The sequence below is a fragment of the Humibacter sp. genome (genome assembly GCF_051954055.1).
In the GTDB taxonomy this organism is placed as follows: Bacteria; Actinomycetota; Actinomycetes; order Actinomycetales; family Microbacteriaceae; genus Humibacter.
This window is the reverse complement of sequence record NZ_JBQCIE010000109.1, coordinates 1-46,788: the sequence shown is the minus strand read 5'-3', so window position 1 is coordinate 46,788 and position 46,788 is coordinate 1. Positions and strand designations below refer to the sequence as shown.

Genomic DNA, 46,788 nt, shown 5'->3' with positions numbered 1-46,788 from the left:
TCGGCATGACCTGCCTGAGCGGGACGCGGTGCGTGGCCGCATTGGGGCACTTCCCCTTCCCTCGGCCCATCCCAGCGGTGCAGCGCGTGTGCATACCGGCCGTAGAGCGCGTGTCCGCCTCGCCCGCCTCCAGCGCGGCGCGCAGCTCGGCCACGGCGAGACAGTTCTCGCAATCGCCAGCGGAACAGCCTTCGGTGTTGCAGCGGTAGATCGGCGTGCGCGGCTCGGCGGCGGGCGGCGACGCGGCGGGGGCGCGGCACAGCGACAGAAAGCGGTCGCGCTCGCGTCGGAGCTGACGAAGCATCCGCGCCGCCTGATTCTTGATCGGGGCGGTGCTGCACTCCAAGTCGTCGGCGAGCCGCTCGACATCTTCGCGGGGGATGATCGCGAGCACCTCGATGTCCGCCGGGGACGCCTCGTGCAACGCGGCCTCCAACCGGCTTCGTGCCGTCATGACAGCCCCCGAACGCGGGTAACGTTGGGCCGCGTTGACAAGCGCGTCGATCAGCGCCGGGATCGCGTCCGGCGGTGTGTAGCGGGGGCAGAACGTGGTGCCACCGTCACCGTGGTTGCGCTCAGGCTCGCCACACCGCGAGCATCTCGTCTCAGACATTGTCCGTCTCCTCGTCCCACGGGGCGCCAGCACCGACGCCTTCCGGCTCGTCGGCTTCGTCCTCGTCAAAGATTTGCGCGACCGATGTTGCGGGGATCTCAGGCTTGATCGCGGCCACGATCTCAATCGCACGGCGCAGGGACACGCGCTTGCCGACCATCACGGCCATCACAGCCCCCATCCGGTCCCCGCTGGTGCCGACCCACGACAGCAGCCGTTCGTCGGCGAGGTGCATCTCCAGCACACGGGTCAGCCGCGCGATCTCGTTCTGTTCCGGCGTCCCTGCCGCCGGGGCGGGGGGCGCGTCAGACATTGGGCACCCGCTGGAGCCGGTCGATTTCCGCCGCGATCAGCGCACCGGCCTTCACCAGTTCGCGCACGCGGTCATCGGGCGTCGGCTTCCACCACTTGCGTTCCCACGGCCACTCGAATGGCGTTCCGTCACTGCGCCCCACGTCGCGGTATTCGGGGGGAAGGGCGTAGCAAGCCGCCGCGCGAGCCATCTGCTCTCGCGCATGTTCGTCGTCGTGGCCCGGCGTCCAGCCTTCCGCGCTGATCTGGCGTTCGCGCTCCGCAGCGATCAGCGATACACCGTCGGTCATCGTCGTCTCAGCCATGGGGAATCTCCTTTCGGTGTGAGTAGCGCCACGCCCCGAGGAGGAGCACGGCGAGGCCCGGCAACTCGCAGAGCAATCCAAGTCCGAGTGCAGCGAGCATGCGTGTCGTCTCAGCCATCGGCTGGTTGATGAAGGGCGCGAAGCTCGTCGGGCCAGAACCACAGCCCGCAGTCAGGGCATTGCGTCTGCGCCTCGCCGCGTGCGATCCGCTCATCAGCATCGAACGAGGCGGCGAGGTAGGGCAGCGGCGTGGGATGGTGCGCGCACGGCTTCGGGATCGCGGCGCGTGTCATTGCACCTCTCCGTTGGTGATGAGCCCATGCCAGCACCGACACGCGCTCGCATCCACGCTCGGCATGATCGTGAGCGAGTCGGGGAACTCGCCTGACGCCTGCCAGAAACGAACGCCGCCAAAGACACCCGATCCGTCGCGACGCACGGGGATGCGGATGCGGTGGGAATGGCCGGGGAGCGGACAGCGCAACACGACAACGCCGCCGTCCAGCGTGCCTTCGAGATACGGGTGAAGGTCAGCGAGTCTCATCGGCGGTCGTCTCCGTGAGAGGGGAACGGGCGGCGGCGGTCACTCGCAAACGGCGGCGCTTCACGACGCGCTCGATACCGTCCGCGAACACGACCAGCGATGCGATCGGCATCCTCCTCGCTCAGTTGCACCGCGCCGTCCGGGTACGAGCCATCCTCGCGCTGGAATCCGGCGAGGTCGTGGAACGCCACGCGCAGCACCGCACGGAACCGCGAGCTGATGTTCGCCCACGGCTGGCCCGGCGAGGTGATCGAGATGCACGCCTCGTTGGCGTTCGGCCGATACGATTCGACCTCGCGCTGCGACATGATCAGCACGCGCAGCTTGTCGCGTCCCGTGGGCCGCGCGGACGGGGGCGGGTTACCGGGGCGCATCGGATTTCTCCTTGGCAGCGAAGTAGCGCGCGTGCGCGTCCTCCCTCTTCGCCTTCGCCTTTTCGTAGGCCATCTGCGCGTTGATCAGATTATCAGACGCGGATTCGGCGGCGCGCGCGGCGCTGTTGAGTTCTCGCGCCAACGTCTCCATTTCGGTGAGTGGCGTCGGGCGCGTGGTGCGGCCCTGCGCGCTCGGCTGGTCCTCGCTCTTGACCTCGTAGAACGCGAACGGGAGCCGGTCGGTGTGCGTGACTGATCCCTCCTGCCCGCTCGGTACGGCGCGGCCCGTCAGGATGTCGGCACAGTCCCACGCGCCGTGCAGACCAGCGTCGAGCGGGTAGGCGAGTCCGGCACCGCAGGGGCACCGGGCGGTAGCGGCGTATCGCAGCTCGGCGTCGGTGTACGTCTTCGTCGTGGAGTCCTGGTCGTGGCTGCTCATTGGGGTCCGAGTTTGATGGTGACAATGCCCCTAGCTGGGCCTTTCGACTGCGAGAGCACCACGATCGTCGGGAAGCGATCACGGATCTTCCGGATGTACCGCGCGACCTTCGCGGGCTGGTCATCCACACAGACCGCCACCGTCTTGCCCCTCTCCACGACGGTGCGCCCGATGATGGTGATGCGTTCGTCTTCGGAGAGGTCTCCGAGGTCCGCGTATCCTTCGGGCTTTCTCGTTGTTTCACTCATTCGTGCGGCTCCTCGGGAGGGGGCGCGCACCGAAGGGCAACGGCATTTGGGGTAGACCAAGAAGGATCAACCGCAAGAACCGAGGCCCCTCGGGACGCTCCGTGGTTGATGGTCAGAGTGCGTTGAGGCGCGACACTTCGTTCTCCAGCCGATCCAGCACGGTGAACAGGCGTTGCGTCGCGGAGCGCAGTGACTCGCTCTGGCTGAAGTGGACGCCCTGCGCCGCATTGTTCGTCGTGCCGGTCGCCTTCGGGTGCGGGCTGCCGAACACCGTGTCAGCGATCTGCTCCACGCGGTTGCCGATAATCTCAGCGCGCGAGACGGCGGCTTCGACGTTCTGTGTCGCTTCGGTGAGCACGCCGATCGCCTTCGGGCATTCATCCTTCTCCGCATACGCGTAAGAGACGCTGCTGCCGTTGGCGAATCCATTCTGCGGTCCAAACATGGCTACCTCGTGAGTTGTGGGTGATGTGTGGAGCTTCGGTTCTTGCGGTTGACTTCTTGGTCTATCCCAAACGCTCTTGCTCTATCTCTGTCGCCACTCATCCAGCGTCCGGGGCATCCGGGGGTCCAGCCACTCCCTGCGGGGGTTCCCGGTCAACCCTAGGCGCTTCAGCACCCCGCGCCACCAGCGCGTCCAGCGGGACCGGGGCGTCATGGCTGCCTCGCGCCGTAGTGGGTCTGGTAGCGGTCCTTCTCGGGGAGGTGCGTGACCTTCCCGTGCTCCACCGCCAGGTTGATCCGCTTCCCTTCGCGGCTCCCGTAGTTGCGGAGCTTCATCGCCACCACGCCCATCGTGTTCGGCTCGAGCGCGTCCGGGGCGTCCGTGGTGCCGGCCCGCGCTGCTTTGATCGCCGCCTTGTAGTCGTCCGGCGATTCGTCCGGCCGTGGCGCGCGGAGTGGGCGGAACAGGCCGATCATCCCCGTGGCGATTTGCAGCTTCACGCTCGGGAACTGGACGTGGTGGACCATCGGCGCCTGATACTTCGCCAGCCGGTCGGTCTTGGCGATCTCCATGTTGAGCTGCGACGTGAACACTAGGAGCAGCCCGTTGTCCTGCGCCATGCGGAGCGCCGCATGGTTCACCTGTTTGCTCGCCGCGTACAGGTTCGCCGCATCGTCGCCCTCGATGTGGTCGATGTGGTCCACGATCACGACGTCCGCCTGAAACGACTTGGCTTCCATCAGCCCGGATTGCAGCCCCGCCACGTTGATCGCCCGCTGTTCGGACACCATCACGCGGTCGCCGTAGCCGGGATGCCCTTGGCTCAACAGCGCCTTCTTCAGCCGCTCCCGCTCGTCTGCGCGGCTCGGATCGGCGCGCAAGGCACCGGAGAGCGCGTCGCCGGGATGCGTGCCCGTCTGCATACAAGCGAGGTAGGTGCGGAACCGCGGCGCCTGGAGCTCGAGCGGCATCACGTAGATCCGCTTCCCTTCCTGCCGCCATGCCTCGATTGCGCTGGCGATGAACGTCGTCTTGCCGCCGCCGGAGAACGCGGGGACGAACCACACCTCGCCCTCGCCCATCGGTCCCGTCATGGCGTCCAGATCGGGGAACGGCCAGCGGACCAGCGAGTCGGGATGGCGGTCCAGATGCGTGATCGCCGCGCTGATCTGGTTCGCCGTCGTGACGGCGGGATGCACGGGCGCCAGATCCACCTCGACCACGTAGGGGGCGCCGCTCATGCGACCGCCTTGGCGTCAGGGCGCGTCATGCGCTCGCCGTAGGGGGTCAACTCCATGCGTTCGTAGTCGTACATCGGCGGTGGGCTCGCCGTCAGCCGCGCACTCGCCCGATCAGCGTACCACGTCAGGACGACCGCGCGCTCGCCGCCCTTCTGCTCTGCCACCCACTTTTGCAGGTCCGTGAACACTGGTGGCCAGCCGAACACGCCGACCACGGCGGACAGCGCCTTCCCGAACCGTCCTGGGTTCATGTCCCCGACGTTCGCCACCCACCACGCCGACCCTTCCGCCGTCCACGACACGACCGCCGGCTTCGCCTTCCGCGCTGCGCCCTTCGTGCGGGGCACGGCAACAGCGGGCGCCACGGGGGAGGAGGCGTCGGGCTCCGTCGCGGTTGGAGAGAGCGCCGCCGGAGACGGCGGAACACTCTCTGTTACCGGAGACTGGAGACTGGAGACTGGAGTGTTGGCGTTTGGTACCAAGGGTGCTTCAACCACCCTTGCACCACCCTTGGCCTTTGCTTGTGCGCTGGCGCGGCCACCCTTGGCGGATTTCTCGCGCCATTCGGCTTGCTTGTCGCGCTCCTTCTGCAAGCGGGGGTTATACATACGCCCGTCCCGCTCCTCGAAGCAGCGAGAGACGCGCTGCCACGCCTTGCGGAACTTCGCGCGTGACATCCTGCACCAGCGCGCGAGTTCTTCCTCATCGAAAACGAATCCGGTTTCGTTCCATTCCAGGCACAAAAGCAGTGTGTACGCGCCGACTTCATCAGTCGTCATCGTGCCCACCTTGCCCGAACCGAGGAAGTCGTCGGGATAGAACTGAAAAGCAGGGGACTTCATTCAGCGGTGCTCCAGCAGGGCCAGGAGGGCGGCGTAAACGCCGGGAACGATGGCACTTAGCGGTACGAGTCCGGTCATGGAGACTGCCTCCGGCGATCCAGCTCGCGGCGGAACCGCTCGCGGTGATACGCCTTCCGCTCCTCCTCGAACGCGACGGAGGGCGAGTAGTCGAAGGCGAACGGCGCGAGCGCCCACCACATGAGGTCGAGCACTTCGGCTTCCGTGTACGTGCGCGTCTCACTCATTGGCGGGTCTCAGGCGGGGGGCCGCCGACCCGTCGTACCCACACTTGGGGCACCGCAGACGATCAGCGTCGGTGGTCTGTCCATGCGGGCCGATCACGCCCGGCTCGCCCGGCTTCACGTCCACGCCGTAGTTGCACTGACCGCAGCGCATCCCGCCGCCCCACACGACCTTGCGGGCGCCGTTGACGTAGACCTCGATCACGGTCGCTTGCACGGCGTAGGGCAGGTAGTCAGGGCGCGGCGAGTAGCGGGGCACGCCGAAGAACTCGCACGCGTCCTGATGCGTGTGGAATCGACTTGCTCGCTCAGCCATTGAAAGCGTCTCGGTCATCTCGCGGGTCTCAGGCATGGGGGGAGGGGGGCGCATCCGCGTCGCCTCGGCAGCGGTGGGTGTGCCACGTCGTGTTCGGATAAACCGGCTCCGGCCCCGGCTGGTCGAACTCCAAACCGCCCGACTCCTTCGATGACTTCACGATGGGCATGCCGCACCGGGCGCAGGGATGCGGTCCGTAGAACACGGTGGCGTCAGTGATGTGCATTGTCGTTACCTCAGGTATGGGGAGAGGGCTTGCGTGACATACGGAGAAGGCAGAAGCGACAAGTCGGTTGTGTGACTTCGTGATGCTGGCGCAGGTGATCCGCGAACTCCTCCAGCTCCGCTCGTGCCTCAGGAGGAAGGTCGGACATCTCAATCATTGCCGATTCTCCCGTGGTCGAGGATGTAGAGCGGGTCGCGCCACATGCACGCGTCGCAGATGTAGACGTCGCCCTCGTTCGCGTAGCGCGGGAACGCGGAGGCGAGGTAGTAGCCCGCCGTCACGCCATCACACGGCGGCGCGAAGCCGGCAATCGGCTGCTGGCAGCGCGAGCACACACCCGCTGTATCGGCGGCGCTCATGCGGCACCGCCCGTGATCGCCTTGGCGTGCTCTGGAAACAGTTCGTGAATCTCCAGCGCACCGCGGAGTGCGATGCGGTATTCTCCCGTCGCGGCGACCACGTTACGCGTCTGAGCGCGGCGCTGTGACTGGCTGGTCATGGATGTCGTCGCCGCAATTGCGCGCCCGTGTGACGCTGCCGCGCGAGCGACGTCCGCCCCCGCTTGCCCGAGCAGCGAGCGGATCTCATCCGCCGTATGCTGCTTGGCGAGCCTGCGCGCCCACTCGCTGTACCACGTGGTGTAATCCACGTCTTCGCGGCCATACTGCCGCTCGGGAGATGTTTCAGTCATGCGACCCCTCCGCAGCGGGCTTCTCCGCGACGAGCGCATCCCGTTCGGCGAGGAGCGCGCGCAGCTCGGCCGTGTCGCTCTGGTACCACCAGCGATAGTGCGATGTGTTGGCGTCAGGCCATGACGCCAGCGCGCGGAGTGCCGCGTAGGGATCGGCGCTGGGGTTGGAATCAGCGGGCGAGATCGGGTGGCCGGTCGGGAGCATCCACGAGAGGTCCGTTGCCTTATCGCGTAGTCCGTTCGGTGTCTCAGCCATTGGTCTTCTCCTCGTCAGCCGCGGCGGACCGCCAATACTCAGCCTCATCGCGCCCTCTTGCTATTGTCCGGGATGTCGCTAAATTTGTGGACAGGATGGAATCTAACACCCTGTCCGCTATTGGCAAGCCTGTCCGTCGTCGCCATACTTCCGGCATGGCGATCCGCTGGCGCATCAACGAATTGCTGGAGAAGAAGGGGTGGTCCGGCTACGAGCTGGCCCACCGCGCCGACATGACGCCGAGCGCGATCTACAAGCTCCAGAAGAAGGGCAACGTGAAGGAGATCGACACGGTCACGCTTCAGCGGTTGGCGCGAGCGTTCAACGTCAAGAATCCCTTCCGGCTGTTGGAATACCTCCCCGATCAGCCCGACCGCTGACCCGCCCACCCCAGGAGCCCCGCGATGGAGCGAACCGACGAACCGCCCGCGTTCACAAAAGCGGACGTTGACCTCCTGCTTGATTTGCAGGAGTACCTGTTCAACGGCGTCGGCTTCCACAAGCTGATGCGCCGCCAAGCGGACATCGCCTCGCTGATAGAGCGCGTTTCGGCTCACGCTGCGTCCTCCTGAGCGCGCCACGCCCGCGCCGTGGCCTCGGCACACGCGGCGAGGTCGATTCTGTGCAGCGACTCGAACGTCCGGGGCCCGAGCTTGTGCAGCCCGTGGACGGGATCGCGGTGATGGAAGGGGCACATCGGACCGCAGCCCGACGCCCGCCCCTTGAGTCCAGCGCCACCGTCCACCTTCACCAAGTGCGCGCATTCGGACTTCCGCGGACAGCCACGCACGATGCAGGGGAGCGATTGCACGAACAGGACGAACGCCTCCGACTCGTAGGCGCGTGCAAATGCCTTCGCCTTCCGCTTCGGATTGCGGGCACGGATGGGCGTGTGCGAGCGCAGCGGCGTCTTGCGCGGTATCCGACAGGACTTCTTCATGCCGCGGCCTTCTTCGGTCGGCCGGTGGGCTTGTACGGCTTGGCCAGTCGCGCCATCTCCCGCTCGAACTGCGCCTTCGCCTCCCGCATCGTCGCCTCGTAGTGCTTCCCGCGGGGGACGATGAACGGCTTGGGCTGGCGCTGCTTCGTCTTCTCCCGCTCGTAGTACTTCCGGTTCTGCGCCTGCTCACACTGCCGGCACTCGGCCCGGTAGGACTCGTTCAGATGCTGCCGGCGGTAGATGACGTTCTCGGCGGACGTGCTGTGTCCGCACCGGAACGTCGGGCGCGTCGGGGCCTTCGCGGCGCTCCTCATGCGGCACCTCCGGCCAGCCCGACGTCCGTCGTTACCGGCGCTGTCCCGCGGCGAGCCGCAACTGTGCCGGCGTCGGCTCCTCGGGGAGTGTGATGAATCCCGTGCCTGTCCGGTGCCCGGTCGCCTCCATGAACGCCACTTCCGCCTTCGCGGATTCCACCACGACCCGCGCGACGTCCGCGATGGCCTTCGCCCGGTCCAGCGGCATTGGGTTCTCCGTGTCCGCCAGCCCTTCCAGTGTCGCAAAGAGATGGTTCCTGAGGTCCTCGATCTTGTTCTTCGCCATGACGCGTTCTCCGGTTGATCTTCCGATTGACCGCGCCGATGAGCTGCACCAGTTGGGGCAGCGGCGCGGGGAGGTTGTGCACTGAGTTGCGGCGCATGAGGTCCGCACGGGTGATGAGCGCAAGGTTGTCGAGCCGGATATCCCGCAGGTCGCCGTTCTTGAACACGACGGCGTGGCCCGGCGGGACGGGACCGTGCGCGGCTTCCCACACCAGGAGATGCACGGCCCGCCAGCGACGGTTGATGATCCGCGCCGACTCTGCTCGGCTGGCGCCCTTGGGCGGGAGATCGCTATGGATCTTTCGCTCGAGGTAGCCGTCCCTGCTCACCCGCTCCGTGCCGATGGGCCTCCAGAGCTTTTGGGCAATACCCTGCCGAACGCCGGGCTTGAACTGCGTGTCCGCCATGCGCCCCGGCGCCCAACCCGGTCGGCGCAGTCCCTTGTTCGCGGGCGTCTGTCCTTTCGTGAACCGTGTCGCCACGCCGATGTTGTCCCCGCGGCGCAGCCGGCACGCGTCAGGGCTGGCGAGGTAGTCGGCCGTCTTGTGCAGCCCGAACAGGTCGGCGCGCTGATAGACCGACCGCTCGGAGCGATCCAGCGCGAACGCGATGTCACTCGTCTTGGTGTCCGGGTAGAGCGCGACGAGCCACGCGTCCTCCTCCGGCGTCCAGAAGCGGCGCATTAGAGCACCCCGCCGAAACGGTGGGGCATGGCCTGCCGGTGGGCCTCCAGCGCCTCGTCTTCCGCCGCTCGCATGGCCGACTCCCGGAACGCGTCCCGCGTGGGGTCGCCGATCAGCGGGCTTGCGTGGGCGTAGAAGTCATCCAGCGCCGACGCCAACCCCTGCTCCGCTTCCGCGACGGACTCCCACGACAGGCGGCCATCGTTGCACAGCCGACGCGTGCGGTCCCACCGGGCCAGCGCCTCCAGCACGGCGTCGGAATACCGGGGCGCGCTCATCGTTCCGCCTCCCCAGCCAGCCGCTTTAGTTCGGCTTCCGCAACGACGGGGCGCTCCAACGCTTGCGCGAAGTGGGCGAGGTCAGCGCGCAACCCCTCCAGCGTCTCGCCGTGCGGGGCGACGGCATCGCTCCACAACACCGGCGTCCCGTCCGTCGTGTAGTAGACTTCGCACACGTCGAACGCCAGCTCGCCGCCCTTCTCGGACTGCACCACGCGGTAGTTCCAGCCGCCGAGCGAAGGGAGCTTCGGAAACTCCGGTGCGCGGCTCATCGGCACCCCGCCCAGCGCAGCGTCTCCGTGCCCGACACCGCCGAGAGCCGACCCACTTGGGGAGCTACTTGGGGAGGTGTTGGCGTTCCGGGGCGGACGGTGGCGCCCGTTGGCGGGGGCGCACACTCTGACCGCGCCTCCGATGAGGCACCGGCTCCGACTGTTAATCGGAGGGTCGTAGGTTCAAGTCCTACCTGGGGAGCTCGCATCATTTCACCTATGGAAGTCGGCTGGAGTGTTCAGCGGTACTTCACGGTCTGCGAAGGCGTCACTTGGGGAGATACTTGGGGACGGCTCCGGTTTCGGGGCCGTTTTCTGTTGGCGGACGTTGGCGGCGAGCCAGGCCTTGACCGTCTCGGCGTCCTGAAGCAGAAAGCGGGTCACGTCGTGCCGCTCGTACCGCTCCGTCACGTCCCCCACCGCGTGTCCGAGGTACTGCTTCCGCCGCGACCGGAGCACGCCCGCCTGTTCCAGCCAGTTGCCGAACGTGCGCCGCAGGTCGTATGGCGTGCAGTCGATCCCCGTCGCCACCCGCGCAATCGTCAACGCGCGGGCGAATGAGGTCGGCGTGATCGTGGGACGCGGCAACGTCTCCCGGTCGTAGAGGACTGAGGGAAAGAGCTTCGGCACGTCCCTGACCCGCCCGGCCCGCTTCGTCCCGTCGATGTGGACGTGGGTAGGGCGCACCGACCACTGGCCCCAATACTCGGTCGGCCCCATGCCGGTCAGCACCATCGCCAGCACCTCGTCACCCCGTGAGCCGTGACGGCCCTTCCAGATCCGGTCGAACGTCGCGGCCAAGGTCAGCACGTCGTCCGGCGTCAGCGGGCGGCGCTCGGGCTGCGTCGTCACCTTCTTGGGCTCGATGTCCCGCACGTCCAGGTAGAGCGTGCTCCGCTTCCCGAACACGTCGCGGGCAAAGGCCGACGCATAGGCCAGATCGAGGTTGAACGACCGGGCGGGCAGCGACTTCTTGAGCGTGCGGAGCGTGTCCGGCAGGGCCGCAATCGGCGTCCCTTCATTCACGATGCGCGCGAGGTGCGTCACGAGCTCGCCCCGCACCTCATACGTCCGCCTGGCGACCGACCCCCGCTCGTCCTCCCGCCACTGCCGCACGGCAGCGAGCAAGGGCCGTCCGGTGGGACCGACGGCGAGGGATGCGATGTCGTTGGACCGAATGGCCTGAAAGACAGCGAACGGCTTGAGCGTCCCGGCGATGAGCGCCTTGACCACCGCCTGTCCATCCGGCGTCGTGAGCAGCGCCGTGATCCCGTCGTTCAGCACGCGGAACTGCGCGGCGTTGGTGAGGCCGGAGGCCATGCGGAGCCGACCGAACGGGGTGCGCCGGTCCAGCATGTAGGAGCCCCCCTTCCCCGCGCTGGACTTATACCGCTTCGTGGGGCGCGTCATGCCGCGGCTCCGGTGCGCTTGAGGACGGCGACCACTTCGCCGTACACGTAGCGGGGCGTCTGCTTGCCCAGGTGATAGGAGACGGGGAGCGTCGGCGCGACACGGGACCACTGGCGCTCGGAGAGCCGCAGGGCTTCGCGCATCTCGTCCGCGGTCAGCACGTCGTTGTCGAACCAGTGCGGGCGCGGCTCGATGCGGGGGGTGTCCGTCACGGGGTGGCCTCCGCGTCGGTGGGCGCGCAACATTCTTCGGCACGCTGTTGCAGGATGGCGAACGCCGACGCTTCCAGTGTGCTCAACTCGGCAGCCATCTGCTCCTCGCCATTGAGCGGGAGCGGCGGTGACACGGCTGCGCGGACATCCTGTTGTGCCGATGCCGCCGCGCAGGTGATGAGTAGGAGGTCGGTCAGCGGGAGCGTGATCGTCGCGTCGCGTTTGGCGCCCTTGATCTTGCCGCGCAGGTGTTCGTCCGCGACGCGCTGCACCGTACTCAGTTGGTCGTCCGCGTTGGCGAGCCATGCGCGGGATTCCGTGAGCGTGACATCCAGTTGCGCGCATCGTTCGATGACCGAGGCGAAGATTACGTCGCTGTCGCGCCCGTTCACCGGCACACTCATCGTCCAGTCCTTCCCGGCCAGCCCGCTCTCCGTCATGCCGTGACGCCCGGCGCAGAGGCGGGACAGTTCTGCCTGTGCTTGCCGCACGAGTGCTTCAGTGGGGCGCAACATGGCCTCCCGAAAGGGCTCCGGTTCTTGCTGTTGATCGTTCCCGGTTTTCCCCAAAACGCTCTGCTCTGTCATCGCTCGGTCTCCCTCAGTAGCCCGCCGAGGCGAGCACGTTGCGCTCACGGAGTGCCCGGCCACGGAGTGTGGTGATCAGGTACTCCACGTAGGCGTCTGACGTCCGGGCGAGGTCGTCCAGTCTCGCCTCCGTTACCTTGGCTTCGGCGGCGACGGCCTTGGCGCGTTCGGCTTCACGGCACGACGCGAGCACCACCTTGCGGAAGTGCTCGGCGTGTCCGTAGTTGCCGAACCAGGACTCCAAGGAGGCGGGGTCGTTCTCGTCCCATTGAATGCACTCGCCGTCCTTCGTCACGTAGCTCATCAGCACACCCCCGCCTTCTGCGCGGCGATCAGGAGCGTGGCGCTCATCGCGGCCACAGTGCCGTCCGCAACATCCTTCCCGAATACCTCGCTCGCTTCCTTGTGGGCCTGTCGGAAGCAGATGTGGTAGGTGGCGAAAATCGTGTCCAACTTCTCGTGCGGGAGCGCGGGGTGCTCGTCGTCGATGGCCGGGATGTGCGGGCCGCTGCTGTACGCGGCCTTCACCGGAGCCGGAGCCGCAGCACGCGGGGCCGCGTTGCCCTTCGGGGGCCAGATCACGCCGTCGCACGCCTTGTCACGGCACTTGTAGTCCGGCGCCTTCGGGTTCTTCTTCGTCTCGCGGTTGTCCCACATCGGTCCCTGACACTTCGGGCACAGTGGTTCGGTCGTAGTCATCGTAGGTCTCTCGTAGAGGTAGGTGCTACTCGGTATCGGTGTTCGTGCTGCCGCGGATCGTCGTGGACTTCGGGATCGTGACGTCCAGTCCCAGGCGGATGAGCCGCCGTTGAATGGCCCGGAGATCCCCGCGCTGGAGCTCGTGCCACGCCGCCCGCTGCTCGGCGGTCATCGTGTCCTGCGTCGTCTGGTCGCTCATATCGTCCGTCCCGCGTGTTCGTTGAGGGCCATGATCTCCGAATTGAGCCGCGAGACTTCGGCCTCGTACATGCGCCGCATGGCGAGCTTCACCTTGATCTGAATCCAGAGCGCGTCCGCACTCTCGCGCTCCCCGTCCATCCGTGGCACCGTCATGGCAGTCGCTCCCGGCAATGGGGTTCCCCGTTCGTCAGCACGCCGCACCACGGGCACCGCGGGGCGGAACAGAGCGCGGCCTTGCTCGCCGCGATCTCCCGCTCATGGGCCTCGTAGAGCCGGAGCGCGGTCTGGCTCGGGTAGGCGGGCGGGAAGATGGAGCGCGTGTGAGCCTCCTCGTTCACCCGATCCGCCCACGCCACGTAGTCGAAGGGGCGGGTCATCGACGGAACCCCCGCGCACGGAGACTGAGCACGGCGCGATCGAAACCAGCGAAGGTGCGCTGCACGTATTCGGCGTCATTGAAGCCGACGCGATAGCCCGCCGCGAACGCGAGGCACACGCACAGCAGCCAGAAGAAGAAGTAGATCACCGGTCCGCCCTCGTGTTGACGTTGACCGTCGTCGTGTCCTGCCGCGTGTTGATCGGCACGCACACAACCTTCGTGGAGAGGTTGCGACGCACCGGCTCCATGCGCTGCGTCTGGCACGCGGCAATCGCATCGAAGGCGCGGTAACTCTGCACCGAATCGGCAACGAGCCACGTCAGCAGCAGCGCGACCCCGAGCACGAACAGCACGGCGAAACAGCCCATCGTGATATCTGCGATTTCGTCCATTAGGCCACCTTCGGTTCGTCAGACGTGGACAGGTAGCGGAAACGCCAGCGCACGGTGTGCCGGTGCATCTCCGCGTCTTCCTCCTGCTTCTGCTGCCACAGCTCGTACAGGCGGATTTCCTCGGCCAGTTCGTCCGCCGTCGGGCCGCGCTCGATCAGGTCGCGTTCCTCAATCCTCATGGCTCACCACCTCCTCTAGTCCATCCTTCCCGGCCCCGGACACCCGCGCCACATGGGCCAGCGTGTCGGCGTCGTGCTGGGCTTCGAGGAGCCGGTCCTGCCGGTCCCACTCGCGGTCCTGCTCCAGCTCGTACCAGTCGTCCACTTCGTCGGGACTCATGCGGCGGAAGCGGCTCATGTGGACCTCCGGGGCGGCACGAACCAGTGATTCATTTCCGCGCGACCCTTCTCGCCGTGGAATCGCCGCTGGACACCGCACGCACGGCACTCTGCCCACGGCGAGACGTTCTCTGCTCGGTGCAGATGGAAGTTCGCGGGCGATCCCCACACGGGGCTGTAATGCCCATTCGTCGGCGTTGCGTCGGCGGGCGCAGGGTAGATGCAGCGTTCGTCGCTCATCGCTGGCCTCCCACGCCCCCGATGATCTCGGCCACGACGTAGGCGTCGTTGATTCGCGTGGTCGCCTGAAAGAGCCACCCCGCCTGACTCATCGCCCCCATGCAGTGGAGGCAGAGCGAGAGGACCGTCCACCGAGGCTCGCCTCCGTACAGCAGGGCCGGGACGTCCTCGGGGGCCAGCGCCCAATAGTCCCGACAGCCGAAGTCGGCACACTCGTGGTCCCCCCGCGTGGCGTTCCCGTCCACTTCGCGGAGGCGGTCCAATTGACTATCTTCCGTCCACGGTGCGGCGATGCCCTGCACGGCGTCCCCACCGTCGGGCTGTGTCTGTGCTACGGCACGGGCCAGCCCGTCTCGCATGGGGGCGATCATTGGACGGCCTCCGTGCGAGGGGAACGGACGGCGGCGAGACAGTCCCCGACGAGGCGCCCGCCGATCATGCGCTCGCGGCAGGCCAGCCCCGGTCCTTCGGACGGCCCGTGGTTGTGTACCGGAGTGGATGCAGTCTGTGCGCTAGTTTCTAGCGCAGCGGCGACGAATGCGGCGTCACCCTCTTTCACCGCGACCGCGTAGTCTGCTGCCGCGTCGATCAGTTCACCCGTCCAGCCGGAATCCTGCACGCCGGTCGGGATACTGCGCGGCCCGAGGATGAGAACGTGCCCGCGCTCATCGTAGCCCATGCAGCCACGCAAATACGGGTGGAGCGCCCGATACCGCTTTGCGTCGCGCGTTTCGACCTCCAGCGCGGCGCGCAGTTCAGCGACAGCGAGACAGTTGTCGCAGTCCCCGATGGAGCAACCTTCGGTATTGCAGCGGTATTCGCTCACGACGCCCTCCCCGCCCCGTAGATGCGGCGCTGGGCGTCGCCCTTCACGAGCGCGATCTGCTGGCGGACGAGCCGAAGCACCGTCCCCAACTGCGCGTGATGCTGCGTCCCCTTCTGTGCGAAGGACTCCAGCGCGGCGAGGTTGGTGGGCTCGACCAAGACGCGCTCCTGCGCCGGATTCGCTCGGCTCTCGCACGTCGTCTCCTTCATCACCTCGCGCACGAGCACGAGCGGCGTGGGCTGCTCGTGGCGCTTCGCGTGGGCACGGATCGCCATGACCTCGACGTCCGCCCGCAACTGGTCGATCCAGGCGACATGCTCGGAGAGCGGGACGCCGGAGGCGAAGTCGTCCTCGATGATGGCGAGGAGGGTGTGGATGGGCTGCATCTTGTGCGCGCCGATTTGGTTGCGGAGGTAGACGACCCGCGCGGAACTGGCTCGCCGGGTCAGCCCGTTGGCCGCAGGAGGGATCGCGTCACGGGCGTTCAACAACGACTTGGTGCGTTCATCCGCGAGCTCTTCGCTCGCCGTTCGGCTGCGTTCCTGTGTGGTTTGCACGGCTGCACCCGTGGTTGAGATTGGCCTACATGGAAATGCCTACTGGCCCACCAACTACTCGCCGCTGTTACGCGGCGCGCTGCTTCCGGTGACGCTGCTTCTTGATGCAGTCCAACACGTTCTCCTTCTGCGTTCCGACCGAGAGGTGTGCGGGGCGCACGCACGACGGCTCGTCGCAACTGTGCATGACCACCGCGCCCTTGGGCACTTCGCCGTAGGCGAGAGCAGCAGAGACCTTATGGGCGCGCTCGTGACGGCGGGCGGCGCGGAGTTGAAACGTGCCGTACTCGCCCAGCTCAGCCCCGCGCCAGTACCAGCACCCATCCGTCATCTCTACCATCCGCCAGAAACGCCGTTCGTCCTGTGCGCTCACATCCTCGCGCCGGAGTTGGTGACCGGCATTGGCTCCCGTGCGCTTGCTCATGCGGCCTCGTTCAGTCGCGCGAAGTCGGCAAGGCCGATCAGGGCAGCAACTGCCTTTCCGTGCCGCACGATCCTGATGCGCTCGCCGCCGTACTCCGCACGGTTCAGCATCTCCGCGAGGTTGTCGCGGGCCTGTTGCGCCGAGACTTCCACGACGGTGGACGGCTCAGACGCCTTGCGCTCGCTGCGGTTATTGGGCATCGTCTCCGGTCACTTGCGGTTTGTAAGTTCTGGTAGCCTTGGGACGCTTACAAAATGTAAGTGGAGCTTTCAGAACGCAAGCGCGACTTTCATTACAATTTTGTCATAAATCGGCGTGGCGACGAACGAGGCGTGGGGGAAGGAGCTGCGCGAGGCGCGGCATCGGTGGCAGGAGCGCCACGGGCGAAAGATTTCCGCCGATGAACTCGCCGCTCGCGTGGCTGAACTCCTCGGCTCGAAAACGCCGTACAGCCACGTCGCCGTCGGCGCGTGGTACAAGGGCACGGTCCCGAAGGAGCCGCGCGTGGCGGCGGCGATCATCCAGGCGCTTGAGGGCGACCCGAGGCGGTTCCGCGAGGCCCTTGTCTCCCCGTTTACCTACGATTTCGCTGAGACGGATGCGCGCGAGGTCGCTGCGGACAACAAAAAGGCCGCCCGAAAGAAGGCGACCAAGAAGAACGGTGGAAAACGATCAGCCTAGCAGTTTCAGGGGAGCGACGGGCGTCACGCCTTCCTCTTGAGCGATACGCGATTCCATCCACGCGATCCACTGTTCGGTCAGCCAGCGGCGCGGGATCTCCATCCGGCAGAGCGGCGTCCCGTCGAGTTTGTAGCCGGTCACGAGGTACGTATCGGCGGCCATGCCCGGCAGTACCCGGACTCGCTCACTGCTGGCCGCCTTCGATGCTCCCGAGCGCTTCATGGTGGTGAGGCTAGGGTCGGTGCTATCGCGCCACTCCGAGTCGCGGCGCGGTCCTGAGCGAGGAAAGTAAAACATCGGGGCGACCCTTCGGTGTTTATTCTAGGGTGGACCATTCTATCGCCCCCTGTGCTTGGTCGCCATTCGTGTTTCGCAGCAAGTTTATGGCCCCACTTCCCAACAGTTGTCAACAATCGTGGTCGCGTATTCCTCTCACTCCCCCGCGGGCCAGTAGGGGACTAAGCCATCTCGGGCGCACTGCACCACGCCGAACGGGTCGCCCCGCCACTTGATGAACTCGCGGTCCTGATCCGAGGGGAAGCACTGGCCACCATATGGACCCCCTCTGACACAGTCCGTCCCGGAGAGGCAGGTGGAAAAGGGATGCACATGCACCGTGGCCACGTTGACGCCGGGCCGACAGGTGAATGAGACGGAGCTCGGGGTGGCGAACCGCACGGTATCCGGCGCCTCGATTTGGGTGATGCGGTAGGCCCACTCCCCGGCGAAGATGTCCATCTGCCACCGGACGCAGTACGCCCGCTCCAGCGCGATCCCGTCCGTCTCGTGCGCGTCCCAATCGTGGGCCAGCTTGTCGCGGATGTAGTCGTCCCAGACGACGAAGCGGGGGTGGGTGTGCGCGACCGGGACCATTGACTGTGCGAACAGGATGGCCAGCGCCATCACCGCCATTGCCGAGCCCATACTCCACCTCACCTGGTTGATGCTAGGCACGGAATCCCGTGCGCCGCCGTCCTTCCTCCGCCCATTCATCTTCCGCCGTGTCCAGCGGCGCGTACCCGGCGACGGGTTGCAGTTCCGCGATCAGCTCGGGGTATTGCTTCGTGAGGAGCCGGACGGCCTCCAGCATGTCGGCGGCGACCAGTCCTGCGGTTTCCGCGGGCACGTCGTCCACGCGGATCGTGAGCCCGTTCCGCTCCAGATAGACCGTCGCCTTCTTGCCCGTGAGCAGCGAGTCCTTCTTGCGTCGTGGCATTACTCGGCTCCCTCGCCTTCGTCGCGTTTGACTTGTTGCGAGTCGCTATTCGGGTTGAACGGCGGATGCACGCGGATGATCCGGGGGCCACGCGGCTGCTTGCTGGAAAGCGCGGGGCAGTGCGCGTCGATACAGAAGGGGCACGCAATCGCGGCTTCGAGCACGTCCGTCACGGGGACGCCCAGGTTCTTGTATTCCGCCATCGCCGCGGCTTGGGCGTGGTGGTACGCCTCCATGTAGTGCCCCGCCTGATTGCACTCCCGCTGGTCGCCGCGGTGCTCCGCGTGACATGCGCACATACAGCAGTGGCGCACCTCAGAAGGGCGCCTCCACGCGGCGCATCCGGCGGTGCTGCGGGTTCACCTCCAGCACGACGAGCCCGTTGTCGCTCGCCGGATACGCGTGGTCCTGATCGTAGCCCCCTTCGTTCGCCACGCCCTGCCGGAGAAACGCAGCGGCTCGGAGGTACGCCACGTCCCGCGTCTCCAGCCGGAGCGCACCCTTCGCGGGCACGGTGGGGATCGGGACGACGCGCGCCATCTGGTCGTGCACATGCGCGGCGCAGTAGATGTCCGCGTCACAGACGCCCCGAAGACTCATCAGGGAGTTGAGCTTGGGGCCGGGCGTCCTCCCTCCCCCCCATCCGTGCGTCGCGTAGATGGTCGTCGTGTAGCACGCCCCCTGACCACGGCCTGACCGGATGCGAATGAGGCCCGCCCCGTCGAGGTAGGTGGCTCCGGCTTGTCGAGCGAGCGCGCCGGAGAACCCGCTCCATTCCTGATAGGAGTCGTGATTCCCACGAATCAGGAACAGCGGCCGGCCCGCGTCGGTGATCGGCTTGAGGAGCGAGACGCCCTTCTGGATACAGAAGTCCACGTACCGCTCCATGTTGAGCACGTACTCCTTGCGGAGCGTCCCCAGGTTGAAGTGCTTCTGACCGGGCGTCCGTCCCTCAAAGGCATCGCCCATGAAGACGGCGACCGCGTGCTCGTCCTTGATGATCGCCGCGCGCCACCGCTTGAAGCGCTCGTCCTGAAACGCCTTCCGGTCGGCGTGGAGATCCCCTATGAGGTAGAGGCGGAAGACGCCCGCGCTGTTCGTCGTGATCGCTTTCTCGGCCAAGAACATCAGCGCACCGCCTTGGCGCCGATCACGACCCCGGCGAGGAACAGGGCCGGGGCTTTCAATTGCAAGAAAACCCGCCGAATCTTTCCGGGCGGCTTCGGGATCAGCGCCTGTAACGCGGTTACAGTGGAGTCGGATTCCGCGATCCGGGCGAGGTCCGTCTGGTGCTGGTCCCGCTGCACGGCAATCAGCCGATCCGCGACGCGGAGGGCCGAATCTTGCGCGACCAACGCCCGTGACATGGCGACCACGAGCGCCACCACGGGCCGCGCGACCGGGAACCGCCCTTCGGTCAGGACGATGGTATCACCGGCGATACCAAGCGCCGGGACTTCGGCTACGCGTGCGGAGGCGCTGCGTCGTGTGGCGGCGTAGACCGTCTCCGCACGGGTGGCCAGAGCAGCCAGTGAATCGCTGCGGTGGCGCAGCGCCGTGGCAGCGCGAGTATGCGCGCGAATAAGGGCGTCCGCGTAGGGGTCCGCGTATGGCTGGCTGGGAGACCACCCAGCGCAGTAGCCCACAGCGAGGCATCCGACGAGGGCGAGACTGAGAGGCCGCACGAAGGCCCGCAGGAAAGTCGGTCGTCCGGCAAACATGGCACCTCGGGTGCGATGGAAGGATCGGCGCTGTCTTCAGCGCGGATGCGTTCGACTTCGGCGTGGAGGCGACGCCACGACCGCTCCAGTCGTTCGGCGCGTTCGTCGTCGCTGAGCGTGTCCCATTGCGTCATGGCGTCTCCGTGAGTGAGCGGCGCACGTCAGCCATCAGGAGCCAGTCGTGGTGCGGACCTTCCGGGTCTTCCTTCCGTCCGCGCGGCCACGCCTCTGACGCGTGCGACACGATCCGCCACGTCTCGGCCGGGCTCCACTTCCGCGCGTAGAACCGCTCCTGCATCAGCATCGCGAGCGCTTTCCGCTGGTGCGCCGTCGGCGGGCCGAAGTCGGGGCCACCCGAGAGGGCGATCCCCTCAAAGGCGCTGTTCGCGTCGTGGTAGGGGAGCCGGGCGTCGGAAGACTTGCAGACGCCCGCGTGCCATGCGCGGAGCGTGTAGGGGACGATGACCACCACGGCCCCATCGGGGGCAATCACCGCGTTGTAGCTCACCTTGGAGGCGGGGTCGCGGCACCACGCCACCGTGCCCGCGAAGTCGCCGGCCGAGTAGTGGATCATCAGCCCGAGCCGATCTTCGCGGAGCGCGTTCGCGTTCACGGCTTCCCCGCGCTCTTGGCCCGCCACGCGTCTGCCGCCGCACTCCCCACCCGCTTCACGCCCGCCGCCAGCGCGCCGGGGGCGATCAGCAGCAGCCCCACCCCGAAGATCCCCGCACTCACCCGCACGAGCGTGACGTCCACGGGATGCACCGCCGTGGCCCGCCAGAGGAGCGCCGCACCAAAGGCGGACACGACGACGCCGAAGCCGATCAGGGAGATTTGCGAGGCGCGGCTCATCGGCCACCTTCCAGCGCGTCCAGCCGGAACTCGTGCGCTTGCAGCTTGCCGTTGATCGAGTGCTGGCCGTTGGCGAGGTCGTGGGTCCGCTTGCGAAGCGTCTTCACTTCGCCATTGAGCCCGTTCGTCCCATCGGCACCCGTCAGGACGGTCTCGATGCGGACGAGCTGCGAGCGTTGGTTCAGCGTCAGGCCGACCAACGCGATGATGCCGGTCAGCAACCCACCGGCGATATAGGGGAGGAGCGCGTCCATCAGTCCGAGTCTCAGGGAGGGAGGGGGAACGACCACGGCCCGCGCTCGGACGGAGGCGGGCCGCGTGGAGGAGGGGCAAAGCGGGGCGCGGGGCCTAGCGGGAGGGAGGCTGGACCCGTAGCGTTTGTTACATGGCAGACGTGCTGTTCTATCTGTTCGCGGTCGCGCTCGTCCTGGCGTGCCTTGGCGTCGTCGCGCTCGCGCTGTACGCGATCTTCGGGCTGGCGTTCGGCACGGTGTTCTTCCCGCTCATGTGGATCGCGGACGGTGTGCGTGGCGTCATGGCTGACGTGCAGCGTTGGCGCCAAGCAAGATCACGTTCAGGAAGCGGTCGATAGCTTCCTGCGTGGGATCTTGTGCGTCACGGAGCACCGACCCGAGCTTCATCGCGGGCCTGACACCGAGCAGTGACCGGATCGGTTTCGCCGATGCTTCCGCCTTGACCGCCCCCAGTGCACCTTGTGCCGCTGCGCGGCGCTGCGACTCGCTCGCCCCCTTCGCCCACTCCTGCAACGCTTCCGGTGATTTCCGGAGCAGGTTCTTGGAGGTCGGGAGTTGGTCACGGAGTCGGAGCCGCAGGGCTTCGTACCCACGCTGCACGCCTTCGATGTCGCCGGACCGCTTGGCGTAGTCCTCGACCGCCGCGCCGTAACTCGGCATCGGACCGGGCGCTGCTGGTGAGCCAGTCATCGCGTCGAGCAACTGGCCCTGTGCGGCCTTCGTGTCCTGCAACCGGAACCGCCCGATGTTGGGACGATTCGGTGTGACCGCATCCAGCCCGCGCTTCAAGGACGCGGAGCGATCCGAGAGCACCTTGTAGACGGCATCCAGCATTTCCGGCCCGTCGTGCGCGACGGTCTGGAAGGGGCGCGTCTGCTTCAACTCGTCCACGATCTCCTCGATGCCCGTATCGTGCAGAAATTCCTTCACCGCATCCGTGGCTTCGGCGTTCCGGCCTTCCTGCAATGCCTTCGCGTACTTCACCTTCGCGCTCGCCGCACGGGCGGCCTGACGCGCCACGAGGTTCTTGGCGGCGCCCTTCGTCACCATGGCCCGGACGCCGTTCACCGCGACCTCGCCGGCCTTCCCGAGCGCGCCACCGATCACGCCACCCGTGACGGCCTTTCCTGCACGCTGGCCGATGGACTGATCCGGATCGGCTGACAGCGCCCCTTCGGCAGCCCCGATGATCGCGCCGCCCGCGACCGGACTCCCCGGCAGGAACGTGGCGAGTGGCACCGCACCGGCGACCCGTTCCGCCACGGCCAGTTTGCCGGGAATCTTCCCCGTCGCGCTTCGGATGTCCTGCAATGACTCGCGGTACGGTTCTCCACGCACGAGGGAGCGTGCACCAGCTTGGACGGCTTCCATACCGGGGATGCCCTGCGCGATGTTTGCGCCGGTAGCGGCGAGGGAATGTCCGAACGCGGCGACCGGACCCACGGCTTCGCCGGACGCCTGTTCGTCGGCCAGATTCGCCGCGTCGCGGGCGTTGGCGGCATCCATACGCTGCTTGAGCGCACCGGACGCGTACTCCGCGTGGTAGTCGTGCTGCTGCGGACCCTTGAGCGCCTTGAGCTGCGCGAGCGGATCGTTCTCGTCGGGGTTCGCCTGACGCTTCAATGCCTTGAGTGCGTCGAGCGGGTCCACTTCGGGACGAATCGGCGGCGTCATTCGTTGGGCCTCGGGCCGTATTCCTGGAGTACCTTGGCTTCCCCATACTTCGCCACGGCGGCGTCCCACAACTGCTGCGCGTGCGTCGGCTGGGTGCGGAGATCCACGTTCCCGCTCGGTTGCCCATGTGCGGCAGCCTGTGTAGGGCCGGGCTGCACCGTGCGATTGAGGGGATTCAGGATCGAGGTACGGCGGGATTCGATGTCGTGGATCATCTCTGGCGTCGCGCCACTCGCTGCCGCCGAGAGGAACGCGGACATCTTCGTGCGGAAGTCAGACGGACGCTGCGAGATCATGGACTCGCCTTCCGCGAACGAGAGTGCCCGGCGGATGTAGCGGGCGAGTTCCGGGTTCGTCCGGTTGAGCGTCGCCAGCGCCGTGCTCTGGATCGTCATCGACAGCGGGTCGTCATGCGTGAACGAATTCGCCACGCGAGACGCGAACTGCTGCAATCCGTTGATGTTCGCCGTGCCGTTCCGGAGCTTGTTCTCGTAGTCCTCCATCCCCTTGTGCGCGTTGTTCATCTCCGACACGGCGGCTTCCAGCCGCGCCTTTGCCGCCGTATTGGTCGCGCTCTCGATCTTCGTCGCCTGCTTCGCGCCACCGATGGACGGGCCGACCTCTCCCGTCTTCGTGTTGAACGGTTTGATGACGGGCGGCTCATCCGACGACGACTGCACCGTGACCGGCGTGAACGAGGGCTGCACGGGCGGATGGTAGCCGTACTGCGCGTTGATCTTCGCTTCCTTGACCTTCGCGGTTTCCCACTCCGGTGAGCCCATGACCGGCGGACGAGGTGTCATCGCTTCCTTCAGCAGCAGCATGCGGGACTGCACCGCCTCCGGCGTCTGCGTCCGGTCCACGTAGGTACTCGGGTTCACCTGCTGGAAGCGATCCGGCGAGAACCGGGGATCACTGGCGGCATCTTTCATCGCCAGCACGGCGGCACTCGGCGCCGCCCCGACACTGGGCGTCAGGCTCGCCCCAACGTTCATTCCGGCGAGGATGCCCGAGGCATCCGGCGCGGTGCCCGTGCGGAACCCCTGTTGGTAGCGGGCGAGGTCGCGGCCCTGCTGCTCGTCGGCCAAGTTCGCGAGCTGCGCGTCGTGGAGTTTCGTCTGCTCGGCGTCCAGCGCCTGCTGCCGCTTCTTGGCGTCCTCCTGCACGACGGCCTGCCCAAGCCCGGAGGCCCCGCCCGTGAGTCCGGCGAGGAGGGTGGCGAGGTCAATTCCCATTGTTGTTGCCTCCCAGGTGCGAGAGCACCGGATAGCCGAGGATCTTGGCCCACATCGGCCACTGCGCCGGCACCGGCGTGCCCGGCGTCGTGTCCGCGCCCTGCGCGGGTGGGGCGCTCGTTCCCCCGTTCTGGCCCGCCAGCACTTGCAGGAAGGCGTTCACGCCCGAGGCATCCCCACCGTCCACGCCAAGCTGACCGGCCAGCCCAAGCGCCTGGAGGATCTGCTGGTAGGTCTGGAACTGCTTCGCCTGATCGGCGATCTGCTGCTGGAGGCCGAACGACTGCCCGAACTGGTTCTGCTGGTTCGCCACCTGCTGCTGCTGGAGCCCGAGGTTGCCGAGCCCCAACTGCTGCGCGAGTTGCTGCTGCTGCTGCGCCAGTCCGTACTGCTGCTGCTGGCCTTGGCTTGCCAACCCGAACTGCTGCTGCGCGAGGCCGTAATTCTGCTGCTGGCCGAGCCGGGCGAGGTCGAGGTTGCCTTGGCCGAGGGCCAGTTGCCCCTGACCGAGCGCGTTGGCCAGATCGCTCTGCCGCTGCTGCTCCGAGAACTGCGCCCCTTGGAGCCCTTGGCTGAACTGCTGGCCGGAGCCCTGGAGCTGCGCCAGATAGTTCGCGACCGACTGTGAGTTCTGCTGGCCCGTGTAGCCGAGCGCGTTCTGGATCGCGGCGTTCTGGTAGGTCCCTTCCGACTGCGCCTGCGCGTCGAGCAACTGCTGGGCAAGCTGCGTCTTCGCGTCCCGCTGGCCGATGTTCAGGTCCGACAGCGCCCCGACCGCCTTGGTGGAGTCGTAGAGCCCACGACGGGCCATCTCCTCGTTGGTGGCTCGCTCTTTCAGCTTGTACTGGTCGTCGATGTTCTGCGACAGCAGGTTGTAGCTGCGCTGCACCGCGTCCGAGCCGTAGGGGTTCGGTGACTGCAACTGACCCTGCACCCGCTGTTGCAGCGCCGGATCGACCGCCGACTGCTGCGGCTGGAACTGGGGGGCCGGCGGGGGAGCCGGAGGCGCGGGACGGGCTTGGCCCGACTGCTGGAGCTGGGCGAACGTGGGCCGCGGCTGCGGGCTCGGGATCGCGTGGCCCTGCCCGTTCGCGTCCGGCGGGGAATAGGCGGGCTCCGTCGGGCCGCCGGGGACGCCGGGCGGGAGGCTGCGAGACCGCCGATTCGGCTGGCCCGTGGACGACTGGCTCGGGGAGCCGAAGGACTGGTAGGCCATGTCGTCAGCCCTGCGCCTTCTGCGGGGGCATCATCTGCCCGAGCAGGCGAGCGATGATCGGGTTGAGGGCTTCCGAGGTGGCTTGCGCCCGCTTGTGCTGGTCCTCATACGCCTGCCGCTGGAGGTCGATCCGCTGCTGCTCCTGATGCCGCTGGGCCGCGGCCTGGTTGTTCTGGAGGATCGCTGACCCGGCCCCCGCAATCGTGTTCAGGATCGCCGGGTTCTTGTACCACGGCGTCTCGTCCACGCTCTTGTCCATCGACGGCGCGGCCGAGCCCTCCGACAGCGGGCCGCCCATGTTGAACTGGGCGTAGGCGGGCGCCTGCTGGAACATGGCGGACGAGGGGGAGAAGACGGACGAGCCGCCCATCTTGGCCAGCGGGGCCTGCTGGAAGGCCCCCGGATTCATCGGCGGCATCCCGTAGGTCGGCGGGGCGGGGGAATAGCCATAGCTCATGTACGGGGACTGGAAGCCCATCTCAAACCTCCGGGAAACGAAAAAGGCGCCCGCAAGGAGCGCCCGTGGTGGGACGGTGGGACATCAGGATTCGGTGCGCCATGTCAGGACGTCCGCGGTGGCACCGGCTGGCGCTGCCGTGCCGAAGGTGACCGTGCAGCCCGTGGTCGTCTTGGTGGGGACCGCCACGGTGGTGAGCCATGACGGAGTGACCGACACTCCGAAAGCGGTATCCTGCTCCGCTCTAGCGAACGTGACGGAGAGTGAGGTCGCCCCGAGCGTCACCGACTGGGCGGGGTAGTTGCCCGCGGGGGTCAGGTGACGACGGCACAGCGTATCGAACCGGCGCTGCGTGATCTGGTCCACGGCTTACGAGGCGTAGTAGGGGATCTTGACCACGGTGGCCCCGAGGTGCCAGCGGAAGAACCCGACCGGGGCGGCGGGAAGACTCGCGGCACCGGCGGTGGCTGACGCGGACGTGTCGTTGCTCACGATGATGGAGCCCGCGTCGCCGGTGCCGTTGTACGCGCCGAACATGCCCTGCACGGCCGCCTTGACCACGCCACTCGTCGTCAGTTGCCCGCTGGAGAGCGTGACATCCCCCGCCGTGACCGTGATGCCCCCCGAGGCGACGGTGAGGCCCGTCAGTCCAGAGAGCGTGCCAGTGATGGTGGAGTTGCCAGTTACGGCGATGCCGCCAGCGGAAACGGTGATGGCGCTCGACACACCGAGCGTGCCAGTCACCGTTGAGTTGCCGGTGATGGCCGCGCCGCTCGCGGACACGGTGAGTCCGCCAGTCGCGATGGTCACCGCCCCGCCGATGTTGACGGGGTTCCCAAGCTCGTTGATGTAGAACGTCTTGGTACTGTACGACTGCAAGCGCGGGCTCACGCCGTCGGCAGCAAATTCCAGTCGGCCCACCGTCGTCAGGCCAGTACTCGTGCTAAACGTGCCCGTGGTCGCCGTGAGCGCCTGCACCGCCGTGGTGCCCGCGTTGACCGCAATTCCGCCCGCTGACACAGTGATGCCCGAGCCGCCGACGGTGAGGCCAGTCAGACTGCCCAGCGTGCCGGTGATATTCGAGTTCCCCGTGATGGCGACGCCACCGGCACTCACCGTAATCCCAGAGCCACCGACCGTGAGACCCGTGAGACTGCCCAGTGTCCCTGCGATCGTCGAGTTCCCGGTCACCGTAATGCCACTCGCCGAAACGGTCACGCCCCCCGTCGAGACCGTGAGCCCCCCGGTGAGAGGTCCGGTGAGTGTGCCACCGACCAGCGGCAGGTAGGCGAGCTCGCCCCACGCGGAGCCGGAATCCATGTAGAACCGGAGCCCGTCCGTCGTGATCCACGGCCGACCGGCGGTCCCGGCCGCTGGGCGTGAGGCCAGCACCGAACTCTGGATGTGGATCGTCGCGTCGGCGTCGTGCGCGTTCGTCGTCGCTCGCAGCGCGTTGTCGTTCGCCAGCACGACCGCCGCGTCGCCCGTCTGCCCGTTCTGGGGGTTGGAGAAGGCCCCTTGCTGATGACTCGATACCGTCGCCATTTACCCTCGCCGTCCGTAGTCGAACGCTTCGACGTCCAGCCGCGAGAGGATCGTCCCCGTCGCGCCAGAGTCGCTATAAGTGAAGTCGAGAAACGGTCCTCGCCCCGAGAGCGGGATCTCATACGGCCGGTTCCCCGTCGAGCCCCACGTCATGGAGCCCCACGTGAACGAGCCCCACACCGCCGGCGCCGCCTTGGGACTGAGCGTCAGCGTGGAGGCGCCGGACTCGCTCGCCCACGACACGCTGGCTTGTGTGGAGCCCTTGAGGTCCGCAAAGAGCCACGCCCACCGCCAGCCCTTGTCCGAGGCTTGGTCGTTCGTGTAGAACCGTCGGCACGTCACGGCCATCGTGTACGCGCTGCCCCCGGAGTCATCACTCAGCACGTCGTCCAGATAGCCCGAGGCGCCCGTGGTATCATCCCGACGCAGATACCCATCGGCATGGCCGGAGAGGACGATCGGGTTTCCGCTCGCGTCGATGCCGTCCACGAGCGTATGCGTCGGGGAATCGACATAGATCGACGTGAACGGCCCACTCCACGCGTTGAGCCGGTAGTGGTAGCAGTAGACACCCAAGTCCGGCAGGTACCACCGGATCGTCTGGTGCACCTTGTCATGCACCGCGTCGATCTGCGGAAAGAGTGAAGCGCCCAGCGTGGCCAGGATCGGCGCCGTGGGATCAGGAGATTCGGGCGTATCAATCGCTTCGACACCCGCATCCGTGATCCGGTAGGCGCCCTTCTCGGAGAGGAAGTACCCGACCCCTTCCACCGCCACGGCACTCCGTGGGGCAATGGTTCCCGTATCCGTCGAGATGCCTTGCGTGCCAGCGCCAATCGCGATGTCGTCCTGCGTCAGTCCGGTGAACCGCGAGACCCCGGAGACGTGGAACAGCGCGAGCGAGCCCCGGAGGGTGAGCAGGCCCGTGAGCTGCTGGTTGCCGAACGTGCGGACGACGGCGCTGCCTGACGTGGCGGACGTGACCCCGCAGGTGTCGCCGTTGTTCAGGTCGGAGTAGTAGAGCGTCTGGTTGGTGCCCGTGAGGCCGAACAACCGCTGGTTGTAGACGGCCAGCACGGTCAGCGCGGGCGTTCCCCCACCGACTGCCGACAGCGCGCCAGCGGAGTATTTCAGCAATGCCCCGTCCGCGATGTAGCAGACTTCCCCCGAGCCGTCGCGGAACGCCTGGAAGGACGGGTACGCGCTCGAGGACGTGAGTGCTCCTTTGCTCGTCCACGTCATCGGGATCGCGTACGTACCGCCGGAGTAGAGCGTCCCGTTGCAGGCGGCCAGATATTCGTGCGTCGTCGCCGTGCGCCAGCAGGTGGCCCCACGGACCGGAGCCGCGGCGATCGCACTGGCACTCATGCGCTGCGTCCCGCCCCGCCGGATGGCGTCGCCGTACTGCGAGAGCAGCACGTTCTCCGCACGCCGCACCTGCGTCGGGCCGACGTTGAACTCGGACGCGACAGAGTTAAGACCGCCGGAAAATTTCGCCTGACTGTCCTGCACACGCGGGCGACTCATCCGATTAGCCGCCCCATTCCCATCGCCTATCCCCGTAGCGCATCTGCATCGGCTGGATGCTCTGGCGTGCGAGGTCAGCGAGCATGTCCTGCCGGATCTGCTCGGCCATCTGCTGCAAGTCCTTCGCAGCGTCCGACTCGGCCCCGCCCTTCATGAGCAGCCACGCGGCGGCTTCGTAGGCGATCAAGAGCTCGTAGTCGCGCGGGAACTCGGCCACCGAATCATCGCCAGCCAGCCGGTCGATCGGGGTTGGCGTGTGGTTCACCCAGACCGTCATGGTGGCGCCGGACTCAGACGGCAGGCATTGCAGCACGTCCCCGATCCGGTACCACGCCCGCATCACGTTCGCGGCCGGTTCCACGGTCGCGGTGGGGACGTCGCGGAAACTCACCTCGTCGTAGGTGACGGTATCCTGCGCCACGTCCAGCACGCGGTAGAACCGCTCCTGCGAATCACCGGAGCCCGAGTCGAGCGACGAGACGGCGATCTGGCCACTGGCATCCTGGGCGACACTCCGCGCCCCAAACCGGAGCATCGGGTTGGCGTTGAGCAACCGTTTCCACTCGCGCGTGTGCACGAGGCCCAGCGCGTAGTTCACATCCGTGTCGCTCCACCGGTCAGCGCTCCGGGCATCGGCTTGCGCCCGCGCCTGATCGCGGTAGGTGGTCCGGCTCCACTGCGCGTCGCTCATCTACTCACCGCGGCGCTTGCGCGCCTTCTTGGGGGTGGGATTCGTGACGTAGACCTTGGGGACCGTGCCAAGCGTGTCCGCAAAGAGCTTCCCGGCGTTCGTCTCGATCGCCTCGTGCGCCCGCTCCAGCGTCGGCGCCCAGTGGCCTTCCTTCGTCGCTTCGTTCGCGGCCCGCACCTTGGCCGTCAGCGTCTCCACGTAGTCGTAGCCCGCGTTGCCCATGCTCTTGAGCATCGGGAGGATGTAGGCCGGCACGTCGTCCGGCCGGACCTCCAGCGGGAGATAGGCAAGGATGTCACACGCGGTCGCCGGGTCGATCTCCCCCGACTGCACGCGCGCCATCCTGGGGTCGGTGTCCAGCCACTTCCACACGACCGTCCACTGGTCCTCCACGCCCCAGCGATAGCACTTGAGCGCGAGGTTGGGGTCGATGGCCGCGAGACGCCGGACCACATCGGCCGGCGCCTGCGGGATGCCCCGCTCGTTGAATCCCAGAACCCGAACGGGACTCGTCATCGTCACTCCTTGACCGCGAGCTCGGCGACGATCATGCACTGCGGCTGCGTCGTGACCGTCCCAGCCGCGACGATATCGACGCGGATGAAGTCGCCCGACGTGCCGTCGATCACGCGCGTCGCGTTGCCGGCGCCGTCGAAGTAGGTGGACGTGATGGCGAGGGCGAAGTTGCCCGCCGCCGTGACGACATCGTTCTTGAGGCTCGTCGCCGCGGTGATCGCGGTGGCCGAGCCGCCCTTGACGGCGAAGACCTGCACCGTGATGGCACCAGAGCCGGCCGCGGCCACGAGCGCGTCGATGGCGAGGGAGAGGATGGAGACCTTGACTCGACCCACGGGGATGTGGACCGAGACGGTCGAAGTCGCGACGGCAACCGTGCCGCCCGTGCCGATCAGTTGCGTATGGGCCAGCACCGGCTGAATGCCGTTCCGCTGCGCAACCTTCGGCCGGAAGAAATCCGTGAAAGCCATGTGGTACGTACTCCCGTCAGTCTGGGGGGACCGACGCACAACGGGCGCTCGGAAGTGAGCGCCCGCTGGCGTCAAGCGTCATGCTGGGTCGGGTTAGACCACGAACCCGTAGTTGCTGGTATCCGTGTAGCCCGTGATGGAACCGTGCGCCGCGCGGTTGGCGGTGCCGAACTCCATGTAGACGCCGAACGAGGTCTCGAACGCGTCGCGGCCGGAGATGAACCGCCACGCGCCGGAATCCTCGAACTGCACCTGCCCGAAGTCCTTCGCATCCACCCAGAGGAGGCTGGGCAGGTGGACGAGGTACACCGTCCCGCGGGGGCACCACACGTCGGAGACGCAGGCGATCCCGCAGATGTTGACGCCGGTGAACCCGCCTTCCAGCTCGATCTGCGAGGACATGTCGAACCGACGCTGCCCGAGGAACGACTCGGCCAGCTTCTTCTCGATGCCCGGCGTGGTGAGGAGCAGGAACTCCTTCGGCGTGCTGCGCGCGTTCTTGCCCGACCGGCCGGCGACCTTCATGATCAGGTCGTAGATGTCCATCTCGGTCGGCTGGTTCGCGTCCGGCGTGTCCGTCCCGGCCACCATCCTGACCGCATCCCAGCGCGCATACGTGCTCTGCGACAGGGAGTGGAGCGAGGCATACGAGCCCCCGCGGTTGGTGATGTTCATCAGCCCGTTCGGATTCGCGTTGAGCGAGGTGTCCGTCGAGAGGTTCGGCGAGGCCGACACGATCACGTCCGTGCCGGTGAGGCCCGTGACCGCCGTGGCGAGCACGATGGAGCAGTTGTCGCCCGAATTGCTCACCGAGGAGATGAGCGACTGGCCGCGGAGCGTGGTCAGGTCCGACGCGTAGACGGCGATCTGCATCCCCGCGTCGAGCAGCAGCCCGCCCTGCCCAGCGCCAGACACGCCGTAGGGGCTCGTCACCACGGCGTGCGTGGTGTCGGCCGAGGAGGCGACGATGCCCTTGATGGCGCGGGCGTCACCGTGCAGCACTTCCTGCATGCCGAGCTCGAAGGCCGACTTGGCCTCGCCCAGCACCTTGCGTGCGATGGAGATGAACGCGGCTTCCTTCGACGCGGTGCCCTTGATGACGAGCCCGTCGAGCTGGCGCGTCACGTAGAGCCGTTTGATGCCGAGGACGAACTGCTTCTCCGTCGCAGCGGCGTCCTTGGCCAGATAACCGGCCTGCGACGCGTTGAGGCCGACGGGACGGGTCAGGACCGCGTCGCCGTAGACGCCGTTGCCGCCCCAGGTGAGGTTATGGGCTCCACCCCGGCCGCCCTTGCGGACGTTGGCCAGGAGGGGGGTGGACTTGGGAAAGATCTCGGTGCGGATGTCCGAGTAGACGTTCTTGAGGACACCACTGATTTCGGTATCAGTGATGACGGTGGGTGCCGGCATGGAAGGGAACTCCTAACTGCGGGATGGAGGGATTAGCCGCCCTGTTGGACCATCCGTCGCACGCGCTCCAACGAGGCTTCGACGGCGTCCTGTGAGGTGCGGATGGGCTTCTCGCGGGGGGCGTCAGGTGCGACGGCGGTGCGGGCCGGGGCCGTGGCGCGGGCCAGTTGCCGCTTGGCCATCTGCGCGTCCGTCTGGGCTCGCTGCACTTGCGCGTCTGCCTGCTTCACCTGCGAGGTCTGAGCGGCCTTGCGAGCATTCGCTCGGGCGGCGGCCCAGTCGGTCAGGTCGGTCTGGACTCGCCGTTCGACTTCGGGGAGCTTGGACGGGGGCACCCACGCCTTGCCGTTCGGTCCTGCTTCGAGCAGGTCCGCGGTCAGGGTGTGGAAGCGGTCCGTCAGCTCCTCCAGATCGAGGAGACCGCGGTACTGCTCGGCCAGCCCGTCGATGACCGGGGCGATCTTCGTCGCGGCGTACTGACTCGCGGCGACGAGGGTCTGCTGGGTCTCGGACTGGCGCTTGGTGTCCTGCTGCTGCTGCCGCAAGGCCGCAGCTTCCTGCTCGGCGCGGACGGCTCTCGCCTCCGGGCTCTGCAATTCGTTGTACTTCTCCACCGCCTGGACGTAGAGGTCCGGGTTCTGGAGCAGTCGTTCGTAGAGGGCGTTGTTCTGTTCGGCCTCGGCCCGCAGTTGCTCGTAGCGCGTCTGCGTCTCGGTGACCTGCTGCTCGACGGTGGGCAGTTTCTCGGCGGCTTCGCGGAACCGCTCCGCCAGCGGGGCCGACTGCGCCATGCGGACGACCTTGTCCAGCGGCACCTTCTCGTATTCCTTGCCGCCCGCCTTGAACGAGACAAAGAGGGGCGGGACTTCCACCTCCCCTTCGCCGTCGTAGAGGGCGAACTGCGTGATCGGCTTCGGCGCCTCCGCGGCCGGCTCCTTGTCGGCTTCCGGCTCGGCGGGTGGGTCCTCACCATCCGGCACCTCCGCGGCGGCCTCTGGCTGGCTCTCAGGCGCCGGATCGCGCTGGATCACGACCTCCGGCTCGGCGTCGCTCGTCGGGATGGCGTAGCGGGCCGCCAGTTGCTCGTCGGAGATGGACTTGAGGTCGAGCGGGGCGGGCGTGTCCGAAGACACGACTTCCACCGCAGGGGCGTCAGAGACGGGGGCAGACGTAGCTGCCGCCGCCGCTGCCGGGCTGGGCATCGGAGTCGTGGACATGGGGATTATGAGGAGTGAGTCCTACAGGTGGCTCATCGCGTCGAACCGCTGGGCCGCTTGCTGCTCGTCGCTCTGGACGGGCTGCGCGGCGACGGACGAGTTCTGCCCGATCACGGGCGCTTGGGCCGGGTCCAAGGGTGCAGGGTCCGGCGGTCCGCCCGGCAGCACATGGGCGGGGTCGTTCGGCGGGGCCGATGGGCCACCATTTGGTGCGCCCATCGGCGGCATCATCCCGCCCTGCTTCATCTGCGCCTGTTGAGCGAGCTGCGTCCACCGCTGCATCGCCACGGCGATGATCTCGGGTGGCAGATCGTCTTGCAGCAGGATCTCCCGCTCCAGCGCATCCTGATGAATCGCTTCGTTATCGACCCAGCGGACTTCCGGCACGGGCTGGCCCTGCCGAATGGCATCGACCACCCGCTGCGCTCTCGCGTCCTGCGTGTCGTCCGGCGTCTCAATGGCCCCAGTGAAGGCGAACGGAAGGCGTCTCCGGTACTCCTGCGCGCTGATTAGCTGGCTCTGGTAGAGCTGCTGGAGCAACGACAGTTTCAGTGTGCGCGGCATCGGCATCAGCGTCTCCGCGTCGATCTCGACCTGCGCCACGCCGTCGAAGTCTTCCGCCGTCAATTGCCGACCGAGGTCCGGCCGCCCCTTGCCCGCAATCGCCATCGTGCGCGGCACGGAGAGCATGGCGCGGTAGATGTGGAGCACGATCTCGCCCCACCGCTGCATCGCATTGGCAGCAGCAGCCACGCCGGGCGCAAAGGTGCGCTCCAGTTGCTCGCGCACGGCCAAGATGGCCCGGCCAGACGCGTCGTTGGAGAAGGAACCACGGGAGGCATCGTTCCACCCCGACTTCTGCTCGAACGTCGTGCGTTCCCGCTCCAGCGCGTCCTTGACGTCGTTGCCCACCGAGAAGCCATTCACCGGGGTCATGGCTTCGTTGATGGAGTTGAAGGCGCCCTTCACTTCCAGCACGCTCGTCGTGCCACCGACCAGCGTTTCCGTGGCGACGACGCCCGACTTCATGAGGAACCGCCCGCCCGCGTTGACGCGGATGGACTCGATCCACTTGGAGACCAGCGCGTTGATGCGGATCTGGTGCGGCACCCAGTCGTTCATCACCGGCTCGGGGAAGAACGCCGGATCGCTCGACCCGTCCGTCATCCGAACGAGGGGAACCACGGAGTAGAGGAGCGGGCCGACGAACACCGTCACGTCGCCGACCGTGATGAGCGTCAGCCCCTTGGGCAAGAACTGGCTCCGCTCGCAGTAGACGGTGAAGCGGTCCACCGTGTCCTGCTCGCGGAACAGCTCATCAATCGCCGGCGCGTCCATGCCGATCCGGTCGGTGCCCATGAGGGCAGCCACATCACTCCCATCCGACTGCCGCTCCTTGCTCACCACCTGCGGGCCGTGCTGGGCGACCGCTTGCGCCGTGGGGATGGTCTCGCGGACGATCCAGTAATGCGGCGCTTCCGTGGCCGTCGCATTGGCACTCACGCGCACCTGTTCGATCCGGTACACGCAGGTCCGGGCGTCGCCCATCGGGGCCTGCTCCGTCTCCGACCACGGCCCTTCGTCGGGGTGCCAGTAGGGGCCGAGGAATGACACCCCATCGGTACCGACCCAGTAGGCGGCTTCCGCCAAGACCTGGGCCATGTCCTGCTCGTGGTAGCTGTACTCCAGCGCCATCTGCTGCGCTTCCGCCTTCTTCTGGCTGTCCACGTCCTGCGTGGTCGGCCGAGTCCTAAAGCCCGGCACCTGCTCGCGGAGGATCTGCACCCGCTGGTCCAGCGCCGGCTTGATGACGTTTTCTACTGCACGCACGGCATCGCGGGGCTTTGGCGGTTCCCGCCACGGGCCAAGGCCACGGGAGGCCACCCACTGATCGCCACGGCGGAAGGCGCGGTTGCGTTCCACCAAGTGCAGCACCTTCTGCATCCCCGCCCGATGGCGGTCCCAGAGCCCTTCCGCCCAGCGGCTCCACGCGTCGTCCGACGGGTCCGACTGCTTCAAGAGGGGGAAGTCGGAGCCGTACAGGGCCGTGGCCGCGCGGATGACCTGCGGATCGCGCACGGCGAGCGGCTGTTCCGCTGGCTCCTGCTCGGCGGGCTCCATGGCGCTGCTGTCCGGCGTTGGGCCGGCGAACTCGCTCACGCCCGACAGGTGCTCGGGGTCGGAGCCGAGGACGGGCTGCGCGGCCTGTTCCGCCATGCTATCGAGCATGGACTCGTCGTCCACGGACCCACGAGGCGGGCGCACCGGAGGCACGGGGCTACTCACGACAGGTCACCCGAGAAGCGAGAGGCCACAAGGGTCCAGTCGCCGAGCTCCGCGTAGGCTTCCCGCATGGCGGTCAGCGTGTCGTCGCGGGCCTGTTCCGTCCCCCACGCCATCGCCGCCTGCTCCAGATGGGCTGGCATCGGTTCCGCCGCCTTCTCCTGCACGGGCACGTAGCGGCGTTCCTGCACGGCCACGAGCCGGTCCAGCAGCGGGAGGATGTCGCGCCAGAGGTAGGAGCCGGAAAGCAGCGCGGCCCCCACGAGGAGGGCCACGGTCAGGAAAGTCTGCATGTGAGGGTCGGTTATCCCGTGACGGCCAGTTCGGCGACGACGCGCAGTTGCGGTTGCGTGCTGATCGTGCTGGACGCCACCAGGTCCACGCGGAGGAAATCCCCCTGCGTCCCGTCGATCACCCGAGCGCCAGAGGTGGAGTCGAAGACGCTGGCGAGCATGGGGAGCGCGATATTGCCAGCCGCCGTCACGACGTCCGACTTGACACTCGTGGCCGAGGTGAGCGGCGAGACCACACCAGCGGCGGTGACCTTGGAGACCTGCACGGTGATCGTGCCTGATCCTGCGGCAGCGACCATTGCGTCCAGCGCGAGCGACAGGACAGCGACCCGCACGCGCCCCACGGGGATGTGGACGGTCACCGTGTTGGAGGCCACGCCAACGACGCCACCCGTGCCAAGCAAGGGGCTCGGGGCGACGACCACCTTGAGGCCGGCGCGCTGGGCCTGCGGGCGCCACCAGTCCACCGGACCGGGGAGGGCGGTCGTGGTGGGCTCACCGGCTGGCACGACCGGCTCGGCCGTGATGGTGATCGTGGAGGAATCCGCGCCGGTGACAGCACCGTCCGAGTCGGTGAAGGTGTAGTGGCCCGTCTCACCGAGCGGGGCATTCACATGCAGGTCAGTGCCGACGAACGTCCACACGCCCGCACTCGCCACCACGCTCGTCGTCCCAGCGGCGACGCCCACCCCACCGGCATCCGGCACCCACGTCGCGGTGATGGTGCTCGTGTCGCTGGTGACCGTGGCGTTGCCGGAATCCTGCACTACGCCGGCAGGCTGCTGCGCGTGCGCGACGCCTGACTGCGTGCTCGCGGAGGGCTCGGTGGTGACGGCGAGGTGGTCGGCGGTGCTGGCGCCGGTGGTCGGCATCTCGACCACGAACACGTCGGTGCGGTGCGCCTTGTCGCCCTGGTTGGAGCCGTAGACGACGAGCAGCCCGTCCCTCGATTGTGTCGTGTGCGGCTCGGTGTAGTAGCCGTTGTAGAACGAGTAGTGGTGCCCGGCGAGCCGGACATCGCTGCCGTCCATCACGACCGACGCGATGCCGTCGTCGCAGACCTGCGCGACCTTCACCACCACCTGATGCGTCGTCCCGTCAGGGGAGGCGCTGTCGGTGCGCCACACGTAGACCGTCGTGCCTGACACGAACCACGAGCCGGCCGTCATCGCAGCGAGGCTCGCCGCGGGCGTCAGCCGAGCCGCGATCGTGTTCCCATCCGAGGCGAGCTGTAGGACGTCATTGACGCCGGTCGTGCCCTGCTGGTACTGGTAACTGAACGTCGCCTGATAGATGGAACCGCTGTTGAGCGACCACGCGCCGGGCGTGACCTTCCCGTTGATCGCGTTGACGTCGATGATGGCGACCTGACTCGTGCCGGTCGCGGCCTGATCGACGTACTGCCCTGAACGGTGCGAGCCGCCAACGCTCGCGCCGAACTGCGAGTCGGGCAGCACGGAGGCGAGCTTCGTCGCGTCGATCGCGACCGGCGAGGCCGCCCGTCCACCCGAGAGCGGCGTCGGGGTGTAGGTCTGCTGGTAGCCGAAGGCGGTGTAGGCATCGGCCCCGAGGAACAGTCCCTTCATCGCCTCCGTGTGCGACCACTGCGTGCCGGTCGGGAGCGTGTCGGAGAAGGTGTCGGTCTGGAGATCCCAGTAGCAGACGTTCCGTCCACTGGCCAGCACCATCAGGACGTAGCGGCCGTTCTTGTCGAAGTGCGGCTCGTCGATGTCGTGTCCGAACGTGGCCGTAAAGTCCGCCACGTAGATCGCGTCGGTCGCGGCGGTCTGCGAGTCCCACGCACAGATCGCGTCCCCGAGGATGAACACGAACCAGCGGTCGTTGATGTCCGTCTGGACGTGCTGCAACTGGGTCCCCCCCACCCCAGCCTTCGCCGCCAAGGCCGTGAAGTCGGCGGGGAAGTTCCCGCTCGCGGCCAGCGCGTTCGTTGCCGTGTTGTAGCGATAGAGCGTGAGCCCGTTCGCGTAGTAGGCGATCTGCGGCGTGGCGGCGTTGTAGCTGAACGTGCCCCGCAAGTCGGAGTTCCACGCGTTCGACGCCCCCGCCCGCCGCACGTTCGACGGCCCGCCGCCGCGCTGGAAATCGACCAGATAGCCGGACCCGGACGTGCCGTCCTCGACGTAGAGCGTGTATTGATCGCTAGCCGCCCCCCACGGGCCGGAGACGTGGAGCCCCGCCGACGAGTAGGGGGTGTTGATGCCCGACGTCCCACCCGATGGGCTGGAGGCATCGGTCAGCTTGCAGTGCGTCAGGCCGGTCGTCGGATCGGCGAACCGGAATCCCGCCGCGGCCGACTTGACGCCCAGCGCCGCATAGGCCGCCCAATCTGGCTTCTGCCGCGCCGCGACCGGGAGCTGCGTGCGGTCCAGAGTGACCGTCATCTAGCGCGCCTCCCCAGCCATGTGCATGTTCCCCGCATGCCGGAACGTCGTGAACGGGAACGGTTCGCATGGCTGCCCACGCGCCTGTCGGACGGCACGTGGTGCCATCTCCGCTGGTACGTGGCGACGGAGATCCTGACCGACCCGGAGCCGGAGCCGTGGGGCAGCCAACAGCCGCAGTGGGAGACGGTCGCCCGCCGCGTTAGCTAGGGCGTGCGTCGATTCCCCTCGCTGGACGGCCTTAGAGCCGTCGCGATTCTGGCCGTCCTGCTCGGCCACCTGACCGGCACGCGGTCCTTTCCGGCGAGCCTGAGCCCGATCCTCAACGGCCCCTACGTGGACCTGGCCGCGCTCGGCGTCCGCGTCTTCTTCGTGCTGTCGGGCTTCCTCATCACGGCGCTGCTCCTCACGGAGTACGAGCGGAGCGACACGATCCGACTCGGCCGCTTCTACCAACGCCGCGCCCTGCGGATCGTGCCGGCCTACCTCGTCTTTCTTGGCGTCGTGGTCGCGCTCGCCGCCTGGGGTGCGATCGCCGTGCCCGCGAACGATCTGTGGCGTGCCCTCACCTACACGATCAACTACGACACGCACCGCGCGTGGCCGGTGGGCCATCTGTGGAGCTTGGCTGTCGAAGAGCAGTTCTACCTCGTCTGGCCGGTCACGCTGCTCTGGGCGGGCCGTCGTCGCGCGGTCTGGATCGCCGCCGCGGTGGTCGCCCTCGTGCCCGTGATCCGCGTCCTGGACGCCACGACAGGTCATCTCCTGCTCATCGGGACGAGCTTCGAGACGACCGCTGACGCGCTGGCGACCGGGTGCCTGCTCGCCCTCTGCCGCGAGCGGTGGATGACGCATGACTGGTACGTCCGCGCGATCCGGTCGCGCTGGCTCGTGCCCGCGCTGCTGCTCGCCGGGCTCGCCGTGAGCCTGCGCTACCGGCCCGGCCTGCTCATCGGGGAGACGCTGGTGAACGCGGCCATTCTCGTCGCGCTCGAGCATGTCGTCCGCTGGCCTGAGGGCTACGCGGGCCGGCTCCTCAATCACCCGCTCGCCGTGTGGCTCGGCGGCATCTCCTACGCGCTCTACCTCTGGCAGCAGCTGTTCCTGAACCGGACAAGCGCCGCCACGACCGCCAGCTTCCCACTCAATGTGGCGCTGGCGGTGGGCTGTGCCGTGGTGAGCACGTACCTGATCGAGCGGCCGTTCCGTCGCGCGCCGGCTCACGGCGTCGTCACCGTGTAGTTGTCGAACAGGCCACCGGCGAGGCCGCCCATGTACATGCCGTCCTTCGTGTTCGCGGCAAGCGCAGCGTTCGGCGTGAGATTGCCACCGCCAGCGATGGTGACGTCGTTCACCTGACAGGTAAACGTGCCGCCCGAGATGATGACCTTGAGCACGTCACCGGGCGAGAGCGTCTGCGCCGGGCTGATGACGGCGGCCCCGGAGCCCGCGATGACGGATTGCAGGAACAGCGTGCCGGACGAGTAGTAGTAGCGGTAGTAGTTGCTGCTGTTCGCGTACATGAACGCGAGGCCGTGCGCGTTCGTCAGGTCGGCGAGCTTGACCGAGATCGTCCGGTTGGCCGTCGCGGAGTCGATGAAGGCGACGGAGACCGTGCTCGCGCTGGTGGCCTGCGAGCCGTTCGTGCTCCAGGTCCCGCTGCTGACCGCCCACGCCTGCCCAGTGTCAGCATTGCCGAGCGACGAGGCGTTCGTGCGGGTGAACGAGTCAGTAATCGCCGCAAAGCCACCCGCCGCCGTCGTGAAGGACGCGTTGGCACTCCACGCCGAGTAGTTCCCCGCCGAGTCCTTGTACCGCACGCGGGCGATGTAGGCCGTCGAAGCGGTGAGGCCCGTCGCCGCGTAGCTCGTGAGGTTGCTGGCGTCGTCGCCCGTCGAGATGACCGGCGAGGCATAGCCGGTATCGGCGCTGGTCGTGACCTGCCACTGGCTCGCCGCGTGGGTGTCGCCGTCGAAGTCGGAGAATGCCGAGCCGGTGAGCGTCACCCCTGAACTGGTGGGCGTGCCCGCAGAAACGGTGGGCTGCGCCGGGTTGTGGTTCACCCCGGCGCCCGCCTGCCGCCGCCGCCTACGCTGAAACAGGAACATCAGAGCGCCGACGCGTCCGCCTGGTCGAACACGAGCGCGCTCGCCGCGTTGACCACGATCTTCAAGATCCAGATCCGCTCGCCCCGGAGCGTCGTGACGCTGGTCGTCGCCTGCGTGTTCGCGGTCAGCGCCGTGACACTGGTCGCCGTCCCCTTGATCGTGATGTTGTCCGACAGGGTGGCGTAGAGCGTGATCGTGTGCGTCCCCGTCACCGTGGAGGCGCGGAGCGTCACGTCCAGCGCCGAACAGCCCGCCGTCGGGATGGCGTAGTAGTAGGTGCCCGGCCCGAGCGAGCCCGCCCCGGCGAGCGGCTGCGTCGCGGACACGGAGCCCGTGTTGCCGTCCAGGTCAGTGCGCGCCAGCGTGCCACTGACGGCGACGTTGGTGCCGGTGATCTTGCCTTGCCAGCCGGTCGCGGCGTGGACGAGTTGGCGTTCGCGAGTGGGAATCATGGGGGCGGGTTGACCGAGGGAGGGTTGGGTGGGTTACGACTGCTGTTCGCGCATCGCGCGCTGGATGGCCTTGCGGGCCTTGCGACGCTGCCGGCCGGAGGCGCCAACGATCTGGGCCAGCGCCCGCTTGGCGTCGCCCTTGTCATTGGTCACGGGGACGAGCCCACGAGCGGCCTTGGCCCGTTTCAGCAGCTTGCGGTAGAGCCGACGATTTTGCTGTTGGATGGTGCGAGCCAGCGCGACGCCGTAGTCCTCTGCGGATGGCTGAAACAGGCCGCGGTTCGGGCGTAGCTGAACCCGAGAGAAGTCTTCGCGACGCTCGGCGAGAAAGTCGTCGCGGATCTCGCTGCCGATCAGGTCGAGCGCGCCGGCGCCACTGACCACCGGACTCACGGGCTCACCTCGAGCGCGAGTCCGCCCTCATGGTCCACGACCTTGACCGAGAGGCCCGTGAGGTCATGCGCCGCGATGAGGGGCGCCAGATCGGCCTCGAAGGCCCGCTGTGAGGCCGCGTCCCGCTCCTGCTTGGCGCGCGTGGCAAGCGTCACGAGCTGCACTTCCACGGGCGAGAGGGCGATCGTGCTCACTTCGGCACCACGATGGAGAGCACGCCCTTGGGGGGTGGGGCGTCGCTTGGCTGCTTGTGCGTCAGCGTCAGGTAGCGCGTCCCCTTGGCCGCGTTCGTGTCGGCCACCGTGTCCTCCACGGCCAGCTCGGCACTCCGCTCGGTGCCCTTCGGCTCCTTGTGCTCACCCGCCCGCATCGCGCGGTGGAACGCCTTCGCCTCGTTCATCTTGAGCACGAAGGGATGCGTGGATTTGCCCATCTCAGAACCCCCACGAGGAAATGCCACCGCCGCCGATCTCGGCCTCGCCCGTCGTGTCGATGAGCGGGACGAGCGCGTTGGCGTCGTGGCCCGGCTGCCACGGGTCTTGGTGCTTGGCGGGCTCCGTCGGCAGCGGAACACGCGTGGCGAGCGCATAGCGCACCATGTCGGCCCCGTCATCGCCGCCCTTGCCGTCCTGGTCCGCGTCCACCTTGAGCGGCTTGTTGATGTCGTTCGGGTCGGGGACGATGGACTCCAACTGCGCCACCACCCGCCGATTGCCCGGCGTGTCCACGATGTAGAAGCCTTGGCTCCGGCTGTCGTCGGACAGCGCCATGAGCCGGCGCACCACTCTCGCCCCATTCGCCCGGTCGTTGTCCGCCAGCGTCAGGTAGACGCCATGCGCGGCAAAGACTTCCTGCGTCGAGACGCCCGGCGCCCCACGGGCCATCGGCTTCGCCCGCACGTCATGGCCGGCGTACACCTCGACCATCTGCGCCAGCACGAGCCCCTGATCCGTCCAGCACCGCTTGCAACCTTCGGCCAGTTCGTCGTCCTGCTGGCGGCGCATCCACGCCGTATCGAGCAGGATGATCGCCCCTTCCTTCGTCCGGCAGAACACACCGAACGTGGCCCAGTGCGCGAACCCCCAGTCGAAGGCGCCCCAGTATTCCCACCAGGGCGGCAGCGTCTCCGGCAGGTCGGCCCGCGGAACGACGTGGCGCTTGCGCTCAAGGTCGTAGAACCGCCCACCCATCACGCCCAGTTCGGCGTCCAGTTCCTGCGCTGCGGTCGCGGAGCCTTCGGGATACTCGGCGCGGAGCGTCAGGATCTCGGCGCGCGGGATCTTCGGGTTGTCCTCCGTCCGGTTGTGGAACGTCGCCCACTCCGGCCCCAGTTCCCCACGCTCCGACCGCTCGCACAGCACGTTGAAGTAGGACGGCACCCGCTTGAGCGCGTTCCCGTCCAGTCCCGCGTTGGTCGTGGAGCCGAACATCGCCCACCCCTGCCGGTCAGCCAAGGCGGGACGGATGACGGCGTTCCAGCCGTACTCCAGATCCCAGTAGGCCGACTCGTCGCAGAGTGCCGCGTCCAGCTTCCAGCCACGCGCCGCGTCGATATTCTCGGCCGACAGCAGTTGCAGCGAGCCTAGACCAGGGATGGAGACCCGCTTCTCCACTTCGGACACGTCAGCCCCCTGCACGGCTGAGAAGCGCGGACGGATCTCCTCACGCCAGATGGCTTGCGCCTGCTTGTAGTCCGGCGCGAACCACGCGATTTGCCCGCCCTGGAGCATCCCCTTGAACTGACGCCGTGACCCACGGCCTGCCGTGCCGGCGATCAGTTCAGCGCGCGACTTCCCCGTCCGTCGGCCAGCCCGCCAGAGCAGGAACCGCGCGTCTGATGCGAGCACCGGCACCTGATGCGGCAAGGGAGCGGGGAGGCGCAGCTCACTCATGGGTGAAGATCACCTTGAGCGGTTCGCCGTCCTTGCCCGACAACTGGACATCGGTGGGCAGCAGCTTGACGTACAGCTTGTAGAACTCGGTCGGGTGCTCCTTGCCCCACGTCACGAGCGAGGGCACGCCGCCCATCTTCTCGAAGGCGTCGATGAGCGCCTGCTTGACCGAGGCTGTCGTCTTGTTGAGCGAGCCCTTCTTGCGCCCCTTGCCAGCAGCCGGCGGCTTCCGGCGCGCAACAGACGTCACTTGTTTGCTGCCCCGTTCGGTCACTATGGCCGAACCTCGGTGTGGCCCTGACCGGTCGTGGGGTCGGTCACGTCGCACACCTGCTGGCCCGTCACCCACGGTCCCTGCGGGGTCTGGATGACCTGCGGGTGGCACGAGACGAGGGGCTGCGGAGCGGTGGGCTCGGTGCAGCTCGTGGCGAAGGCCAGCCCGAGCAGGATGCCCAGTGTGAGAGCGAGCTTGCGGGAGGGGGTCACGCGGCGGCGTAGCAAGAGACCTGTTCCCGCACCCACGTATTGAGCGTGCGGCTCCAGGCCTGCTGGGCGTAGGTGGAGCGCCAGTCGCCAACCAATCGGGCGACGCGGAACGTGCGGTGGATCACCAGCAATTCGCGCTCGATGGCGCGGTCCCGCTTCTTCCGCTCGGCCTTGGTCACGCGGCCATGATGGCGCGGGCCAGCGCGTCCCGACCGGAGCGACGCGCCTTCTGCGCAGCCCAGCGGCGACGGTTGGCCTTCCGGGTCAGCGTCTCACGAGCGAGCGGCACGGGCAGGGCGCCGTGCGGATGCCCAGAAACGAAAATGTCCTCCCAATCGAAGGAGGACGTCGGTAGGCAATGCTGGCCGGTCTCGCGGGCGATCTTGAGGTTGCGTTCCTCGGCAGCCACGGAGACCGCCTCGGCGCGCTCTGGCTCGTCGAGCCATTGCGGGACAATGATGTCAAGCACGGTCGTAAGATGCCGCGCACGAGCGGTGTTGTCGTGCCCGCAAAACTACCTACACGCGGCTAGGCGGCGTGACGCGTCTCGGACTCCGCATCCTCCACCCATTGCCGGATTGCCCGACGACGGGCGACGGTGGCACGAACCGCCCCGATCTTTCGGGCGATGCGATCGAGGTAGGACTGGACGGTGCGGATGCTGATTTGGAGGATGTCGGCCACTTCCTTGTCGGCCAGATCCTCGGCAATCAGTCGCGCCACCTCCATCTCACGCGCTGAGAGGCGGGCGCTCATGGCGGCGTGGGCTCGGGTGGCTCGCGGTGCCCGCAGAACACGCACGTTCCTCGAGGATCGCGCCAGCCATGGGAACAGGTCGTCGGGTCACGGCCTGAGGTGGGGACGCTGAAGGTGGGGCGCTCGAAGTGCGTCATGCGGCAGCGTGTGAGGGGAGGGCGAGGTAATCGGTGATCGTCTGTCGGGCGTCGTCCCAGCCGACGCACAGATGGGCGGCGTAGCCCTGCTCTCTCAGGGCTTGGAGCCACTGGCGCTGCTCCGGCGAGGGACGGCCCCCCTTGGCTTTCAACTCGATGAACAGCCCGTGGAACGCGCCACGCGGGACGGGGAGGCAGATGTCGGGAACGCCTTTCTTGCGGCCTTCCGCCTTCGCTCTGGACCCCGAGCGCATGCGGGCGACCTGCGAGCCGTGGAAGCCCGCGAAGTTCGGCACCGCGAAGCACAGCCCCAACTCGGGATGCCGCGGCGTCTCCAGCGCGATCCACTGGAACAGCAGGGATTGCTCTTGGTGCTCGGTGTCGCGGCTCATGCGGCGCGCACCCGCCGGCTGGGGGTGAACACGGTGTCGTCCGACAGCACCACCTCGTGCGGGCAGTCCAGACAGCGGAGGACGGTTTGGCGGTGCGAGCCGATCCGGTAGGAGCCATACGGGGTCCGCGTCGTCTTCACCACGTCCCGGCTTTCCACAGTCTCCCGGTGATACCCACGGGCGCAGCAGCCCGCACGCCACAGCTTGAGCGCAATCGCACGGAGCGTCACCCACACGGCCCACGCCAGGATCAGCGAGCCGACGAATCCGAGCGCTTCCCCGATCAGTCGCATGGCGCCTCCGGGGGGACGGCCAGCGTGGCGCGGATGCGGTCGCACAATGCCCACCCGCGCTTGGCGTCGAGGCCGTCCTCATCCACGATCGCGGCCAGAATTGCCGACTCGCACTCCCGCAGCAGCGCCTCGGCCTGCTCCTGCGCGGCGCGCTCGGCGGTGAGGGCTTCGGCCATTTCGCTGCGGCCCAGTGCGAAGGCGGCAGCGCAGGGCGGATCGTTGCGGACGTTCCACGTCATATCGGCTTCACCCTGCGGTCCGAGCGCACGGCGGGCCAACTGAGCGAGCTTGTGGACGGCATCTACCGCCGGGTCCAACTCAGCGAACCCGTAGGCGTATGTCGCCATGAACATCAGCGCGCGGTTCGACCACTCGCTCACCTGTTGGAGCGTAGCCGGCGCGGTCGTGCCGTCGGTGGGGGGCACGGCGGGGGTGGGCTGGCAGGTCGGGCACGCACCGATGCTCGTGCAGACGAGCTTCTTCCCGCTGCATGTCGGGCACGGCGGCTCGGCGGCGGGCGGCGTCTCGGCGGGGGCGGCCTGATAGCGGCGCGAGTGCGGGGCGAAGCGCGGCAGGCCGTCCTCCGTGTTCACGCACGGCGAGCCAGCCGGTGCCGCACACACCGGACACGCGGCCAGCAGCGGTTCCGGCGTCCTCGCCGCCGGGGCGGGGGTGGCGTCAGTCATTGGGCACCGTCCCGGATTGGGGGATGATCGGCACGCGGCACGAACACGCCACACACGCAGTCACCGATCATGCACTTGTATGGCGGCAGTCCGTCGTGCGAGCCGAGATAGTGCCCGCACACGACGCACTTCTCGCGGTCGCGGGTGTACGCTGGTGTCGTCTCAGCCATCGGTCGTCTCCGTGAGGGGGGCGGCAAAAGCAGAGGGCTCATCGTCGGGACCACGAAACGCGTTCAGCGCCAAGTCGAGGTCGCCCATCGCCACCTCCATCGGGAGGCCGCGCTGCCACGTCTGCAACGCCGCGTCAGCCGCCCACAGCAGCACCGAGTTCGACCGCTTCGGCGTATCCGCCGCGCCCGCCTCCAGCGCGGCGCGCAGCTCGGCCACGGCGAGACAGTTCTCGCAATCGCCAGCGGAACAGCCTTCGGTGTTGCAGCGGTAGATCGGCGTGCGCGGCTCGGCGGCGGGCGGCGTCTCGGCGGGGGCCGACAAGGACGCCGTCTTATTGTGCGAACAGTCAGGACACTGCCACCATGACCCTCCGTCGGTTGGAAGGGCCGGCAGGACGCCGTGCAGGGGGCAGAATCGGTCGTGAACCGAGGCTGATCGAGCGGGCCAAAACTCGTGATAGCACTCGGTTTCTCCGGGCGCGCAGCAATCCTGACAATGCGACTTGCCGGTACGTGTCGGCCGATGCTTACTCGCGGCGTGCCCGCAATGACACAGCGTCGGTTCCGGCGTCCCTGCCGCCGGGGCGGGGGTGTCAGCCATTGGGCACCTCGGGCAGAAACTCGCGCCGCATGGCAGCGACGACGCGGGCGTACTGCGTGGCGGCCCATGCTTCTACCTGCGCCTTCACCTCGTCCTCGGTTTCCGCCTCGAACTCCTCCATCGCGAGCGCCTGATACTCGGGATCGCCGTCCGCGTCGAAGTAGTCGAGGTGGATGGACGCGTTGGCGCTCGGCTTGATGTCTCGGTTCGTGTTCGTGCCGAACTGCGTGACGCCCCGCTCGTCGCGATACATCATCGAGAACCCGCCACCACGCGGCCAATAGCGCGTGCTGATGCTCACCAGTGTGCCGTCGAAGTCCTTCTTCCCTTGACAGTCGTCGGTCCACTTCGCGGGAATCCGCATCTTCGTCGTCGTCTCAGCCATCGGTCGTCTCCGTGAGGGGGGAACGGGCGGCGGCGAGGGGTTCCGCGTCGGGGCGCTGCGCGTGGCGCTCGCAGCGGGCAAGCCACGAGTGGCGCACATAACCGTTCGGCATGACCTGCCTGAGCGGGACGCGGTGCGTGGCCGCATTGGGGCACTTCCCCTTCCCTCGGCCCATCCCAGCGGTGCAGCGCGTGTGCATACCGGCCGTAGAGCGCGTGTCCGCCTCGCCCGCCTCCAGCGCGGCGC

The 46,788-nt window shown here is 67.5% G+C and carries 82 protein-coding genes and 2 pseudogenes; 7 read left to right on the top strand and 77 right to left on the bottom strand.

Annotated features, from left to right (window positions below; translation table 11 throughout):
- The 16 genes from ACTHNC_RS14130 to ACTHNC_RS14055 form a co-directional block, all read right to left on the bottom strand.
- Window positions 1–613 (bottom strand): hypothetical protein (locus ACTHNC_RS14130; protein ID WP_440295247.1); only part of this gene is annotated, 613 nt, incomplete at its 3' end.
- Entirely contained in the window at window positions 606–926 is a 321-nt protein-coding gene (locus ACTHNC_RS14125) for a hypothetical protein (RefSeq protein ID WP_440295246.1), read from the bottom strand. The genes ACTHNC_RS14125 and ACTHNC_RS14130, both read right to left, overlap by 8 nt.
- Complete coding sequence (locus ACTHNC_RS14120) at window positions 919–1,230, bottom strand: hypothetical protein (RefSeq protein ID WP_440295245.1); 312 nt, start codon at window positions 1,228–1,230, stop codon at window positions 919–921. Before ACTHNC_RS14120 ends, ACTHNC_RS14125 begins: the two co-directional genes overlap by 8 nt.
- Before the next feature lie 110 nt (window positions 1,231–1,340).
- On the bottom strand, window positions 1,341–1,523 hold the full coding sequence (locus tag ACTHNC_RS14115; RefSeq protein ID WP_440295244.1) for a hypothetical protein: 183 nt from the start codon (window positions 1,521–1,523) through the stop codon (window positions 1,341–1,343).
- Complete coding sequence (locus ACTHNC_RS14110) at window positions 1,520–1,774, bottom strand: DUF6527 family protein (RefSeq protein ID WP_440295243.1); 255 nt, start codon at window positions 1,772–1,774, stop codon at window positions 1,520–1,522. The genes ACTHNC_RS14115 and ACTHNC_RS14110 overlap by 4 nt, the downstream gene beginning before the upstream one ends.
- Window positions 1,771–2,148, bottom strand: coding sequence for a hypothetical protein (locus ACTHNC_RS14105; protein ID WP_440295242.1), 378 nt, complete (start codon window positions 2,146–2,148; stop codon window positions 1,771–1,773). The genes ACTHNC_RS14110 and ACTHNC_RS14105 overlap by 4 nt, the downstream gene beginning before the upstream one ends.
- Window positions 2,135–2,587 carry a hypothetical protein gene (locus tag ACTHNC_RS14100; RefSeq protein ID WP_440295241.1) on the bottom strand — a complete coding sequence of 151 codons (453 nt, stop codon included), beginning with the start codon at window positions 2,585–2,587 and terminating at the stop codon, window positions 2,135–2,137. Before ACTHNC_RS14100 ends, ACTHNC_RS14105 begins: the two co-directional genes overlap by 14 nt.
- Window positions 2,584–2,835 (bottom strand): hypothetical protein, encoded by a 252-nt coding sequence (locus ACTHNC_RS14095; protein WP_440295240.1) that lies wholly within the window; start codon window positions 2,833–2,835, stop codon window positions 2,584–2,586. Before ACTHNC_RS14095 ends, ACTHNC_RS14100 begins: the two co-directional genes overlap by 4 nt.
- Before the next feature lie 112 nt (window positions 2,836–2,947).
- Window positions 2,948–3,193 carry a hypothetical protein gene (locus tag ACTHNC_RS14090; protein ID WP_440295239.1) on the bottom strand — a complete coding sequence of 82 codons (246 nt, stop codon included), beginning with the start codon at window positions 3,191–3,193 and terminating at the stop codon, window positions 2,948–2,950.
- Between the two features lie 296 nt (window positions 3,194–3,489).
- Window positions 3,490–4,503 carry a DnaB-like helicase C-terminal domain-containing protein gene (locus ACTHNC_RS14085; RefSeq protein WP_440295238.1) on the bottom strand — a complete coding sequence of 338 codons (1,014 nt, stop codon included), beginning with the start codon at window positions 4,501–4,503 and terminating at the stop codon, window positions 3,490–3,492.
- 14 nt (window positions 4,504–4,517) lie between these two features.
- Window positions 4,518–5,363, bottom strand: coding sequence for a DUF1376 domain-containing protein (locus tag ACTHNC_RS14080; protein WP_440295237.1), 846 nt, complete (start codon window positions 5,361–5,363; stop codon window positions 4,518–4,520).
- A 74-nt stretch (window positions 5,364–5,437) separates the two neighbouring features.
- A complete protein-coding gene (locus tag ACTHNC_RS14075; protein WP_440295236.1) occupies window positions 5,438–5,608 on the bottom strand; it encodes a hypothetical protein in 171 nt (56 codons plus the stop codon).
- Window positions 5,601–5,921, bottom strand: a complete 321-nt coding sequence (locus tag ACTHNC_RS14070; RefSeq protein WP_440295235.1) for a hypothetical protein — start codon at window positions 5,919–5,921, stop codon at window positions 5,601–5,603. Before ACTHNC_RS14070 ends, ACTHNC_RS14075 begins: the two co-directional genes overlap by 8 nt.
- A 375-nt stretch (window positions 5,922–6,296) precedes the next feature.
- Window positions 6,297–6,506, bottom strand: coding sequence for a hypothetical protein (locus ACTHNC_RS14065; RefSeq protein ID WP_440295234.1), 210 nt, complete (start codon window positions 6,504–6,506; stop codon window positions 6,297–6,299).
- Entirely contained in the window at window positions 6,503–6,838 is a 336-nt protein-coding gene (locus ACTHNC_RS14060) for a hypothetical protein (RefSeq protein WP_440295233.1), read from the bottom strand. The genes ACTHNC_RS14065 and ACTHNC_RS14060 overlap by 4 nt, the downstream gene beginning before the upstream one ends.
- On the bottom strand, window positions 6,831–7,094 hold the full coding sequence (locus ACTHNC_RS14055; protein WP_440295232.1) for a hypothetical protein: 264 nt from the start codon (window positions 7,092–7,094) through the stop codon (window positions 6,831–6,833). The genes ACTHNC_RS14060 and ACTHNC_RS14055 overlap by 8 nt, the downstream gene beginning before the upstream one ends.
- Before the next feature lie 155 nt (window positions 7,095–7,249).
- Between ACTHNC_RS14055 and ACTHNC_RS14050 the strand changes: the two genes are divergently transcribed.
- Both ACTHNC_RS14050 and ACTHNC_RS14045 read left to right on the top strand, forming a co-directional pair.
- Window positions 7,250–7,474: a helix-turn-helix domain-containing protein gene (locus tag ACTHNC_RS14050; RefSeq protein WP_440295231.1), complete on the top strand. Its 225-nt coding sequence runs from the start codon at window positions 7,250–7,252 to the stop codon at window positions 7,472–7,474.
- 24 nt (window positions 7,475–7,498) lie between these two features.
- Window positions 7,499–7,666 carry a hypothetical protein gene (locus tag ACTHNC_RS14045; RefSeq protein WP_440295230.1) on the top strand — a complete coding sequence of 56 codons (168 nt, stop codon included), beginning with the start codon at window positions 7,499–7,501 and terminating at the stop codon, window positions 7,664–7,666.
- Window positions 7,667–8,030: 364 nt separating this feature from the next.
- Here the strand turns inward: ACTHNC_RS14045 and ACTHNC_RS14040 are convergent, their stop codons facing one another.
- The 20 genes from ACTHNC_RS14040 to ACTHNC_RS13945 all read right to left on the bottom strand — a co-directional run bounded on the left by ACTHNC_RS14040 (window position 8,031) and on the right by ACTHNC_RS13945 (window position 16,331).
- Window positions 8,031–8,348, bottom strand: a complete 318-nt coding sequence (locus tag ACTHNC_RS14040; protein WP_440295229.1) for a hypothetical protein — start codon at window positions 8,346–8,348, stop codon at window positions 8,031–8,033.
- Window positions 8,345–9,316, bottom strand: a complete 972-nt coding sequence (locus ACTHNC_RS14035) for an HNH endonuclease signature motif containing protein (protein WP_440295228.1) — start codon at window positions 9,314–9,316, stop codon at window positions 8,345–8,347. Before ACTHNC_RS14035 ends, ACTHNC_RS14040 begins: the two co-directional genes overlap by 4 nt.
- On the bottom strand, window positions 9,316–9,594 hold the full coding sequence (locus tag ACTHNC_RS14030; RefSeq protein ID WP_440295227.1) for a hypothetical protein: 279 nt from the start codon (window positions 9,592–9,594) through the stop codon (window positions 9,316–9,318). The genes ACTHNC_RS14035 and ACTHNC_RS14030 overlap by 1 nt, the downstream gene beginning before the upstream one ends.
- On the bottom strand, window positions 9,591–9,866 hold the full coding sequence (locus ACTHNC_RS14025) for a hypothetical protein (RefSeq protein ID WP_440295226.1): 276 nt from the start codon (window positions 9,864–9,866) through the stop codon (window positions 9,591–9,593). The genes ACTHNC_RS14030 and ACTHNC_RS14025 overlap by 4 nt, the downstream gene beginning before the upstream one ends.
- Before the next feature lie 213 nt (window positions 9,867–10,079).
- Window positions 10,080–11,186 carry a hypothetical protein gene (locus tag ACTHNC_RS14020; RefSeq protein WP_440295225.1) on the bottom strand — a complete coding sequence of 369 codons (1,107 nt, stop codon included), beginning with the start codon at window positions 11,184–11,186 and terminating at the stop codon, window positions 10,080–10,082.
- Window positions 11,187–11,272: 86 nt separating this feature from the next.
- Complete coding sequence (locus tag ACTHNC_RS14015; RefSeq protein ID WP_440295224.1) at window positions 11,273–11,488, bottom strand: hypothetical protein; 216 nt, start codon at window positions 11,486–11,488, stop codon at window positions 11,273–11,275.
- Window positions 11,485–12,075 (bottom strand): hypothetical protein, encoded by a 591-nt coding sequence (locus tag ACTHNC_RS14010; RefSeq protein WP_440295223.1) that lies wholly within the window; start codon window positions 12,073–12,075, stop codon window positions 11,485–11,487. Before ACTHNC_RS14010 ends, ACTHNC_RS14015 begins: the two co-directional genes overlap by 4 nt.
- 13 nt (window positions 12,076–12,088) lie before the next feature.
- Window positions 12,089–12,379: a hypothetical protein gene (locus tag ACTHNC_RS14005; protein WP_440295222.1), complete on the bottom strand. Its 291-nt coding sequence runs from the start codon at window positions 12,377–12,379 to the stop codon at window positions 12,089–12,091.
- On the bottom strand, window positions 12,379–12,774 hold the full coding sequence (locus ACTHNC_RS14000) for a hypothetical protein (RefSeq protein WP_440295221.1): 396 nt from the start codon (window positions 12,772–12,774) through the stop codon (window positions 12,379–12,381). The genes ACTHNC_RS14005 and ACTHNC_RS14000 overlap by 1 nt, the downstream gene beginning before the upstream one ends.
- Window positions 12,775–12,799: 25 nt before the next feature.
- On the bottom strand, window positions 12,800–12,973 hold the full coding sequence (locus tag ACTHNC_RS13995; protein WP_440295220.1) for a hypothetical protein: 174 nt from the start codon (window positions 12,971–12,973) through the stop codon (window positions 12,800–12,802).
- Complete coding sequence (locus ACTHNC_RS13990) at window positions 12,970–13,113, bottom strand: hypothetical protein (RefSeq protein WP_440295219.1); 144 nt, start codon at window positions 13,111–13,113, stop codon at window positions 12,970–12,972. The genes ACTHNC_RS13995 and ACTHNC_RS13990 overlap by 4 nt, the downstream gene beginning before the upstream one ends.
- Before the next feature lie 11 nt (window positions 13,114–13,124).
- Window positions 13,125–13,352 carry a hypothetical protein gene (locus ACTHNC_RS13985; RefSeq protein ID WP_440295218.1) on the bottom strand — a complete coding sequence of 76 codons (228 nt, stop codon included), beginning with the start codon at window positions 13,350–13,352 and terminating at the stop codon, window positions 13,125–13,127.
- The gene (locus ACTHNC_RS13980) at window positions 13,349–13,501 is read right to left on the bottom strand and encodes a hypothetical protein (RefSeq protein WP_440295217.1); all 153 of its coding nucleotides are present in this window, start codon (window positions 13,499–13,501) and stop codon (window positions 13,349–13,351) included. The genes ACTHNC_RS13985 and ACTHNC_RS13980 overlap by 4 nt, the downstream gene beginning before the upstream one ends.
- Window positions 13,498–13,746, bottom strand: a complete 249-nt coding sequence (locus ACTHNC_RS13975; RefSeq protein ID WP_440295216.1) for a hypothetical protein — start codon at window positions 13,744–13,746, stop codon at window positions 13,498–13,500. The genes ACTHNC_RS13980 and ACTHNC_RS13975 overlap by 4 nt, the downstream gene beginning before the upstream one ends.
- Entirely contained in the window at window positions 13,746–13,925 is a 180-nt protein-coding gene (locus ACTHNC_RS13970; protein WP_440295215.1) for a hypothetical protein, read from the bottom strand. The genes ACTHNC_RS13975 and ACTHNC_RS13970 overlap by 1 nt, the downstream gene beginning before the upstream one ends.
- On the bottom strand, window positions 13,915–14,085 hold the full coding sequence (locus ACTHNC_RS13965) for a hypothetical protein (protein WP_440295214.1): 171 nt from the start codon (window positions 14,083–14,085) through the stop codon (window positions 13,915–13,917). The genes ACTHNC_RS13970 and ACTHNC_RS13965 overlap by 11 nt, the downstream gene beginning before the upstream one ends.
- Window positions 14,086–14,691: 606 nt before the next feature.
- On the bottom strand, window positions 14,692–15,150 hold the full coding sequence (locus ACTHNC_RS13960; RefSeq protein WP_440295213.1) for a hypothetical protein: 459 nt from the start codon (window positions 15,148–15,150) through the stop codon (window positions 14,692–14,694).
- Window positions 15,147–15,707 (bottom strand): hypothetical protein, encoded by a 561-nt coding sequence (locus ACTHNC_RS13955; protein ID WP_440295212.1) that lies wholly within the window; start codon window positions 15,705–15,707, stop codon window positions 15,147–15,149. Before ACTHNC_RS13955 ends, ACTHNC_RS13960 begins: the two co-directional genes overlap by 4 nt.
- A gap of 67 nt (window positions 15,708–15,774) precedes the next feature.
- Window positions 15,775–16,131 carry an HNH endonuclease signature motif containing protein gene (locus tag ACTHNC_RS13950; RefSeq protein WP_440295211.1) on the bottom strand — a complete coding sequence of 119 codons (357 nt, stop codon included), beginning with the start codon at window positions 16,129–16,131 and terminating at the stop codon, window positions 15,775–15,777.
- A complete protein-coding gene (locus ACTHNC_RS13945; protein WP_440295210.1) occupies window positions 16,128–16,331 on the bottom strand; it encodes a type II toxin-antitoxin system Phd/YefM family antitoxin in 204 nt (67 codons plus the stop codon). The genes ACTHNC_RS13950 and ACTHNC_RS13945 overlap by 4 nt, the downstream gene beginning before the upstream one ends.
- 115 nt (window positions 16,332–16,446) lie before the next feature.
- Here ACTHNC_RS13945 and ACTHNC_RS13940 point away from each other — a divergent pair, with 115 nt between their 5' ends.
- On the top strand, window positions 16,447–16,812 hold the full coding sequence (locus ACTHNC_RS13940; RefSeq protein ID WP_440295209.1) for a hypothetical protein: 366 nt from the start codon (window positions 16,447–16,449) through the stop codon (window positions 16,810–16,812).
- Here ACTHNC_RS13940 and ACTHNC_RS13935 read toward each other — a convergent pair.
- The 9 genes from ACTHNC_RS13935 to ACTHNC_RS13895 all read right to left on the bottom strand — a co-directional run bounded on the left by ACTHNC_RS13935 (window position 16,804) and on the right by ACTHNC_RS13895 (window position 20,855).
- Window positions 16,804–17,034, bottom strand: coding sequence for a hypothetical protein (locus ACTHNC_RS13935; protein WP_440295208.1), 231 nt, complete (start codon window positions 17,032–17,034; stop codon window positions 16,804–16,806). The genes ACTHNC_RS13940 and ACTHNC_RS13935 overlap by 9 nt on opposite strands.
- A gap of 210 nt (window positions 17,035–17,244) precedes the next feature.
- On the bottom strand, window positions 17,245–17,715 hold the full coding sequence (locus ACTHNC_RS13930) for a hypothetical protein (protein ID WP_440295207.1): 471 nt from the start codon (window positions 17,713–17,715) through the stop codon (window positions 17,245–17,247).
- 43 nt (window positions 17,716–17,758) lie between these two features.
- Window positions 17,759–18,028 carry a hypothetical protein gene (locus ACTHNC_RS13925; protein ID WP_440295206.1) on the bottom strand — a complete coding sequence of 90 codons (270 nt, stop codon included), beginning with the start codon at window positions 18,026–18,028 and terminating at the stop codon, window positions 17,759–17,761.
- Window positions 18,028–18,264: a hypothetical protein gene (locus ACTHNC_RS13920; protein WP_440295205.1), complete on the bottom strand. Its 237-nt coding sequence runs from the start codon at window positions 18,262–18,264 to the stop codon at window positions 18,028–18,030. The genes ACTHNC_RS13925 and ACTHNC_RS13920 overlap by 1 nt, the downstream gene beginning before the upstream one ends.
- A gap of 79 nt (window positions 18,265–18,343) precedes the next feature.
- On the bottom strand, window positions 18,344–19,156 hold the full coding sequence (locus ACTHNC_RS13915; protein ID WP_440295204.1) for a metallophosphoesterase: 813 nt from the start codon (window positions 19,154–19,156) through the stop codon (window positions 18,344–18,346).
- Window positions 19,156–19,749: a hypothetical protein gene (locus ACTHNC_RS13910; protein WP_440295203.1), complete on the bottom strand. Its 594-nt coding sequence runs from the start codon at window positions 19,747–19,749 to the stop codon at window positions 19,156–19,158. Before ACTHNC_RS13910 ends, ACTHNC_RS13915 begins: the two co-directional genes overlap by 1 nt.
- 130 nt (window positions 19,750–19,879) lie before the next feature.
- Window positions 19,880–20,362 carry an N-acetylmuramoyl-L-alanine amidase gene (locus tag ACTHNC_RS13905; protein ID WP_440295202.1) on the bottom strand — a complete coding sequence of 161 codons (483 nt, stop codon included), beginning with the start codon at window positions 20,360–20,362 and terminating at the stop codon, window positions 19,880–19,882.
- The gene (locus tag ACTHNC_RS13900; RefSeq protein ID WP_440295201.1) at window positions 20,359–20,601 is read right to left on the bottom strand and encodes a hypothetical protein; all 243 of its coding nucleotides are present in this window, start codon (window positions 20,599–20,601) and stop codon (window positions 20,359–20,361) included. The genes ACTHNC_RS13905 and ACTHNC_RS13900 overlap by 4 nt, the downstream gene beginning before the upstream one ends.
- Window positions 20,598–20,855 (bottom strand): hypothetical protein, encoded by a 258-nt coding sequence (locus tag ACTHNC_RS13895; protein ID WP_440295200.1) that lies wholly within the window; start codon window positions 20,853–20,855, stop codon window positions 20,598–20,600. The genes ACTHNC_RS13900 and ACTHNC_RS13895 overlap by 4 nt, the downstream gene beginning before the upstream one ends.
- Before the next feature lie 131 nt (window positions 20,856–20,986).
- Between ACTHNC_RS13895 and ACTHNC_RS13890 the strand changes: the two genes are divergently transcribed.
- The gene (locus tag ACTHNC_RS13890) at window positions 20,987–21,193 is read left to right on the top strand and encodes a hypothetical protein (RefSeq protein WP_440295199.1); all 207 of its coding nucleotides are present in this window, start codon (window positions 20,987–20,989) and stop codon (window positions 21,191–21,193) included.
- Here ACTHNC_RS13890 and ACTHNC_RS13885 read toward each other — a convergent pair.
- From ACTHNC_RS13885 to ACTHNC_RS13815, 15 genes are all read right to left on the bottom strand, one after another.
- Complete coding sequence (locus ACTHNC_RS13885; protein WP_440295198.1) at window positions 21,135–22,529, bottom strand: hypothetical protein; 1,395 nt, start codon at window positions 22,527–22,529, stop codon at window positions 21,135–21,137. The genes ACTHNC_RS13890 and ACTHNC_RS13885 overlap by 59 nt on opposite strands.
- On the bottom strand, window positions 22,526–23,764 hold the full coding sequence (locus ACTHNC_RS13880) for a hypothetical protein (RefSeq protein WP_440295197.1): 1,239 nt from the start codon (window positions 23,762–23,764) through the stop codon (window positions 22,526–22,528). The genes ACTHNC_RS13885 and ACTHNC_RS13880 overlap by 4 nt, the downstream gene beginning before the upstream one ends.
- Window positions 23,754–24,980 (bottom strand): hypothetical protein, encoded by a 1,227-nt coding sequence (locus tag ACTHNC_RS13875; RefSeq protein WP_440295196.1) that lies wholly within the window; start codon window positions 24,978–24,980, stop codon window positions 23,754–23,756. Before ACTHNC_RS13875 ends, ACTHNC_RS13880 begins: the two co-directional genes overlap by 11 nt.
- A gap of 4 nt (window positions 24,981–24,984) precedes the next feature.
- The gene (locus tag ACTHNC_RS13870; RefSeq protein ID WP_440295195.1) at window positions 24,985–25,458 is read right to left on the bottom strand and encodes a hypothetical protein; all 474 of its coding nucleotides are present in this window, start codon (window positions 25,456–25,458) and stop codon (window positions 24,985–24,987) included.
- Between the two features lie 63 nt (window positions 25,459–25,521).
- Complete coding sequence (locus tag ACTHNC_RS13865; protein WP_440295194.1) at window positions 25,522–25,803, bottom strand: hypothetical protein; 282 nt, start codon at window positions 25,801–25,803, stop codon at window positions 25,522–25,524.
- Window positions 25,804–25,806: 3 nt separating this feature from the next.
- Complete coding sequence (locus ACTHNC_RS13860) at window positions 25,807–26,982, bottom strand: hypothetical protein (RefSeq protein ID WP_440295193.1); 1,176 nt, start codon at window positions 26,980–26,982, stop codon at window positions 25,807–25,809.
- On the bottom strand, window positions 26,983–28,509 hold the full coding sequence (locus ACTHNC_RS13855) for a hypothetical protein (protein WP_440295192.1): 1,527 nt from the start codon (window positions 28,507–28,509) through the stop codon (window positions 26,983–26,985).
- Window positions 28,510–28,513: 4 nt separating this feature from the next.
- Entirely contained in the window at window positions 28,514–29,200 is a 687-nt protein-coding gene (locus tag ACTHNC_RS13850; protein WP_440295191.1) for a hypothetical protein, read from the bottom strand.
- Window positions 29,201–29,716: a hypothetical protein gene (locus tag ACTHNC_RS13845; protein ID WP_440295190.1), complete on the bottom strand. Its 516-nt coding sequence runs from the start codon at window positions 29,714–29,716 to the stop codon at window positions 29,201–29,203.
- A gap of 2 nt (window positions 29,717–29,718) precedes the next feature.
- Window positions 29,719–30,186: a hypothetical protein gene (locus ACTHNC_RS13840; RefSeq protein WP_440295189.1), complete on the bottom strand. Its 468-nt coding sequence runs from the start codon at window positions 30,184–30,186 to the stop codon at window positions 29,719–29,721.
- A gap of 93 nt (window positions 30,187–30,279) precedes the next feature.
- Window positions 30,280–31,596: a hypothetical protein gene (locus ACTHNC_RS13835; RefSeq protein ID WP_440295188.1), complete on the bottom strand. Its 1,317-nt coding sequence runs from the start codon at window positions 31,594–31,596 to the stop codon at window positions 30,280–30,282.
- A 32-nt stretch (window positions 31,597–31,628) separates the two neighbouring features.
- Window positions 31,629–32,798 (bottom strand): hypothetical protein, encoded by a 1,170-nt coding sequence (locus ACTHNC_RS13830; RefSeq protein WP_440295187.1) that lies wholly within the window; start codon window positions 32,796–32,798, stop codon window positions 31,629–31,631.
- Between the two features lie 36 nt (window positions 32,799–32,834).
- A complete protein-coding gene (locus ACTHNC_RS13825; RefSeq protein ID WP_440295186.1) occupies window positions 32,835–35,057 on the bottom strand; it encodes a hypothetical protein in 2,223 nt (740 codons plus the stop codon).
- A gap of 38 nt (window positions 35,058–35,095) precedes the next feature.
- Complete coding sequence (locus ACTHNC_RS13820; RefSeq protein ID WP_440295185.1) at window positions 35,096–35,389, bottom strand: hypothetical protein; 294 nt, start codon at window positions 35,387–35,389, stop codon at window positions 35,096–35,098.
- A gap of 11 nt (window positions 35,390–35,400) precedes the next feature.
- On the bottom strand, window positions 35,401–37,791 hold the full coding sequence (locus tag ACTHNC_RS13815) for a hypothetical protein (protein ID WP_440295184.1): 2,391 nt from the start codon (window positions 37,789–37,791) through the stop codon (window positions 35,401–35,403).
- A gap of 36 nt (window positions 37,792–37,827) precedes the next feature.
- Between ACTHNC_RS13815 and ACTHNC_RS13810 the strand changes: the two genes are divergently transcribed.
- Both ACTHNC_RS13810 and ACTHNC_RS13805 read left to right on the top strand, forming a co-directional pair.
- Complete coding sequence (locus ACTHNC_RS13810) at window positions 37,828–38,001, top strand: hypothetical protein (RefSeq protein WP_440295183.1); 174 nt, start codon at window positions 37,828–37,830, stop codon at window positions 37,999–38,001.
- Between the two features lie 3 nt (window positions 38,002–38,004).
- Window positions 38,005–39,033, top strand: coding sequence for an acyltransferase family protein (locus ACTHNC_RS13805; protein ID WP_440295182.1), 1,029 nt, complete (start codon window positions 38,005–38,007; stop codon window positions 39,031–39,033).
- Here the strand turns inward: ACTHNC_RS13805 and ACTHNC_RS13800 are convergent.
- The 14 genes and pseudogenes from ACTHNC_RS13800 to ACTHNC_RS13735 all read right to left on the bottom strand — a co-directional run bounded on the left by ACTHNC_RS13800 (window position 39,012) and on the right by ACTHNC_RS13735 (window position 45,080).
- Window positions 39,012–39,854 carry a hypothetical protein gene (locus ACTHNC_RS13800; protein WP_440295181.1) on the bottom strand — a complete coding sequence of 281 codons (843 nt, stop codon included), beginning with the start codon at window positions 39,852–39,854 and terminating at the stop codon, window positions 39,012–39,014. The genes ACTHNC_RS13805 and ACTHNC_RS13800 overlap by 22 nt on opposite strands.
- Window positions 39,855–39,898: 44 nt before the next feature.
- A complete protein-coding gene (locus tag ACTHNC_RS13795; RefSeq protein WP_440295180.1) occupies window positions 39,899–40,351 on the bottom strand; it encodes a hypothetical protein in 453 nt (150 codons plus the stop codon).
- Between the two features lie 33 nt (window positions 40,352–40,384).
- Entirely contained in the window at window positions 40,385–40,744 is a 360-nt protein-coding gene (locus ACTHNC_RS13790; protein WP_440295179.1) for a hypothetical protein, read from the bottom strand.
- Window positions 40,741–40,938 carry a hypothetical protein gene (locus ACTHNC_RS13785; RefSeq protein ID WP_440295178.1) on the bottom strand — a complete coding sequence of 66 codons (198 nt, stop codon included), beginning with the start codon at window positions 40,936–40,938 and terminating at the stop codon, window positions 40,741–40,743. Before ACTHNC_RS13785 ends, ACTHNC_RS13790 begins: the two co-directional genes overlap by 4 nt.
- Window positions 40,935–41,177, bottom strand: a complete 243-nt coding sequence (locus ACTHNC_RS13780) for a hypothetical protein (protein ID WP_440295177.1) — start codon at window positions 41,175–41,177, stop codon at window positions 40,935–40,937. Before ACTHNC_RS13780 ends, ACTHNC_RS13785 begins: the two co-directional genes overlap by 4 nt.
- A 1-nt stretch (window position 41,178) precedes the next feature.
- Entirely contained in the window at window positions 41,179–42,636 is a 1,458-nt protein-coding gene (locus tag ACTHNC_RS13775) for a hypothetical protein (protein WP_440295176.1), read from the bottom strand.
- Window positions 42,629–42,910: a hypothetical protein gene (locus ACTHNC_RS13770; protein ID WP_440295175.1), complete on the bottom strand. Its 282-nt coding sequence runs from the start codon at window positions 42,908–42,910 to the stop codon at window positions 42,629–42,631. Before ACTHNC_RS13770 ends, ACTHNC_RS13775 begins: the two co-directional genes overlap by 8 nt.
- Complete coding sequence (locus ACTHNC_RS13765) at window positions 42,910–43,122, bottom strand: hypothetical protein (RefSeq protein ID WP_440295174.1); 213 nt, start codon at window positions 43,120–43,122, stop codon at window positions 42,910–42,912. Before ACTHNC_RS13765 ends, ACTHNC_RS13770 begins: the two co-directional genes overlap by 1 nt.
- The gene (locus tag ACTHNC_RS13760; RefSeq protein ID WP_440295173.1) at window positions 43,119–43,301 is read right to left on the bottom strand and encodes a hypothetical protein; all 183 of its coding nucleotides are present in this window, start codon (window positions 43,299–43,301) and stop codon (window positions 43,119–43,121) included. Before ACTHNC_RS13760 ends, ACTHNC_RS13765 begins: the two co-directional genes overlap by 4 nt.
- The gene (locus ACTHNC_RS13755) at window positions 43,298–43,591 is read right to left on the bottom strand and encodes a hypothetical protein (RefSeq protein WP_440295172.1); all 294 of its coding nucleotides are present in this window, start codon (window positions 43,589–43,591) and stop codon (window positions 43,298–43,300) included. Before ACTHNC_RS13755 ends, ACTHNC_RS13760 begins: the two co-directional genes overlap by 4 nt.
- 178 nt (window positions 43,592–43,769) lie before the next feature.
- Window positions 43,770–43,869: pseudogene (locus ACTHNC_RS13750) on the bottom strand (LuxR C-terminal-related transcriptional regulator); the annotation flags it as partial.
- 142 nt (window positions 43,870–44,011) lie between these two features.
- Window positions 44,012–44,407 carry a VRR-NUC domain-containing protein gene (locus tag ACTHNC_RS13745; protein ID WP_440295171.1) on the bottom strand — a complete coding sequence of 132 codons (396 nt, stop codon included), beginning with the start codon at window positions 44,405–44,407 and terminating at the stop codon, window positions 44,012–44,014.
- Window positions 44,404–44,700 (bottom strand): hypothetical protein, encoded by a 297-nt coding sequence (locus ACTHNC_RS13740; protein ID WP_440295170.1) that lies wholly within the window; start codon window positions 44,698–44,700, stop codon window positions 44,404–44,406. The genes ACTHNC_RS13745 and ACTHNC_RS13740 overlap by 4 nt, the downstream gene beginning before the upstream one ends.
- Window positions 44,691–45,080 carry a hypothetical protein gene (locus ACTHNC_RS13735; protein ID WP_440295249.1) on the bottom strand — a complete coding sequence of 130 codons (390 nt, stop codon included), beginning with the start codon at window positions 45,078–45,080 and terminating at the stop codon, window positions 44,691–44,693. Before ACTHNC_RS13735 ends, ACTHNC_RS13740 begins: the two co-directional genes overlap by 10 nt.
- A gap of 25 nt (window positions 45,081–45,105) precedes the next feature.
- On the opposite strand from ACTHNC_RS13735, the gene ACTHNC_RS13730 reads away from it, so the two are divergent.
- Entirely contained in the window at window positions 45,106–45,243 is a 138-nt protein-coding gene (locus ACTHNC_RS13730) for a hypothetical protein (RefSeq protein WP_440295248.1), read from the top strand.
- Between the two features lie 26 nt (window positions 45,244–45,269).
- On the opposite strand, the pseudogene ACTHNC_RS13725 reads toward ACTHNC_RS13730, so the two are convergent.
- The 3 genes and pseudogenes from ACTHNC_RS13725 to ACTHNC_RS13715 all read right to left on the bottom strand — a co-directional run.
- A pseudogene (locus ACTHNC_RS13725) lies at window positions 45,270–45,386 on the bottom strand (hypothetical protein); the annotation flags it as partial.
- Between the two features lie 162 nt (window positions 45,387–45,548).
- Window positions 45,549–45,878 carry a hypothetical protein gene (locus ACTHNC_RS13720; RefSeq protein WP_440295169.1) on the bottom strand — a complete coding sequence of 110 codons (330 nt, stop codon included), beginning with the start codon at window positions 45,876–45,878 and terminating at the stop codon, window positions 45,549–45,551.
- A 271-nt stretch (window positions 45,879–46,149) separates the two neighbouring features.
- Window positions 46,150–46,542: a hypothetical protein gene (locus tag ACTHNC_RS13715; RefSeq protein WP_440295168.1), complete on the bottom strand. Its 393-nt coding sequence runs from the start codon at window positions 46,540–46,542 to the stop codon at window positions 46,150–46,152.
- Window positions 46,543–46,788 lie beyond the last annotated feature (246 nt).

Excerpts from the sequence above, each read along its gene's own strand:
- ACTHNC_RS13715 (WP_440295168.1), bottom strand. The coding sequence starts at position 46,542 with ATGGCTGAGACGACGACGAAGATGCGGATTCCCGCGAAGTGGACCGAC.
- ACTHNC_RS13860 (WP_440295193.1), bottom strand. The coding sequence starts at position 26,982 with ATGGCGACGGTATCGAGTCATCAGCAAGGGGCCTTCTCCAACCCCCAG.
- ACTHNC_RS13845 (WP_440295190.1), bottom strand. The coding sequence starts at position 29,716 with ATGACGAGTCCCGTTCGGGTTCTGGGATTCAACGAGCGGGGCATCCCG.
- ACTHNC_RS13780 (WP_440295177.1), bottom strand. The coding sequence starts at position 41,177 with ATGGGCAAATCCACGCATCCCTTCGTGCTCAAGATGAACGAGGCGAAG.
- ACTHNC_RS13945 (WP_440295210.1), bottom strand. The coding sequence starts at position 16,331 with ATGCCCAATAACCGCAGCGAGCGCAAGGCGTCTGAGCCGTCCACCGTC.
- ACTHNC_RS13910 (WP_440295203.1), bottom strand. The coding sequence starts at position 19,749 with ATGTTTGCCGGACGACCGACTTTCCTGCGGGCCTTCGTGCGGCCTCTC.
- ACTHNC_RS14020 (WP_440295225.1), bottom strand. The coding sequence starts at position 11,186 with ATGGCCTCCGGCCTCACCAACGCCGCGCAGTTCCGCGTGCTGAACGAC.
- ACTHNC_RS13925 (WP_440295206.1), bottom strand. The coding sequence starts at position 18,028 with ATGCCACGACGCAAGAAGGACTCGCTGCTCACGGGCAAGAAGGCGACG.
- ACTHNC_RS14035 (WP_440295228.1), bottom strand. The coding sequence starts at position 9,316 with ATGCGCCGCTTCTGGACGCCGGAGGAGGACGCGTGGCTCGTCGCGCTC.
- ACTHNC_RS13870 (WP_440295195.1), bottom strand. The coding sequence starts at position 25,458 with ATGGGCTTCCAGTCCCCGTACATGAGCTATGGCTATTCCCCCGCCCCG.
- ACTHNC_RS14095 (WP_440295240.1), bottom strand. The coding sequence starts at position 2,835 with ATGAGTGAAACAACGAGAAAGCCCGAAGGATACGCGGACCTCGGAGAC.
- ACTHNC_RS13890 (WP_440295199.1), top strand. The coding sequence starts at position 20,987 with ATGGCAGACGTGCTGTTCTATCTGTTCGCGGTCGCGCTCGTCCTGGCG.
- ACTHNC_RS13880 (WP_440295197.1), bottom strand. The coding sequence starts at position 23,764 with ATGGGAATTGACCTCGCCACCCTCCTCGCCGGACTCACGGGCGGGGCC.
- ACTHNC_RS14120 (WP_440295245.1), bottom strand. The coding sequence starts at position 1,230 with ATGGCTGAGACGACGATGACCGACGGTGTATCGCTGATCGCTGCGGAG.
- ACTHNC_RS13835 (WP_440295188.1), bottom strand. The coding sequence starts at position 31,596 with ATGCCGGCACCCACCGTCATCACTGATACCGAAATCAGTGGTGTCCTC.
- ACTHNC_RS13885 (WP_440295198.1), bottom strand. The coding sequence starts at position 22,529 with ATGACGCCGCCGATTCGTCCCGAAGTGGACCCGCTCGACGCACTCAAG.
- ACTHNC_RS14125 (WP_440295246.1), bottom strand. The coding sequence starts at position 926 with ATGTCTGACGCGCCCCCCGCCCCGGCGGCAGGGACGCCGGAACAGAAC.
- ACTHNC_RS14070 (WP_440295235.1), bottom strand. The coding sequence starts at position 5,921 with ATGGCTGAGCGAGCAAGTCGATTCCACACGCATCAGGACGCGTGCGAG.
- ACTHNC_RS13965 (WP_440295214.1), bottom strand. The coding sequence starts at position 14,085 with ATGAGTCCCGACGAAGTGGACGACTGGTACGAGCTGGAGCAGGACCGC.
- ACTHNC_RS13840 (WP_440295189.1), bottom strand. The coding sequence starts at position 30,186 with ATGGCTTTCACGGATTTCTTCCGGCCGAAGGTTGCGCAGCGGAACGGC.
- ACTHNC_RS14100 (WP_440295241.1), bottom strand. The coding sequence starts at position 2,587 with ATGAGCAGCCACGACCAGGACTCCACGACGAAGACGTACACCGACGCC.
- ACTHNC_RS14080 (WP_440295237.1), bottom strand. The coding sequence starts at position 5,363 with ATGAAGTCCCCTGCTTTTCAGTTCTATCCCGACGACTTCCTCGGTTCG.
- ACTHNC_RS13985 (WP_440295218.1), bottom strand. The coding sequence starts at position 13,352 with ATGACCCGCCCCTTCGACTACGTGGCGTGGGCGGATCGGGTGAACGAG.
- ACTHNC_RS14060 (WP_440295233.1), bottom strand. The coding sequence starts at position 6,838 with ATGACTGAAACATCTCCCGAGCGGCAGTATGGCCGCGAAGACGTGGAT.
- ACTHNC_RS13995 (WP_440295220.1), bottom strand. The coding sequence starts at position 12,973 with ATGAGCGACCAGACGACGCAGGACACGATGACCGCCGAGCAGCGGGCG.
- ACTHNC_RS13850 (WP_440295191.1), bottom strand. The coding sequence starts at position 29,200 with ATGAGCGACGCGCAGTGGAGCCGGACCACCTACCGCGATCAGGCGCGG.
- ACTHNC_RS13775 (WP_440295176.1), bottom strand. The coding sequence starts at position 42,636 with ATGAGTGAGCTGCGCCTCCCCGCTCCCTTGCCGCATCAGGTGCCGGTG.
- ACTHNC_RS13970 (WP_440295215.1), bottom strand. The coding sequence starts at position 13,925 with ATGAGGATTGAGGAACGCGACCTGATCGAGCGCGGCCCGACGGCGGAC.
- ACTHNC_RS13920 (WP_440295205.1), bottom strand. The coding sequence starts at position 18,264 with ATGGAGGCGTACCACCACGCCCAAGCCGCGGCGATGGCGGAATACAAG.
- ACTHNC_RS13855 (WP_440295192.1), bottom strand. The coding sequence starts at position 28,509 with ATGAGTCGCCCGCGTGTGCAGGACAGTCAGGCGAAATTTTCCGGCGGT.
- ACTHNC_RS13990 (WP_440295219.1), bottom strand. The coding sequence starts at position 13,113 with ATGGACGGGGAGCGCGAGAGTGCGGACGCGCTCTGGATTCAGATCAAG.
- ACTHNC_RS13820 (WP_440295185.1), bottom strand. The coding sequence starts at position 35,389 with ATGCAGACTTTCCTGACCGTGGCCCTCCTCGTGGGGGCCGCGCTGCTT.
- ACTHNC_RS14050 (WP_440295231.1), top strand. The coding sequence starts at position 7,250 with ATGGCGATCCGCTGGCGCATCAACGAATTGCTGGAGAAGAAGGGGTGG.
- ACTHNC_RS13935 (WP_440295208.1), bottom strand. The coding sequence starts at position 17,034 with ATGAAGCGCTCGGGAGCATCGAAGGCGGCCAGCAGTGAGCGAGTCCGG.
- ACTHNC_RS13930 (WP_440295207.1), bottom strand. The coding sequence starts at position 17,715 with ATGGCGCTGGCCATCCTGTTCGCACAGTCAATGGTCCCGGTCGCGCAC.
- ACTHNC_RS14055 (WP_440295232.1), bottom strand. The coding sequence starts at position 7,094 with ATGGCTGAGACACCGAACGGACTACGCGATAAGGCAACGGACCTCTCG.
- ACTHNC_RS14000 (WP_440295221.1), bottom strand. The coding sequence starts at position 12,774 with ATGACTACGACCGAACCACTGTGCCCGAAGTGTCAGGGACCGATGTGG.
- ACTHNC_RS13895 (WP_440295200.1), bottom strand. The coding sequence starts at position 20,855 with ATGGACGCGCTCCTCCCCTATATCGCCGGTGGGTTGCTGACCGGCATC.
- ACTHNC_RS13810 (WP_440295183.1), top strand. The coding sequence starts at position 37,828 with ATGCCGGAACGTCGTGAACGGGAACGGTTCGCATGGCTGCCCACGCGC.
- ACTHNC_RS13915 (WP_440295204.1), bottom strand. The coding sequence starts at position 19,156 with ATGTTCTTGGCCGAGAAAGCGATCACGACGAACAGCGCGGGCGTCTTC.
- ACTHNC_RS13740 (WP_440295170.1), bottom strand. The coding sequence starts at position 44,700 with ATGCGACTGATCGGGGAAGCGCTCGGATTCGTCGGCTCGCTGATCCTG.
- ACTHNC_RS13900 (WP_440295201.1), bottom strand. The coding sequence starts at position 20,601 with ATGAGCCGCGCCTCGCAAATCTCCCTGATCGGCTTCGGCGTCGTCGTG.
- ACTHNC_RS14115 (WP_440295244.1), bottom strand. The coding sequence starts at position 1,523 with ATGACACGCGCCGCGATCCCGAAGCCGTGCGCGCACCATCCCACGCCG.
- ACTHNC_RS13830 (WP_440295187.1), bottom strand. The coding sequence starts at position 32,798 with ATGCCCAGCCCGGCAGCGGCGGCGGCAGCTACGTCTGCCCCCGTCTCT.
- ACTHNC_RS14010 (WP_440295223.1), bottom strand. The coding sequence starts at position 12,075 with ATGACAGAGCAGAGCGTTTTGGGGAAAACCGGGAACGATCAACAGCAA.
- ACTHNC_RS14075 (WP_440295236.1), bottom strand. The coding sequence starts at position 5,608 with ATGAGTGAGACGCGCACGTACACGGAAGCCGAAGTGCTCGACCTCATG.
- ACTHNC_RS14110 (WP_440295243.1), bottom strand. The coding sequence starts at position 1,774 with ATGAGACTCGCTGACCTTCACCCGTATCTCGAAGGCACGCTGGACGGC.
- ACTHNC_RS14045 (WP_440295230.1), top strand. The coding sequence starts at position 7,499 with ATGGAGCGAACCGACGAACCGCCCGCGTTCACAAAAGCGGACGTTGAC.
- ACTHNC_RS14040 (WP_440295229.1), bottom strand. The coding sequence starts at position 8,348 with ATGAGGAGCGCCGCGAAGGCCCCGACGCGCCCGACGTTCCGGTGCGGA.
- ACTHNC_RS14030 (WP_440295227.1), bottom strand. The coding sequence starts at position 9,594 with ATGAGCGCGCCCCGGTATTCCGACGCCGTGCTGGAGGCGCTGGCCCGG.
- ACTHNC_RS14005 (WP_440295222.1), bottom strand. The coding sequence starts at position 12,379 with ATGAGCTACGTGACGAAGGACGGCGAGTGCATTCAATGGGACGAGAAC.
- ACTHNC_RS13795 (WP_440295180.1), bottom strand. The coding sequence starts at position 40,351 with ATGATTCCCACTCGCGAACGCCAACTCGTCCACGCCGCGACCGGCTGG.
- ACTHNC_RS13815 (WP_440295184.1), bottom strand. The coding sequence starts at position 37,791 with ATGACGGTCACTCTGGACCGCACGCAGCTCCCGGTCGCGGCGCGGCAG.
- ACTHNC_RS13875 (WP_440295196.1), bottom strand. The coding sequence starts at position 24,980 with ATGGCCTACCAGTCCTTCGGCTCCCCGAGCCAGTCGTCCACGGGCCAG.
- ACTHNC_RS14105 (WP_440295242.1), bottom strand. The coding sequence starts at position 2,148 with ATGCGCCCCGGTAACCCGCCCCCGTCCGCGCGGCCCACGGGACGCGAC.
- ACTHNC_RS14065 (WP_440295234.1), bottom strand. The coding sequence starts at position 6,506 with ATGAGCGCCGCCGATACAGCGGGTGTGTGCTCGCGCTGCCAGCAGCCG.
- ACTHNC_RS13950 (WP_440295211.1), bottom strand. The coding sequence starts at position 16,131 with ATGAGCAAGCGCACGGGAGCCAATGCCGGTCACCAACTCCGGCGCGAG.
- ACTHNC_RS13975 (WP_440295216.1), bottom strand. The coding sequence starts at position 13,746 with ATGGACGAAATCGCAGATATCACGATGGGCTGTTTCGCCGTGCTGTTC.
- ACTHNC_RS13745 (WP_440295171.1), bottom strand. The coding sequence starts at position 44,407 with ATGAGCCGCGACACCGAGCACCAAGAGCAATCCCTGCTGTTCCAGTGG.
- ACTHNC_RS14025 (WP_440295226.1), bottom strand. The coding sequence starts at position 9,866 with ATGAGCCGCGCACCGGAGTTTCCGAAGCTCCCTTCGCTCGGCGGCTGG.